This is a genomic window from Hymenobacter qilianensis (genome assembly GCF_014638675.1).
GTDB lineage: Bacteria > Bacteroidota > Bacteroidia > Cytophagales > Hymenobacteraceae > Hymenobacter > Hymenobacter qilianensis.
Window position 1 is genome coordinate 173,015 of record NZ_BMFN01000001.1, and the last position, 57,671, is coordinate 230,685.

The window sequence follows — 57,671 nt, forward strand, 5'->3', positions numbered from 1 at the left end:
CCGCGCATCGGTTTCGCAGCTTGCTGCTGTTTGCGGGCGCAACGCTGGTAGTATTGGGGCTGGCGCTGAGCACCGTAGTGCAGATTGATGCCGGACAGGTGGGCGTTCAGACATTGTTTGGCAAGGTGCAGCCGCGCATTCTTATCAGCGGCCTGAACGTAGTGAACCCTTTGGTGAATGTGACCAAATTTGACACGCGCACCCAGAACTATACCATGTCGGTGCAGCGCGAGGAAGGCCAGCGCGCCGGCGACGATGCCATCCAGGTGCTCACGGCCGACGGGCTGGAAGTTGTCATCGACCTGACGGTGCTGTACCGCGTGGTGCCCGCCCGCACGCCGCATATTCTCTCTACCATCGGCCCCAATTATCAGGATGCCATTGTGCGGCCCGTTACGCGCACCCGTATCCGCGACAATGCTGTGTACTATGATGCCGTGGCGCTTTACTCCACCCGCCGCGACGAATTCCAAAATCGCATCTACAATACCATCAACCGTGACTTCCAACAGCGCGGCCTGCAACTAGAGCAGCTTCTGATTCGCAACATTCAACTCCCTGCGCCCGTCAAGCGCAGCATCGAGAGCAAGATATCCGCCGAGCAGGAAGCCCAGAAGATGCAGTTTGTGCTCCAAAAAGAACGTCAGGAAGCAGAGCGCAAGCGCCTCGAAGCTCAGGGCATCGCCGACTACCAGAAAATCATCAGCGCCGAGCTCAGCGACCGGCTATTGCGGTACGAAACCATCAAGGCCAACCAAGCCATTGCTACTTCCGCCAACAGCAAAGTCATCATCATGGGCAACAGCCAAAATGCCCCCCAGGTATTGCTGACGGATAAATAGCGGATAAATAGTACGTAAAAAAGCCCCCCAGAAAGTTCTGGGGGGCTTTTTCGCAATACTCTATCCAACTAGTAGCCAGGGTTCTGGATCAGACCGGGCTCTACGTTAATCTCGCGCAGCGGAATGGGAAGCACAAGAATGTCGCTGTTGATGTCAACCTCTCTGGCGGGGTTATTACCAGATGCTGGCACAAAGATGTTGGTTCTGGTGCGCTTCAGATCGTGCAGACGGAAGCCCTCGAATGCCAGTTCCAGTTGCCGCTCACGCAGAATAGTAGCCAGCGACAGTTGAGGAGCCGTAAGCGGGGTAGCCGTAGAGCGGGTCCGAACACGGTTTATGTCAACCAAAGCTGAAGGAATATTCCCGGCTCTGAAGTCGGCCTCTGCCCGGATCAGGTACATTTCGGCAAGGCGAATAAGTGGAATGTTCTGACCGAAAGCTATCCATTTGCCCGTCCGTAGCTGACCGGCAGCCCGGTTGGTACCCGTGCCTTCATACAAAAGCGAAGCAGTACCACGGGCATCGTTTGCCCCGTAAAGGTTAGCAAAAGCAGGCAATACGCGCACATCGCCCCGGCCTTGCTGACCGATACTGGAGAAAAATGTAGCTAAGCCATTGTTAGATGTTCCGGCGTTATTCTGGTCGTTTTGCTGAATTTCCAGCAACGTTTCAGAGGTGTTACGACCCGTGAAAACCGAAGAAAGCGTAGGCGAAAGTGCCTTACCGCTGTTGCGAATAACATCATCGGCCAGAATGCGTGCCTGCGCAAAATTGCTTTGCTGCAAATACACGCGGGCCAGCAGTGCCTTGGCGGTGAAGGTGGTAGCGCGGGCAGGGTTTTCTTCAGGCAACAGGGCAATGGCTGAGGTCAGGTCGTTAATAACCTGCGTATACACCTGCGCTACCGTAGCCCGCTGCTGCGGAACCGTAGCCTGCTCCAACGATTTCACTGGCACCAGGGTGATAGGCACCCCAAGCTGTGCGTTGGCTCCGCCTGGCTCATACTGCTTGCCATAAAGGCGTACTAGTTCAAAGTACAGCATAGCCCGGACAAACCGTGCTTCCCCTTCATACTGGCTCTTCAAGGCAGGTGTAGTTACTACTGGCAGCGCATCAATAACAAGGTTAGCTGTGTTAATAGCCTCGTACGCATCACGCCAAGTAGTTTCAGCAGTCGACGTTGATGCGTTTGTGGTTCTATTAACTAATGCGCGGTATTGGGTAAAACTGCCCTGAAACTGAATGTAGTTGTCGGCAGCCATTAGCTCTGGCACCAGAATCAAATCGGTACCATAGAGCGTTGGACCACCCAGCTGGGCGTACATACCAACTACGGCGCTCCCTACATTAGCTTGGTTACCAAGCGCCGTAGTGGCATCTATTGATTGGGAAGGATTAATATCGAGTTTGTCATCGCATGAGCTCAGACCCAGGCTTAAGCCCAAGGCCAGCAAAGCGACCGACCGAGAAAATATCGTTTTCATCAGAAGTTACGTCAGAAGATTAAAAGCCTAAATTGATACCAACCAAGAAGGTTTTAGCCAACGGCGGAGTGTAGAAATCAACACCCAGCACGTAGTTGCCTTGGCCAAACGCGGCAGTATTTACTTCCGGATCATAGCCATCATAGTTGGTAATGGTGGCTAAGTTCTGGGCCTGTACATATAAGCGAGCGGTTTGCAGGAACCCTAGCTTGGCTACCGAAGCAGGCAGCGTATAGCCGAAGGTTACATTCTTCACCCGCAGGAAAGAACCTTTTGTCACCCAACGCGAAGAAGCCTGCGCTCCGTTGCCTGAGAAAAGCTCGGCACGGGGAACATTAGTTCTGTCGCCCGGCTTCTGCCAACGGTCTAATTGCTCGATAGTCTGGTTATCAAAGAAGTCACCGTTGACGGCTTGATAAACACCAGCCGAGTTGTAGATGTCGTTGCCGTATACAAACTGACCGAGAACGCTCAGGTCAAAACCTTTATACGAGAAGGTGTTCGTGATACCGCCCGTGTAATCGGGGTTCGGATTACCAACAACCTGTAAAGGCGAGTCGGTAATTTCATCAGTAGTTGAGCCATCCTCGGCGTAGTACAAGGCATTGCCATTAGCAGGATCTACGCCAGCGTACTTACGTCCCCAGAAAACACCAATTGGCTGACCTTCACGTACGCTAGCCAGCTGACCGCTTTGAATAGGCGAGGTCAGCTCTGTGATTTCGTTACGGTTGAAGGAGATGTTGAAGTTAGTGCTCCACTTAAAGTCCTTGTCGAAGTTGCGTGTGTTTAAGGAAATCTCCAGACCACGGTTTTCCAGTTTGCCTACGTTTTCGGTTACGGTGTTATAGCCATTTACATAAAGGAGTTGGCGGCCTAACAGCAAATCGTCCGTATTTTTCTGATAAACGTCGATTTCACCGGAAATACGGTTATCGAGGAAACCGAACTCTAAGCCGATGTCGGTTTGAGCCGTGCTCTCCCACGATAAATCAGGGTTACCAACAACGGTGCTAGGACGAATACCAGCCTGGTCGGCGTAGGGAAGAGCAGTAAACAACCCACGAGAGAGGAAGTTGCCAATCTCCGCATTACCGGTCAAACCGTAGCTGGCCCGCAGCTTCAGGAAATTAACGATAGAGTTGTCTTGCAGGAAGCCTTCTTCCGAAATCACCCAGCCCACCGAGCCAGCGCCGAATGTTCCATACTTATTGTTGGCACCGAAGCGCGACGAACCATCGCGACGAACGCTACCGGACAGCAAGTACTTGCCCTGGTACGCGTAGTTGACGCGGCCGAAGAACGAAACAAACGAGAATTCGTCCCGCGAGGAGCTTGAGCCGCCCGTCTTGATAGCGGCGCTAGCAATTCGGGTAAACTCAGCGTTCGGGAAGCCTCGCCCTTCAGCGGAGGTTTGCTTGAGATCAGAGCGCTGGAAGGAGAAACCAGCAAGGGCTTCGATGGTATTTGCTTCGTTCAGCGTCAGCAAGTAGTTCGCCGTATTGTTGGTGGTGTAGTTCATTACCTGCGTCTGGTTGCTGAAGCCTTCCCCCGTATTACCACCACTCGATGTACCTGCCGGAGCATAGATATCTTCGTTCAGATTCAGGAAGTCAGCACCGGCTTCGGTGCGGATAGTCAGGTTCTTAATTGGATTGAACGACAGGTAGGCATTGCTAAATGAGCGGTACGTACCTGCTCTGTTTGTTACCCGCTCTATGTCAACCAGGTTGTTGGTATACAGCGTCAGCTGATTCAGCTCGCCGGTCTCGGGGTCAATTTTTGGTTGAAGCGGTGGCAAAGCATTCAGCTGCACGGGGTTAGTGAAGGCGTTGTCGTTCGGAATACGGTCGTTCACTGAGCGGGTCAACGACAAGTTCAAGCCCACTTTCACCTTTTCTGTAATCGAGTGGTCGAGGTTGATGCGAGCACTACCCCGACGGAAACGGTTGCCGATGATGATACCGGTCTGGTCGTTGTAGGTAGTGCTTAAGTAGAAGCGGGTTTTGGCATCGCCGCCGCTAACGTTGGCATCATACTGCGACACTTTACCGGTACGGAAAGCCTCTTCGCTCCAGTTCTGATCAACGCCAGAGTTAAGATCGATTCCAAAATCCAGGAATAATGCATCGACCTCATCTGGGTCGGTGATGCCAGCATTGGCCGCCGACTCTCTGAACAGCTCATTGTACTGGGCAGCGTTCAGAAATTTCTGCCTTCTGGTGGTTTCGCTGGTACCTACGTAGTAGCCAACATTTACCTTGGTTTGTCCCTGGCGGCCGCTTTTGGTGGTTACCAACACCACGCCATTCGAAGCCCGCGAGCCATAGATGGCCGCCGAAGCAGCATCCTTCAGAATGGTAATGGACTCGATGTCATTGGGGTTCAGGTCAGCCAGTGGGTTCAAGGGCTCTACATCGGTGCCTACGTCCTGCGACGTTACGGGAATACCGTCAATCACGTACAAAGGCTGGTTGGATGCCGTTACCGATGAAGCACCCCGCACCCGGATTTGAACACCTGCTCCGAGCTTGCCGGAGGTCTGGTTGATAGTAACACCAGGCGTACGGCCCTGAATAGCTTGCTCGAAGCTTACTACCGGCACGTTTTCTACGTCCTTGCTGCTGAGCTGCGTTACGGAGCCGGTCACTTCTGATTTGGCCTGGCTACCATAACCTACTACCACAGCTTCGTTAAGCACTGTCTCGTTTGTTCCCAAACGAGCATTGATTACTGATTGGTCGCCTACCGGAATAGTCTGGGTATTATAGCCAATTGAGCTAATTACCAAGGTAGCGTTCGGCTGTACGGTAAGCGAAAAGGCGCCATCGGCGCTGGTGCTGACGCCGTTGGTAGTGCCGCGCTCCAGTACTGTTACGCCGGGCAGGCCCGACCCGTCAGCATCGGTTACGCGGCCAGTCACCGTCCGGGTTTGAGCCCATGCGGTTGTCACCAGCAGCAAGCACCAGACAAGAGAGAGTAAAAATTTTTGTTTCATTTAGGAATTGGCTTGTGGCCCAGTTAGAGTGAACAAATACCGATTTGCCAAACCGGCAGCATAAGTGTGAAAGTGTGAAAAAAGTGAAAGAAATGTTATGACCGTTTTTGCTAAAGCAAGCCTGCATTAGCACTTGTGGCGCTTAAATTAAGGAATAAATGCATTTTATTTAGTGTTGGATGCTATGACAGCCATCTTAGAAAGGCCCAACTCGTGTTTTTTGGGCTCGTGAATGCTTTCTTCCTCTACTGCTGACCTCACCTCCTCTTCGCTATTTCATCCTTTCCTGCACATACGGCACCAAGCACAAGCGCGGTTTTCCGGTCCGTAGTCTCCTAAAAAGCCCCCCATTTGTTCGTGTATGCCTTATCCAACTGCTAGAGTGACTTTAGATAAAGTTACTCATTTCTAGTATTATTTTAACAAGTTATAAAAAGCGTAAGCAATATGCATACTTGCTGCTTGGTCGGCTTATTAAATTACTATTCGCGCACATTAGCACAATTAATGTTTTAGCTACGACACAGGCTCAAAAAAGCCCCCCAGATCAATGCTGGGGGGCTTTTTTGAGCCTGTGTAACCGCGAATAATTACTTCAGCATCTCGTGCAACACCGTTTGCATAGAAAACACCCGGTTGCCGGCCTCCTGAATCACCAAGGAGTTCGGCGAATCTAGAATGGCGTCCGATACTTCCACGTTGCGGCGCACGGGCAGGCAGTGCAGGAACTTGGCGTCGTGGGTGCCGGCCATGTGCTCGGGCGTGAGCATCCAGCTAGGGTCATTGCTAATAACCTGACCATAGTCGAGGTAGCTGCTCCAGTTCTTGGCCTGCACGAAGTCGGCGCCTTCCAGGGCGCGTTTCTGGTCGTACTCAATGCGGGCACCTTTGGTGAATTGGGGGGCTAATTCGTAGCCTTCGGGGTGGGTAATGACGAAGTCTACCCAGTCTACTTCCGAAAACCAGTCGCAGAACGAGTTGGGCACGCACTGAGGCAGGGCGCGCACGTGCGGGGCCCAGGTCAGCACCACTTTCACGCGCTCTTTCTGCTTGTGCTCCGCCACCGTAATCAGGTCGGCAAACGACTGCAAGGGGTGCAGCGTGGCGCTTTCCAGGCTGATAACAGGCACGGTGGCGTACTTCAGTATCTTGTTGAACACTTCCTCGCTGTAATCGGCCTCGCGGTCCTTGAGCGTGGGGAAGGTGCGCACGCCCAGCACGTCGCAGTACTGGCTCATCACGGCAATGGCCTCCTTTATGTGCTCCTGCGTGCCGCCGTTCATCACCGCGCCATCGGCCATTTCCAGCGTCCAGGAGTCGGCGCCAGCATTGAGCACCCAGGCTTGCGCGCCGAGGTTGTAAGCCGCTTTGATAGAGCTGAGACGGGTGCGCAGGCTGGGGTTGAAGAAAATCAGACCGACAGTTTTGTTCTTGCCGATGTGCTGGTAGCCGTAAGGATTCGCCTTGATTTCCAGGGCTTGCTGCAATAGGGCTTTATAGTCGCCCGCATCAGCGAAGGAAGTGAAGTTTTTCATGTTACTCATCAGTGAACAGCTTCTCTGAGTTATCAGTAGGGCCTCTTATTAGGCGGTGCTTGTGTCAACGGTCCGCTCAATTTTTACCGCTAGTATCCCAGGGGTTGTGCGCCACCACGTGAACCGCGTTTGGTAACACTCTTGATTGGAGCCAGACTTAGTACCAAGGCTTCTTCAGCTACCACAGTTGCCTCCATACCAGTTGAAGAATTGAAAATCCCTTTAATTAAGCTGCCTTGCTCTTCAAACCAGAATTCAAAAAGCACATTTTGGAAGTTGAAATATTTGAAATCGATTTCCTCTACCCCGGAAAACTGGATTTCAATTAGGCACTGCTTGGCTTGCTTGTAAAATCCTTGTGCGTCTACTTCAGCCAGCATTTCAAACGCCTCTATGACAAACGTTACCGAATAACGACCGGTAATATGCGTTTCAAATGTCACCTTGATGACTTCAGCATCATGGAAGTTTGGCCAATACCCAAAGTACTGATGAATGATTTCCGAGTTGATAACTCGGTTTATAGCTGGATAAGGGGCTTCTTCCATGATGCTTTTCGTTCAACGATTGAGACGCGAGTATGCGTCTCTACATCGCCTTATACTCGTTCCAGCTCTTGATCTTCAAATCCTTCATTTCCAAGGTGCAGAAGGCTTGGATGAAGGCCTTGGCCAGGCGGGCGTTGGTGAGCAAGCCAACCCCGAAGTCCACGGCGGTGCGGCGGATTTTGTAGTCGTTGTCCAGCTCGCCCTTCGAGAGGTTCTTGGGAATATTGATGACTAAGTCGATTTTCTTCTCCTTGAGGTAAGTCAGCACGTTGGGCTCTTGGTGGTCGTCGGGCCAAAAGACCAGGGAGCTGGGCACGTTGTTTTCGGCAAAGAAACGATGCGTGCCCTGCGTGGCGTAGATGGTATAGCCGCTTTGCACCAGCAGCCGCGCCGATTCCAGCAACGCTATCTTGGACAGAATCGGGCCGCTGGAAATCAGCACCGACTTCTGCGGAATCTTGTAGCCCACGCTCAGCATCGATTTCAGCAGGGCTTCCTCGGCCGTATCACCTAGGCAGCCCACCTCGCCGGTGCTCACCATGTCCACGCGCAGTACGGGGTCGGCGCCGGGCAGGCGGGTGAAGGAGAACTGGGGGGCTTTTACGCCCACGAAGGGCAGGTCGTAAACCAGCTCGCTGGCGTCGCGCTCCACTTTCTTGCCCAGCAGCACCTGCGTGGCCTTGCGGATGAGGTTGTGGCCCGAGACCTTGGACACGAACGGGAAGGACCGGGAAGCGCGGATGTTGCACTCAATCACCCGGATTTCGCGGTTTTTCTCTAGAAACTGGATGTTGAACGGCCCGCTGATTTCGTAGCGCTTGGCAATCTTCTCGGCGATGACTTTGAGTTTGCGCACCGTGCCCACATACACGCGCTGGGGCGGGTAGTACATGGTAGCGTCGCCGGAGTGCACGCCCGCAAACTCCACGTGCTCCGAAATGGCGTAGCTCACGATTTCGCCTTTATCGGCTACCGCGTCCAGCTCAATTTCCTTGGCTTCCTGCATAAACTCCGACACCACCACCGGGTATTCGGCGCTTACTTCCACGGCGGCTTTCAGGAAGGCTTCCATCTCGAAAGCGTTGGAAACCACGTTCATGGACGCGCCCGACAGCACGTAGCTCGGCCGAATCAGCACGGGGTAGCCTACCTCGCCCACAAACTCAAACATGGCTTCCAGCGAAGTCAGCTCCTTCCAGCGGGGCTGCGCAATGCCTAGCTCGTCCATGATGCTGCTAAACTTGTGGCGGTTCTCAGCCTCGTCAATACGGGCCGGAGAAGTACCCAGGATAGGCGCGTTGGCGGCGGCCAGGCGGGTAGCCAGGTTGTTCGGAATTTGCCCCCCAGTGCTCAGGATTACGCCTTGGGGCTGCTCAAACTCCAGAATATCCATCACCCGCTCAAAGCTCAGCTCCTCGAAATACAGCCGGTCCGAAACGTCGTAGTCGGTGCTGACGGTTTCGGGGTTATAGTTGATGATGATGGTTTTGTAGCCTTCCTCGGCAGCCGTTTGCACGGCCTGCACACCGCACCAGTCGAACTCCACGGAAGAGCCAATGCGGTACACGCCCGAGCCCAGCACCACCACCGACTTGTCGGTTTCCGGCTCCAGGTCGTTTTCGGTGCCGTGGTAAGTGCTGTAGAGGTAGTTGGTTTTGGCCGGAAATTCAGCAGCCAGCGTGTCAATCTGCTTGATGACGGGCAGCACGCCCAGGGCCTTGCGGCGGGCGCGCACTAGTAGCTCGTCGGCTTTCACGTCGCCTTCGCCGAGCAGCTTCACGGCAATTTGCTGGTCTGAGAAACCGGCTTTCTTGGCCTTGCGCAGTAGAACTGTTTCCAGCCCATTCAACCCGTTTTCACGACATGCCGCCAGCTTGTTGCTCAGCTCGAAAATGGTGTAGAGGCGCTGCAGAAACCAGTGGTCAATCTTGGTTAGGTCGTGCACCTGGCCTAGGGTGTAGCCGGCCTCAAACGCCAAGTTGATGGCGAAGATGCGCTCCTCGTTCGGCTCGCTCAGCAGCTTGTCGATGGTCGCGTTGTCCACCTGCTCGGGCTTATTGGCCACGAAGCCGCGCTTGCCGGTATCCAGCATGCGCAGGCCCTTTTGAATAGCTTCCTCGAACGATTTGCCGATGGCCATTACCTCACCCACACTCTTCATGGCCGAGCCAATCTGCCGGTTCACACCCTCAAATTTAGCCAAGTCCCAGCGCGGCAGCTTCACCACCACGTAGTCCAGGGCCGGCTCGAAAAAGGCCGAAGTCGTTTGGGTCACGCTGTTTTTCAGCTCCGAGAGCGAGTAGCCCAAACTCAGCTTGGCCGCTACAAAGGCCAGCGGATAGCCCGTAGCCTTGGAAGCCAGCGCCGAGGAGCGCGACAAGCGTGCATTCACCTCAATCACGCGGTAGTCCTCCGACACGGGGTCGAGGGCGTACTGAATGTTGCACTCGCCCACGATACCGAGGTGGCGAATGGTTTTGATGCCGATGCTGCGCAGCTTGTGGTACTCGCGATTGCTCAAGGTCTGCGACGGAGCCACCACGATGCTCTCCCCGGTGTGAATCCCGATGGGGTCGAAGTTCTCCATGTTGCAGACCGTGATGCAGTTATCGTACTGGTCGCGTACCACTTCGTACTCCACTTCTTTCCAGCCCTTCAAGGATTCTTCCACCAAAATCTGATCGGAAGTGGTGAAAGACTTCTGAGCCAGGGTGCGCAGCTCGTCCATGTTATTGGCGAAACCGCTGCCCAGGCCACCCAGCGCAAACGCCGCCCGCACAATAATCGGAAAACCGATTTTCTCGGCTGCGGCCAGCGCGTCCTCCATGTTCGTTACGGCCACGCTGCGAGCCGAAAGTACCCCAATCTGGTCGAGCTTCTCCTTGAAAATATCCCGGTCCTCAGTATCGATGATGCTTTGCACGGGCGTGCCCAGCACCTTCACGTTGTACTTGTCAAACACCCCAGCGCGGAACAAAGCCACGGCGCAGTTCAAGGCAGTTTGCCCCCCAAAGGCCACCAGAATGCCATCGGGCTGCTCCTTCTTAATGACTTCCTCCACGAAGTAGGGCGTCACAGGCAGGAAGTACACGTCGTCGGCAATGTTGTCCGACGTCTGCACGGTGGCGATGTTGGGGTTGATGAGGATGGTGCGGATGCCTTCCTCTTTCAGCGCCTTGAGGGCTTGGGAGCCGGAGTAATCGAACTCACCGGCCTCGCCAATTTTCAGCGCGCCGGAACCGAGGATGAGAACTTTCTGTGGTTTTTCCATTCTAGGGGTTAGGGTAACAGGCCGCTGGTGCGGTCATGTTCAAAGGCAGTCGTGCTAAGTCGGCTACAGCCGATGGTGTAGGTGAGTGGTTTCTATTCGGTAAAGACGGTGTCACTTTTCACTATTTGCCATTCACCCGACGGGCGCCTGGCCATCCAAAGCCTAACAGTGGCATCGGCACGCTCACCATCCAAGAAAAAGCGGAAGGAGAGTGAATCTTTTGTAGCGCCGAGTTTCTCCACCTTGAAGTTTTTGGCAGTTATTGGTCCTGTTCTATTGGTTATCCGAGGGGAAACTCGGGCCGTACTCATGGCTTTTGTAATCAACCCACCCGGTTCGCCAAGCACTGCTTTCATAATCGTTTGCTGGCCCATGTTCTTGACAAAATAGAACCCTGCAAAAGCCAAAGCGCCCAACAGTAGATATCCCCAGTTCGGAAAACCTCTATGTTTTGCTGGCATAAGAGTGGTGCGTTGGGAAGTCGTGAAGGTGAAGCAAAAAACGTCATGCTGAATCAGGGCTCTGTATGCAATTTATCACAGTCCATTACCATTCGGATACTTCGTAAGAGGTTACAACTGAGTCTGGCCCTAATGTCAGGTCGAGTGTTTTGCCGTGTACTGGATCAATATCTGATTCGAAATCCTCAACGATTAAGTACCGAATTGTACCGTCGGGTTCACCATAGTTCGATGGCTCACCGAGCGAATCAATTAGTTGCAGGTAAGTAAGGCCCTTTAATTGATGATGCTTGACTAAGTCACCAATCATTTGCTCACGGTACGGGAAACTTCCTATATCACCTGTAGTGGACCACTGATGCCTGTCAAATTTCGTTTCCTGCTCACTACAGCCATTAACTACACTCCAAAGGGCGAGGAGCAATGTGAGTGATAGTAAGCGAAACATCTTAAGACTCACGGTTACTTCGCTGCCTTGTGCTCGGCTACTGCTTTCAGGAAGTCATCGAACAGATACTCCGTATCCTCAGGGCCGCCGGCGGCTTCGGGGTGGAACTGGGTGGAGAAGAACGGCTTGGTTTTGTGCTTGATGCCTTCGCAGGTGCCGTCGTTGAGGTTCTCGAATAGCATTTCCCACTCAGCGGGTAGCGTGTCAGTATCTACCGCGAAGCCATGGTTTTGGCTGGTGATGTAGCTGCGCTGGGTGCCGGTAAGCTTCACGGGCTGGTTGTGGCTGCGGTGGCCATACTTCAGCTTGAAGGTGTCGCCGCCCGCGGCTAGGCCCATGAGCTGGGAGCCCAGGCAGATGCCGAAAATGGGCTTGTCCTGACCTAGCGCGGTTTGCAGGTGGCCGATGGTAGCGGTGCACATCTTCGGGTCGCCGGGGCCGTTGCTGAGGAACAGGCCGTCGTAGTCGAGCTGTGTGAAGTCGTAGTCCCAGGGCACGCGGATCAGTTCCACGTCGCGCTCCAAGAAGCAGCGGATGATGTTGGTTTTGGTACCGCAGTCGACGAGCACGATTTTGTGCTGGCCGTGGCCGTAATGCTTCACCTCGGTGGGGCTTACCTGGGCTACCAGGTTTTCCTGGTTAGGGTCGTGCAGCTCTACGTCCTCTTCAGCCACAACCTTACCTAGCATGGCGCCTTTCTCACGCAGAATTTTGGTGAGCATGCGCGTATCCACACCGAAGATGCCGGGGATGTTGTACTCCTTAAGCCAGTCGCCGAGGCTTTTGGCGGCATTCCAGTGGCTGTGCTCCTCAGAGTAGTAGTTCACTACCAGGCCGGCAATGTGAATCTTATCCGACTCGAAAATCTTGGAAATCGACTCATACAGCTCCTCGCCGGGCACGCCGTAGTTGCCCACCATGGGGTAAGTCAGCACCAGAATCTGGCCGGCGAAGGACGGGTCGGTAAGGTTTTCGGGGTAGCCGGTCATGGCCGTGCTGAATACCACCTCACCGGCAGCGGACGTAAATGCGCCGAAGGATTCGCCCTGGATTTCGGTTCCGTCTTCGAGGACTAGTTTTACTGTTTGGGACATCTGTCGTTGTGATTGTAGAGACGCAATACTTTGCATCTCAATCGTTACTGATATTGGTGCCGCATCATCTTGGCGCGAGCCGTTCAACGAAAAGACGCGAAGTGTCGCGTCTTTTCGTTGTTCTAATCCAGCGCGGAGGCCTGCTGAATGACAGCGGCCGACTTTTCTGTCAATTCGTACAGCGACTGCAGGAATCGGTTTACTTCCGCCTTCGTGATATTGAGCGGCGGCAGCAGACGTAGCACCGTTGGGTCGGAGGCGTTGCCGACGAAAATGTGGTGCTCCTGAAGCAGCTTGTCCCGCAGCTCCTTGATGGGGAAATCGTACTTGATACCGATCATTAAGCCACGACCGCGAATTTCCTGAGCACCAGCGTTGGCTTCTAGCTCGGTCCGTAAAAAGCCCCCCAGCTCATCAGCGTGGGCTATCAGGCTTTCCTGCTCGATGACTTCCAACACGGCCAACGCGGCGGCGCAGGCTAGGTGGTTACCGCCAAACGTGGTTCCTAGCAAACCATACGACGCCTTTAGCTCCGGCGCAATCAGGATACCGCCGATGGGAAAGCCGTTGCCCATGCCCTTAGCCACCGAAATAATATCGGGCTGAATGCCGGCGTGCTGGTGGGCAAAGAAACGGCCGCTGCGGCCGTAGCCGCTTTGCACTTCATCGGCAATGAGCACTACGCCGTGCGTTTTGCAAAGCGTCGCGAGGCCCTGCAGAAACTCATCGGAAGGCATAATAATGCCCCCCACGCCTTGGATTGGCTCAATAATGACAGCACAAACCTCTTCGCTTTGCATAACACGCTCCACTTCGGCTAGGTCGTAGCCGACGAAAGAGATGCCGTGGCCTGCGTTGAATGGCGCTACAATCTTGGCGTTATCAGTAGCAGCTACGGCGCCCGATGTGCGACCGTGAAATGCGCCTTTGAACGCTATGACGTGCTTTTTGCCGGTGTGAAATGAGGCTAGCTTCAGGGCATTCTCGTTGGCTTCGGCACCAGAATTACATAGGAACAGGCTGTAGTCCGGGTAGCCCGATACGTCTCCTAGCTTCTGCGCTAGCTCAGTTTGAATCGGAATTTGGACCGAGTTAGAGTAGAACCCGATCTGGTTCAGCTGCTCGCTGATGCGACGCACGTAATGCGGGTGGCTATGACCGATGGAGATAACAGCGTGACCACCGTAAAAATCCAGGTAATCCTGCCCGTTTTCGTCCCAAAGCGTTGCCCCCAAAGCCTTTACCGGCGTGATATTGACGAGCGGGTAAACGTTGAATAAATCCATTAGAAAGCAACTGATTTAAGCTGAAGTCCTTGATTTTCTGGATACCCAAAGAGCAGATTCATGTTCTGCACGGCTTGCCCGGAAGCGCCTTTCACCAGATTATCCAGCGCGGAAGTGATGAGCAGCTGCTTACCGAATTTCTGCACGTGCAGCACACACTTATTGGTGTTCACTACCTGCTTCAGATGGATTTCCTTGTCCGAAACCGTGGTGAATGGCGCGTCGGCGTAGAAATCTTTGAACAGCTTTCGCGCTTCGTCCTGACTTAGCTCAGAAGGCGTGTAGACGCTGGCAAAGATGCCGCGCGAGAAATTGCCGCGGTAAGGAATAAAGTGAATAGCGCCCTCTAACTGGGGCTGAAGCTGCGTGAGGCTCTCCCCTATTTCACCCAAATGCTGGTGGGTAAAGGGCTTGTAGATAGACACATTGCTGGTGCGCCACGAGAAGTGCACCGTCTCCGACAAACTTTGTCCGGCACCCGTAGACCCGGTAATGGCCGATACGTGCACATCATCGGTGAGCTGTCCAGCTTGCGCCAATGGTAGCAAAGCTAGCTGAATTGCCGTGGCGAAACAGCCAGGATTGGCAATGTTCTGGGCCAACTGAATAGCGGCTTTGTTCAGCTCTGGCAGGCCATACACGAAGCTGCGGCCAGCAACATCTTTGTCCATGTTCAAGCGGAAATCATTGCTTAAGTCAATGATTTTGGCCCCCGAAGGTACGCTGTTCTTCTCTAGAAAACTGCGGGAGTTGCCATGACCCAGGCACAGGAAAACCACTTCTTCGTCGCCGTTTAGGTCGCTTTGAAAGCGCAGATCGGTTTCGCCTACTAGGTCGTCGTGTACGTGGTACACCGGGTTGCCCGCATTGGAGGAACTGACGATGGCGCTGATAGCTACTTGCGGATGATATAGCAGAATGCGGATCAGCTCGCCGGCCGTGTAGCCGGCCCCGCCCACGATGCCTACCTTAACCTTCGCCATTGAAGCTGCTGTGAATTTTGAGCTGATTGCTGAATATTTTGATAAAGCCTTGCGCGTCGCGGGCGTCCCAGGCGTCGTTTTCCTCACCGTAGGTAGCCACTTTAGAGCGCATCATATCATACTTGGATTCAATGCCTTGCAACTCAAACTGATACGGCTTCAGCTTGATAAACACCGTACCTGACACGCGGGCCTGCGACGACTCCAGGAAAGCTTCCATGTCGCGCATCACGGGGTCGAGGTACTGAGCCTCGTGCAGGAGCGTGCCGTACCAGTTGGCGATGTAGTCTTTGTGCAGCAGCTGCCAGCGCGACGATGTGTGCTTTTCCAGCAAGTGGTGGGCTTTAATCAGAATCAGCGGAGCCGGAGCCTCAAAGCCTACGCGGCCCTTGATGCCCAGAATCGTGTCGCCTACGTGAATGTCACGGCCGATGGCGTATTGGCCGGCTAGCTCGTTCAACTCCTGAATAAGCTGCACGGGGGGCATTTTTTGGCCGTTCAGCGCTACCGGCTCGCCTTTCTCGAAGGTAACTTCGATGGAGGCTGGCTCGGTTTGCTGAAGCTGGGTGGGGTAAGCCGTTTCGGGCAGCGCCTGGTGGGAAGTCAGCGTTTCGACGCCGCCTACGCTGGTGCCCCAGATGCCTTTGTTAATTGAATACTTCGCCTTTTCCCAGCTCATTTCTACGCCGTGACTTTGTAGATACTCAATCTCGGCCTGGCGGGAGAGCTTCTGGTCGCGGATGGGCGTGATGATTTCGGTCTGGGGGGCAATTACGGAGAACGCCACGTCGAAACGTACTTGGTCGTTGCCGGCGCCGGTGCTGCCGTGGGCGATGTAGTCGGCTTTGTGCTCGCGGGCATATTCGGCCAGCGCCAAGGACTGGAACATGCGCTCGGCGCTAACGGACAGCGGATAGGTGTCGTTTTTGAGGATGTTGCCGAACAGCAAAAAGCGCAGGCAATCCTGATAAAAGCGCTCCGTCACGTCGATTACTTCGTGCTTGGAGGAGCCCAGTTCGTAGGCGCGCTTCTCAATGCTCTGCAATTCCTCGGCAGAAAAGCCCCCCGAGTTGACGATGACGGTGTGTACTTCCAGGCCTAACTCTTTGGTCAGATACACCACGCAGTACGAGGTATCCAGGCCGCCACTGTACGCTAAAACTACTTTTTTCATTTGTCAATTAACTGTACGAGAACGTCATGCAGAGGCGGAGCCGAAGCATCTCGCATGTTTAGCGGGATTAGTAACCTCTTGTCAGCACGCGAGATGCTTCGGCTCCGCTCTGCATGACAACCAATTTTATTGCTCTTGACTTAAAATCTCGATTGTCTGCTGGCTGAACTGGTCGTTCAGGGTGTCGTAGACCATGCCGGTGCAGAGGCACATTTTGCGGTCGTTCTCCATCAGGATAGGATAGTTTTTGCAGCTGGAGCAGCCCTTCCAGAAGTCGTCGCTGCGCGTTAGCTCCGTGAAGGTCACGGGCTTATAGCCCAACTCCGTATTGATTTTCATTACCGCCAGGCTGGTGGTGATTCCGAAAATCTTGGCCGCCGGGTATTTGGTACGCGAGAGCTTGAACACCTCGTGCTTAATGGCGCGGCCCAGGCCTTCCTTGCGCAAAGCGGTGTTCACGATCAGGCCCGAGTTGACCACAAAGTTGTTGTTCTCGTAGGTTTCGATGTAGCAGAAACCAGCTAGCTCGTCGTCGATGAAGGCGATGATGGCGTCGCCTTTGATCATTTTTTTGGCGACGTAATCGGGATTGCGCTTGGCAATGCCAACGCCCCGCTGTTTGGCCGATTCCTCGTACCAGTGACAAAGTGTTTCCACGTACCGAGCGTCGTCGGCATTGGCTACGCGTATCATCATGGGAGTATAACTGGGGTGCCTGATGGCAGGTAATACGATGTGAGAGGAAGAAAGGCGAAGCTTACGGACAAGGCTACGCGGCAACCGAAACCGGTATCGAGAAAATAAACCCGGAAGAAAGTGGTGGTTGCGTGGATCTCGCTAGGGCAGAAAAAACTGTCGACTAGGCAAGAAAAGGCGCACTAGGGCTTACACTCGTGTCAAAGGATGATTCGTGAACGTTCTCTTTACTGGGGTTCTGGGTGAGGCCCCGCGCCGGTTTTTATCGTTCTAAAAACGCAGGCGAATTATTGCAGCCAGCTCTTAAGCTGGCATTGTTCGCACGGCCATTGTGGGCCGCGGCAGAAGCGCAATAGAAGAGAGAAGAATCATGACAAGTACCGTAGTACAGAGTAGGTTTATGCGGTTTAAATCGAATAGGCCGCTAAATCGTTGCAAAACTAGACGTTTTTTTTTGGAAACTTTACCGGCCCGGCTTTAAAAAAGTGTTAAGCTTATCTATGCTTCGGGCTAGCTGACTGCTCAGCTAGTTCCAAACTTGGCCTTCACAGGCCTGAGTGCCGCCTTTTACCTTTATCACACGAATGAGCGAAGTCCTGAAAATATTTAAAATTGGCGGTGGAATCATTGATGATACCGCCCAGCTCAGCTTCTTTCTAAGCGAACTGGCGCGAGTGGGGGGCAAAAAAATCGTGGTACACGGCGGTGGCAAAGGCGCCAATGAGCTGCTGACGACGCTGGGCATGCTGCCCAATATGGTGAACGGCCGCCGCATCACCGACGCCGCCACCCTAGACGTGGTAACGATGTTTTACGCCGGCAAAACCAACAAGCAGATCGTGGCCCTGCTCCAGCAAGTGGGCGTAAATGCGCTGGGCCTGTCCGGCGCCGACGGCAACGTTATTCGAGCCATCAAGCGCCCCGTTGGTGAGATTGATTACGGCTTTGTGGGTGACTTGCCCGAGCAAAGTATCAACACGGAGCTGATTCAGCTGCTGCTGGAGGGCAATTTGACGCCCGTTTTCTGCGCTATCACCCACGACGGCCACGGGCAGCTGCTCAACACGAACGCCGACACTATTGCCAGCACGCTGGCTCGGGCGCTGGCCCATTTTTACCAAGTGGAGCTGCATTTCTGTTTTGAAAAAGATGGAGTATTGGCCGATGTAAACGACGAAAGCTCCGTGATTCCGCAAATCACACCTTCGCTTTATACGGATTTGAAAGCCAGCGGCGCCATTGCGGCCGGTATGCTGCCCAAGCTAGAAAATGCGTTTGCCGCGCTGGAAGCCGGGGTCGCAAAGGTTATCATCGAAAACGCGCTGAAAATCAACAAGCCGGTAAAAACGATACTATGCCGGGACTAATCGAGCGGCTTTCCGAGGACGCCATAGCGCTGTTGATTCAGCTTATTCAAACGCCTTCTTTTTCGCGGGAAGAAGACAAGACGGCTGATTTGATTTTTGCATTTCTGACGGCGCACGGCGCGCACCCCCGGCGGGTTCAGCATAATATATGGGCTGTTTCGAAAGAATTTGCCCCCCACAAGCCGACTATCCTACTCAACTCCCACCACGACACCGTGAAGCCCGGCGCAAGCTGGACTGCTGAACCATTCGGGGCTGTATTGGAAGGCGACAAGCTGATTGGACTGGGCAGCAACGACGCGGGCGCGTCGGCTGTGAGTCTGCTGGCTACGTTTCTGTATTTCCAAGAGAAGAAAACCGATTTCAACCTCATTTGTGCAATCACGGCCGAGGAAGAAGTATCGGGTGCCAATGGCATTCGCCTCATTTTGCCTAAGCTCGGCAACATTGATTTGGGGATCGTAGGTGAGCCAACCCAAATGGACTTGGCCATTGCCGAAAAGGGCTTGGTGGTCCTAGACTGTGTAACCCACGGTCGCACCGGTCACGCCGCCCGCAACGAAGGCGAAAACGCCCTCTACAAAGCTCTGGATGATATGCTGTGGCTTCGGAGCTACCGTTTCCCAAACGAATCGGACCTGCTGGGACCCGTAAAAATGACGGTGACGCAGGTGCAGGCGGGCACGCAGCATAATGTAGTACCCGATATCTGTCGGTTTGTGGTGGATGTGCGCACCAACGAGTTGTATTCCAATGAGGAAGTTGTGCGCATTGTGCGCGAGCATGTGCAGGCCGACGTGACGCCGCGCTCTGTGCATTTGAACTCTTCGCGCATCGACCCGGCGCATCCGCTGGTGGTGCGCGGGGCGAATTTGGGCCGCAAGCTGTTTGGGTCCGCCACGCTTTCGGATCAGGCGGTGATGCCCTTTGCCACAGTGAAAGTAGGTCCCGGCGACTCGGCCCGCTCCCACACCCCGAACGAATACATTTACCTTAGCGAGGTAAAAGCCGGCATCAAGGGCTACATCGAGCTGCTGGAAGGCTTTCGATTTTAAAGTGCTGTAGAGACACATACTTGTGTCTTGTCGCTGAACAGTTAATGAGGAGTTGTTCAGCTGAACAACGCGAGGAGACACAAGTATGTGTCTCTACACCATTCGCAAACAATCATTTAGACATGAAAATCTGGGAAAAGGGCATCGCCGTTGACGAGAAAATAGAGCGCTTCACCATCGGAAAAGACCGGGAGCTAGACCTTTATCTGGCTCACTTCGACGTGCTGGCCTCCAAAGCGCAGGCCGTGATGCTGGCGCAGGTGGGGCTGATTTCAGCCGAGGAAAAAGACCACTTAGTGCAGGGCCTTGGGGAGTTGGAAGTCGAAATAGCGGCCGGCCGCTTCGTAATTGAAGATAGCTTCGAGGATGTGCACTCCAAGATTGAGTTCTATCTAACTGAAAAGTTTGGCGATGCCGGCAAGAAAATCCACACCGCCCGCTCCCGCAACGACCAAGTACTGACCGCCATTCAGCTTTTCTTAAAAGACTATACCGAGCAGGCTGCCGCCAAAATCATGGATTTGGTGACGGTGCTACTTCAAAAAGCCGAAACCCACCAAGCCGATTTGATGCCCGGCTACACCCACTTCCAGGCCGCCATGCCCAGCAGCTTTGGCTTGTGGTTTTCGGCCTACGCGGAGCATTTGCTGCTGGATATCGCGCTGTTTGAAGCCGCCCACACCGTTGCTGACCAGAACCCATTGGGTTCGGGCGCCGGTTTTGGCAGCAGCTTCCCCATCGACCGTAAGCTGACGACTCAGCAGATGGGTTTCGGCCACTTGGCCGTTAGCGCTGTGGGGGCACAAATGCTGCGCGGCAAAACAGAGAAAACGCTGGCTTTCGCGCTGGCCGGCGTGGGCGCTACGCTCTCCAAGCTGGCCTACGACCTAGTTCTGTATAACAGTCAGGATCTGGCGTTTGTAGAATTGCCCCCCGCTTTCACGACGGGCTCCAGCATCATGCCGCACAAAAAGAACCCAGATGTATTTGAGCTGGTGCGGGCCCGTTGTAATGCCTTACAGGCGTTGCCCAATACTATTGCGCTCAGCATCAACAACCTACCCAGTGGCTACCATCGCGACTTTCAGCTGCTAAAGGAGCTTTTATTCGAGCCAATGATGCAGTTCATGGACATTCTGGACATGCTGCTGTTTGCCTTGCCACAGCTCAAAATCAAGCCCGACTTGCTGAACCAGGCCAAATACGACGGTGTTTTCTCCGTAGAAAATATCAATCAGCTTATCCAGGCCGGGGTGCCTTTTCGGGAGGCGTATCAGCAGGTGGGCCGGGCAGTAAACGACGGCAGCTACGTGCCACACCGCGAGTTTACGACCACGCATCTGGGCAGCGTGCACAATCTGGGGCTTGCCGAAATTCGAGCGAAAGCCGAGCAAGTGCAGCAGCGTAGCGCCGTGTTGCAGCGCCTCCAAAGCGGCACCTAGCGGCAGGTTGCCAACGTTGCTTTTGCCCCCCAGTCCTGCCTACCTTTGGTAAAATGCCCCCAGGCCTTCTGCTTGACTCTTGCGGCTCGTTTTTCGTTTTGCTTTTCCATGTTACAACCTGATATACAATACCTAACAACCCACGGCGCCGTACAGGACGCGGCCGCTGCCATGCGCAAAGCATCACGCTTGGCTGTGGATCTGGAGTTTGATGATATGCGCCACCGCTATGGTCGCAATCTTGCTCTGATTCAAATATTTGACGGCTCAACCGCGTACCTGATCGACCCGCTGCCGCTCACCAATCCGGCTGAAGAGTTGGAGCCAATTTGGGAGCTGCTGCGCGACCCGGTCATTGAGAAGGTTTTCCACAGCTGCAAGTCGGATATTCTGCTGCTGGATGAGCTGTATGGCGTGCATGTACGCCACATTACCGATACCAGCGTGCAGTACACGCTACTAGCCGAAGCCGACAATAATATCTCTCTGGGCCGCTTGATTCAAAGTGAGTTAGGCTTGGAAGTAGATAAGGGTGAGCAGAAGTCGAACTGGCTGAAGCGCCCGCTGACGGAAGCACAAAAGGTGTATGCCGCCAACGACGTTATCTATCTGTTTGAGCTGGCCGACCGCCTCACCGCCAAGCTGGAAACGCTGGGCCGGGCACATTGGGCCGACGAAGAAAATGCCGCGCTGGAAGCAGTACGCTACACCCGCGACGAGCGCCCCTACCTGCGGATAGCCGGCAAATATCGGATTCTGCCGGGCGAGCTGCCCTTGTTCCGCGACCTGTATATGCTACGCGACCAAGTGGCGAAGCAGCTGGATCGACCGCCATATATGGTGTTTGCCAACGACCGCCTGTCGGAGCTGGTGCGCGACACGCCCCGCGACCTCAGCGACTGGAAAGCGGCCCGCGGCCTTCACCCCGAGCTGAAGCGCGCACCATACCTCGACCAGCTGGCTGCGCTTTCTTCTGATACATTTGTGCCCGTGCCCGAGCCTGCTGCCACGGGCGAGCAGCGGCGCTTCCCTTTCCGGCGCCGCCTCAACGGCGAAAAAACCGCCCGCGCCGACGCCCGCGAGCAGCTTTTGCTACAGCTAAAAAACCACATTACCGCTGACATGAATAGCTACGTGGCCAACCTCGTACTCTCTAACCGGCTCGTAGCGGACATTATCGAGATGGGTGCTGAACAGGTGCTACGTCCTTGGCAACAGACCATTCTGCGCGAAACTGCTCAACGCCACTCGCTGGATTATAGCCTGATTGCCCAGCCTTTCGATCAGGCCAGCCAAGCGTAGGCAGCAACTTTTAGGAAAAAGCCCCCCGCCCGTCATGCAGAGCGGCAGCGAAGCATCTCGCGTGTTTAGTAAGAATACTAATCTAAATGCGTGAGCGAGATGCTTCGCTGCCGCTCTGCATGACGGGCGGGGGGCTTTGTGAAGAGGGGTTGGTGCTATCCGTGAAACTGAGCTTCCTCCGTCGAGCCAACCAAGGCGGCCGTGCTGGTTTTGCCCCCCGACACTACATTTTGAACTGCGTCGAAGTAGCCGGTTCCTACAAATGCCTGGTGCTTAACCGCCTTAAAACCAGATTTTTGCAGAGCAAACTCCCGTTCCTGCAACTCAGAGTAGCCGGCCATTCCCCGCTCACGGTACGCTTGGGCAAGCTCAAACATGCTGGTATTCAGGGCATGAAAGCCAGCCAGCGTAATAAACTGAAACTTATAGCCCAGCGCCGCTAGCTCTTCGCGGAAGCTTTCCATTTGTTCCACGCTGAGCTTGCTGGCCCAATTGAAGGAAGGCGAGCAATTATACGCGAGCAGCTTCCCCGGATACTGAGCGTGAATAGCCTCCGCAAACTGCCGCGCCTGACCAAGATCCGGGTGTGAGGTTTCCATCCACAGCAGGTCGGCGTAGGGGGCGTAGGCAAGGCCGCGGGCAATACACGACTCTACACCGGGGCGTACGCGGTAAAATCCTTCATTGGTGCGGCCATCCTTTGCAATCACAAAGGGCTGGTCGCGCTCATCTACATCGCTGGTAATCAGGTCGGCGGCATCGGCGTCGGTGCGGGCTACAACCAGCGTGGGCACACCCAGCACATCGGCCGCGAGGCGGGCTGCCACCAGTTTGTTGATGGCTTCCTGGGTTGGCACCAGAACTTTGCCCCCCAGATGCCCGCATTTCTTCGCTGATGACAACTGATCCTCGAAATGCACGCCGGCAGCCCCGGCTTCAATCATCATCTTCATCAGCTCAAATGCATTGAGATTGCCACCGAAACCAGCTTCCGCATCGGCCACAATCGGAACCAGCCAATGCACGTTGCCATCGCCCGTCAGGTTCTGAATCTGGTCGGCGCGCAGCAGGGCGTTGTTGATGCGCTTTACCACGTTAGGCACGCTGTCGGCGGGGTATAGGCTTTGGTCGGGATACATCTGGCCGGCGCCGTTGGCATCGGCGGCTACCTGCCAGCCACTGAGGTAGATAGCGTTCAGGCCGGCCTGTACTTCCTGCACAGCTTGGTTGCCGGTGAGCGCACCTAGTCCGGCCACATACTCCTCCGAATGCAACAACTGCCACAAACGCTCGGCTCCCTGCCGGGCCAACGAATATTCGATCTTGATGGAGTTTTGCAGCTTCACTACCTCTTCGGCAGTGTAAGGACGGGTGATGCCTTTCCAGCGAGGATTGGTGGTCCAGTCGTGGTTGATAGCGACGATGCGTTCGAGCTTGTTCATGGCAGTGTAAGGTTTAGGAGGTGACGATATGATTGGGCATGGCACGCCCAGGCTACTTAGTAGAGCGGCTTTTTTGTAGTTTAGAAGAGGGTTGGGTAGATACCGCCGGCCGGCTTACGCCAGCTGTTCGTAGGCGGGCATGGTCAGAAACTCGGTGAACTCCTTGCTTACCACGAGGCGGTCGAAGAGGCGAGCGGCCTGCTCGTAATGCCCCTGTGCAAATTGCTCCTCCCCTACTGCTTTGCGCATGAGCGCAATCTGATCGGTGAGAAGCGAACGGTACAGCTCCAGCGTGACGGGGCGCCCATCCTGAAGCGTGGTGCCGGGCGTGTGCAGCCACTGCCACACCTGCGCCCGCGATATTTCGGCCGTGGCCGCATCTTCCATCAGATTGTAAATCGGCACGCAGCCATTGCCCCCCAGCCAGGCTTCGAGGTAGCGGATAGCCACGTCGATGTTCAGCCGCAGACCAGCTTCGGTGATGGTGCCTTCCGGCGCTTGTACTAGGTCGGCGGCGGTTACGTGCACATCTTCGCGCTTGCGCTCTATCTGGTTGGCATTGGGCATCAACTCATCAAACACGGCCAGCGCGACGGGCACCAAGCCAGGATGCGCCACCCATGTACCATCATGCCCGTTTTTGGCTTCGCGCACTTTATCCTGGCGCACTTTTTCCAGGGCAGCTTCGTTGGCTTCCGGGTCGTTCTTGATGGGAATTTGGGCAGCCATACCGCCAATAGCATGCACACCGCGACGGTGGCAGGTTTGGATTACTAGTTGTGAGTAAGCCGCCATAAATGGCACCGACATGGTTACCTGGGCGCGGTCGGGAAGGCGGAAGCTGGGGTTCAAACCCAGGCGTTTGATGTAGGAGAAAATGTAGTCCCAGCGCCCGCAGTTCAGGCCGGCGGAGTGCTCGCGCAACTCATACAGTATCTCGTTCAGTTCAAAGCTGGCGGGCAGCGTCTCAATTAAAACTGTTGCTTTGATGCTGCCTTTCGGGATCTTGAGCGACCATTGGGCAATGCCAAACACGTCATTCCACAGCCGGGCCTCTAGGTGACTTTCGATTTTGGGCAGGTAGAAATAAGGCCCGCTGCCCCGCGCCAGCAGCTCGTGGGCATTATGAAAAAAGTACAGACCGAAATCAAACAGCGCGGCACTTATTGGCTCCCCATCCACTAACACATGCTTTTCGAGCAGATGCCAGCCCCGAGGGCGCACGATGAGCGTGGCGACTTCCTCATTCAGGCGGTATTCTTTCGTGGGCGTGCTGAGCGAAATCGTCCGGCGCACGGCATCGCGCAGATTAATTTGCCCCCCAATGACGTTGACCCACGTTGGCGCGTTCGAGTCTTCCAGATCGGCCATGAAAACCTTCGCTCCCGAGTTCAAGGCGTTGATAATCATCTTCCGCTCCACGGGCCCCGTGATTTCCACGCGCCGATCAAGCAGATCGGCGGGCAGAGGTGCTACAGTCCAGGGCTTTTCGCGGATCAGGCGGGTTTCGGGCAGAAAATCGGGGAGAATGCCAGCCGCAAATGCCCGCTGACGCGCTGCCCGGCGAGCCAGCAAATCGCGCCGCGTGCGATCGAAGCGGCGATGCAGCTCGGCTACGAAAGCCAAAGCGGAGGGCGTCAGAATCTCAGCAAACTCCGGGGTATAAGCGCCCAGCACTTTCACACGCTCGGGGGCCAAATACTTCGGGGGAGAAACTAATGTGTGTGGCTCGGAGAAAGTCATAGCTGAAGCGATTTGGTGAACTTGATAGAGTACTCACCAAACATACGTAAGCGAATTTTATAAAACAAGCGAATATTCGCTAATATTTAAGAATCGCTCAAGAAGCGTAGATTTGTCAACCTCGCCACGCTAAGAAGTAAGGCGGCAACATTGATTTTGACCGCCACATTTATATTAATATGCTGAGTCACGGCCAGATAGTACGATTGATTTTTGGGTTGAAGCTGCGGGAGCTACGGCAGGAGCGCGGGCTCACGCCTGCCGAGATGGCCCGTGCCTGCGACGTTTCGGTTTCGTACCTCAATGAGATTGAGAAAGGCAAGAAGTACCCAAAGGCGGATAAGATTCTGAGCTTAAGTAAGGTGCTCGGGGTGAGCTACGACCAGTTGACCTCGCTCACGCTGAGCCGCAAGCTGGAGCCCATTTCGGAGCTATTGCAGTCGGACCTGCTCAAGGAGTTTCCGCTGGAGATGTTCGGGCTGGACCCGATGCGCATTGTGGAGCTGATTGCAGATGCGCCGGCCAAGATGAATGCGTTTATCAGCACGCTGTTCGAGATTGGTCGCAACTACGAGATGCGGCAGGAGCACTTTTTTCTGGCGGCGCTCCGCTCCTACCAGGAAATGCACGATAACTACTTCGAGGAGCTGGAGCAGGATGTGCGCACTTTCACCGTGGAGCAAAAGCTAAATGCCGCCGCGCCCTTCGATACAAGCCAGCTGGAGCGCGTACTAACCGAAAAATATGGCTACTCCCTGGACCGGACGCTGCTTGGTGAGTACGCTTCGCTGGGGCGGCTGCGGTCGGTATTTCAGCCCAAAACCCGCCGCTTGCTGCTGCGGCCGGGTCTGAGCAGTGCGCAGGAGGCTTTTGTACTGGGCCGGGAAGTGGCATTTCACTACCTCAACCTGCGGGAGCGGCCTTATGTGAATGCCAGCTTTCCGGTGCGCTCATTCGATGAGGTGCTGAATAATTTTAAGGCTTCCTACTTCGCCGGGGCCCTCCTGATGGAGGAAGAAGCCCTGGTGCGGGACCTGCAAAAGCTGTTTGACGCCACCAAATGGGATGCTGGCCAATGGCTGGGTCTGCTGACCAGGTATAATGTGTCGCCGGAGATGTTTATGCAGCGCCTCACTAACCTGCTGCCCCGGCATTTTGGCCTCCAAAGCCTGTTTTTCCTGCGCTTTGATCAAACGGATGCTACGGCGCCCTACGAGTTGACCAAGGAACTGCACCTTTCGCGCCTGCACAATCCGCACGGCAACGAGCTGCACGAGCACTACTGCCGACGCTGGATTTCGCTTAGGCTATTGGCCGAGCTGCGTCTGCAAGCCAAGCCGGGTGCGCCTACGGTGGCCATTGGTGCCCAGCGCTCGCGCTACTACGGCACCGATAATGAGTATATCTGCCTGACGCTGGCGCGCGCCTCCACGGCCACCGAACCAGCGGTGAGCGTGACCGTTGGCTTACTCTGCGATGAAAATCTGAAGCGGAAAGTTCGTTTTATCGACGATCCGGCCATTCCGCTGCGCATCGTGAATGAAACCTGTGAGCGGTGCCCGATTCCGGACTGCGAAGTGCGCTCGGCGCCACCCGTGGAGATTGAGCGGCAGCAGCGGCAGCAGCAACTCGCCGAGGCAGTGGCCGCGCTGGTGCACGGCGCGTAAAAGGCGTTAGTGGCTCTTCCAACTTTCAATCCTAAGCAAAATGCCCCCCAGCTCTGCCAAAGAACAATTTGACCGCCAGGCCACGCACTACAATGCGCAGTGGAACTCCTGGACTGCTTCCTCACTGGACTGGCTGCTGGCGCAGGCCACGTGCCAGCCCACTGATATCGCGCTGGACGTGGCTACCGGCACGGGCTTCACGGCGCTAGCATTTGCCCCCCACGTGCAGTCGGTGGTGGGACTGGACGTATCGCCGGGGATGCTGTCGCAGGCAGAGCAGAATCAGGCGGCGCGTGGGATTACGAATGTGAGCTGGTGGGAAGGTGCGGCGGAGGCGCTGCCTTTTCCAGAGGCCAGCTTTTCTGTCGTTACGTGTCGGATTGCGCCCCATCATTTTCAGTCGGTGCCGGCTTTTTTGGCTGAAGTATATCGGGTGCTGACACCTGGGGGGCGTTTTTTGCTGGCCGACACGACTATCCCTGACGATGACCCGACAACCGGCGAGTGGCAAAACCGCGTGGAAGCCCTCCGCGACCCTTCACACGCTCGCAATCTGGCCCCGAGTGAGTGGAGGAAGGCGATGGCCGAAGCGGGCCTTACGGTGCAGGCAATGAATTTAGCGGGCGGCACTACGCCTATGTCGCTGAACGATTGGCTGGAGAAAGCCGGTTGTACGAATGCGCCGGCCGCAGCCGTACGCCAGGCCTTTGCCACAGCACCGCCCGCAGCCGTAGAAGCATTTCAAATTCGGGTAGCGCCGCCCGATGATTATACTTTTGTGTGGCAGCGGCTCGTTGCGAAGGCAGAAAAGCTTGGCTAGTTTTCCACGCTAACATGCATTTGTTGATACGAATCCGGTTTGAATAAAGTAGCTTCTTCTCACTCCTCAACGCGGCGCTGGCGCTGGCTGGGGGGCATTTTGCTGGCCTTCGTTTTAGTAGCGGGAGGCATGGGACTTTATGCGGCCTGGCGCGTGTGGTGGAAACCCAACGTGGCTGTTTCGCCTTTTGGGCCCGCGTACCTGTACATCCGGACGGGGTCTTCGTTTCAGGCGGTGCTCGATTCTATCCGGCGGCAGGATCTGCTCATTGACACGGAGGCTTTCGCTTGGCTGGCTGAGCATCGGGAGTACCCAAGGCAGGTGCGGCCGGGCCGGTATCGGCTGGAAGGCGGCTTGGGCAATGATGCTCTGCTCGATAAGCTGATGAATGGTCAGCAGGATACGGTAGCTTTTGAGCTGAACGCATTCAAGTACAAGCCGCAGCTGGTAGGTCAAATTGCCCCCCAGATAGAAGCCGACTCGGCCAAGCTGCGTGCTTTACTCCAGGATAACAGCTTTTTGCGCCGCCGCTACCAGCTTGACACGACGACGGTATTGACCATGTTTTTGCCCGGTCCCTACCGCTTTCTGTGGAATACGTCGGCCGAGCAGTTTCTCGATTCGGCCGCGGCCGTGCATCGGCGGTTCTGGACGCCGGAGCGCCGGCGGCGTGCCGATTCTTTGCAGCTTTCGCCCGTGCAGGTGCATGTGCTGGCCAGCATCGTGCAGCGTGAAACGGCTAAGCCGGAGGATAAGCCCATCATTGCGGGCGTGTATCTCAACCGACTGCGCCAGGGCATGCGCCTGCAAGCCGACCCAACGCTGCTGTGGGCCATTGGCAACTTCGGGGTGCGGCGCGTGCTCAATAAAGACAAGCTGGTGGATTCGCCCTACAACACCTACAAGCGCAAAGGTTTGCCCCCCGGACCCATCACTTCCGCCAATCGTCAAAGTCTGAACGCGGTGCTCAAGCCTGCCACGCACGACTATCTTTTCTTCTGCGCCCGCCCCGACTTCAGCGGCTACTCCGATTTCGCCGCCACCTACGCCGAACACCGCCGCAACGCCCGCCGCTACCAACGCACGCTGGATAGTTTGAAGATTAGGCGGTAAGGATTGGGGACCTAATTATTATAATCCTTCCCTTAACCGTCATGCAGAGCGGTAGCGAAGCATCTCGCGCGCAGTCGTCAGGGTTAGCATTGCAACGAAGCGCGCGAGATGCTTCGCTGCGCTCTGCATGACGGTCTTATAAATAATCAGTTGCTTGATATACACTTAATCAAGGCCAATTATCCGCAGTTGAAAGGAGTCGCGGGCGGCGGCTTGCTGGCGGGCTAGCGTTTGGTGATACGTCAGGCCAGTGTATTCTGAGTGTTCGAGGAAAAGCAAAGGAGCTGTAAGCTGCAACTCAGGCCAGGCAGCCACCACCGGCTCACGACGCAGGGCTTCAAACCGATGAACGCCCGCCACGCGCCAGTAGGAATCGAGCAGCACGTAGCGGTGGCCTTGCTGGCGCAAGGCAGGCAATTGTTTTTCATCGGTAACGACAGCGACTGGCATCGGCTCAACGAACGGAGCCGCCCCCTGCCCTATCGTACTGAGCAGCATATCAACTTGTTGATCCTGAAGCCACGTCGCTACTTGCGGGTAATTGGTAGGCGCATATGCATATACTTCGCGCTCGATCCGGTACACATTGAATCCAATAGCCAGCACCACCAGCACGCCCAATATTTTACCGGAAACCAGTTGGCGCAGGCTGAGGAAAGCCAGGGCATAGAACACGCCGTAAGCCAGCAGAAGCCCGCGGGGGGCTTTTATAAGCAGCGACATACCGGCCAAGAAGCAGTAGCCCCATACGGCTAGGTAGCACACCAGATTGGGCTGCCGCAGCTGCTGAAACAACTCCCGCCGCCACATCACCGGCGCCGCCAGCAGCGTCAAGAGCACCAGCGGCGACTCGAAGTCGCGCATGAAGTAGGCGTAGTAGAGTACATCGAAGCGGAAGATGCCGACGTTGCCGGCCAGATTAGGCTCCCCGCGCATGATGAGGCCGTAATACACAGCGGGCCAATGGCGCTGCAAAGGCAACCCGGCCGCCCAACTTACTAAGCCCAGCACCACGAACGGCGCAACCAGAATTGCGAATACCCGCCAAGCATTACCACGCCGAAGAAGCAGGCCATCGGCGGTTAGCAGCTCGAAAGCAACCAGAATTGGTATTGTAAACAGGAAGCGGTAGTTGAAGCTGATGCCCAGCATAAGCCAGACGGCTGCGCGCAGCAAGGTTTGGCGGCTGGGCGCCTGCAAACGATGATAATAAGCCCGCAGCAGGCCCGCAAATACCAGCACGTTGCCGGAATTCATAGTAAAGTCGCGGCCCGAGAAAGTCAGAAATACGGCGGTGCCGATGAACAGCGCTAAGCCTGCCGTTTCCCAAGCGGAAAGCCGAGCTTCGCGCCCGACAAACGTTGCCAGGCTGCCGACAGCAGCCACGCTCACCAAGGAATTGACGTGTTGGAGAACATGAAAATTGCCCCCCAGCCAGACAAAAGGCGCGAATATCAAATAAAACAGCGGGGCGCCCTGATGAAACAAATGCGTGAGGTTGCCGGCGGCTACTTCCTGCACTATTTGCCAGTTACGAACTGAGTCATAATCGGGCAAAGCGGCGCCCGCCAATCCGTACAGGCGCACGGCCGCTACTACCAGTAAAGCCAGAAACAGTAGCAACGAACGCTGATTCAAGGGGCATCAAACCGTTAATGGTGAGCGGCCCAAATCAGGCCTCTTCATTTGAGAAGGCAAGATTAAGGGTTTACTTGCGGTGGTGCCACGACTTTTTTCGTCGTAGCACCACTGTTCAACTTACTTATTTACCAACATGCGCGTAGTAGTTCAGCGGGTGCGTGAGGCCCGCGTGGTAGTGGAGGGCCGAGCGGTAGGAGAAATAGGCCCAGGAGTGCTGGTGCTGGCCGGATTTGCCCCCCACGATGATGCCAAGTCACTTGACTGGATGGCGCGCAAGCTTGTGCAGCTGCGCATCTTCTCCGACGAGGAAGGCAAGATGAATCGTAGCGTGCAGGACATTGGGGGGCAAATATTGGTAGTCAGCCAGTTTACGCTGCTCGCCGATGCACGCAAAGGCAACCGCCCCAGCTACATAGGTGCCGCCGCGCCGCCATTGGCCGATGCGCTCTACCAGCAATTCGTGCGGCAAGTGGAAGAATTGCTCGGCCAGCCTGTGCCCACCGGCGAGTTTGGGGCCGATATGCAGGTAAGCCTGCTCAACGATGGCCCGGTTACGCTCGTGCTCGATTCGCCGGAAAAATGAACTTGTGAAAGGTGAAGTTGTGAACTCACCTTTCACTATCTCACCTTTCACAACTTCACTATGACCATTGAAGAAGCCCAACAAACCGTCGATACCTGGATTCAGACTACGGGCGTGCGGTATTTCAACGAGCTGACCAACATGGCCATGCTCACGGAAGAAGTGGGCGAAGTGGCCCGCATCATCGCGCGTCAATACGGCGAGCAGTCGTTTAAAGAATCTGACAAAGGCAAGGTATTGGCCGACGAGCTGGCCGATGTACTGTTCGTAGTGATTTGTTTGGCCAACCAAACCGGTGTGAATCTGACGGAAGCGCTGGCGAAGAACCTGGAGAAAAAAACCAAGCGCGACGCCACGCGCCACCACGACAACGAGAAGTTGCGCTAAGCTGAGATTCCAGTAGCGCTCGCATCGCAAAAACGGTTGTCATGCAGAGCAAAGCAAAGCATCTCGCGTGCTGAGGAGAGATTACTAATATAAATGCGCGAGCGAGATGCTTCGCTTTGCTCTGCATGACCACCGTTTAATTTACTTCATCAGCTCTGTCACAGGGCTACGATTCGTCCATCTTGCCAGATAGGAACAATGTTATACTCGTCCAAGCGAATACAAAAATCCATATCCTGATTTACTTCCAGACTGTTGAGACGGCGCACGTGGGATGATTGGAGCAAGTAGCCCGCCAGGTCAGGATTGGCGAGCTGCCACAGATGCAGCGCGGCCAGCGTCGCGTCGCTGCTGCTGATATCGAAGCCGTCAGCCAGGCGTTCAGCCAAAGCGCCACCGTAGAGCGTGTCTTCCAGATTAAACATGCCTTTCCACCCGGCGCACACGACTACCACGTCTTTCTGCTGCTGGCGCAGGAACTGGGCTACTGCCTCCAGGTTTAAAAAGGCCCCCAGCACCACTGCATCGGCACTCAAGGAAAGGTGAATGGCACGCGTACCGTTGGTAGTGGTAATAGCAACCGCGCGCTCCTGCACGGCCACTTTGCCATCGAGGTAGCCAAAGGGCGAATTACCCAGATCAACGCCTTCGGCTTGCAGGCCGTCGCGCTCAGCGGCGGTGAGGTAGCCCTGGGGGGCAAATTCGCGGCACTCGGCCAACTCCGCCACCGGCACGATATGCGTAACACCCGCCGCCAGCGCCGTAACCATAGAAGAAGTAGCGCGCAGAATATCAACCACCACCGCCACCTTCCCCCGCAGATTATACAGCGGCAGCAGCTCAGGCGAAAAGCAAACGTCGAGAGTGGGCATTTTTAATGAACAAAAAACAGAACGTCATGCAGAGCAAAGCGAAGCATCTCGCTCGCGGTAGTGGGATTACTACTCCCGCATCAGCACGCGAGATGCTTCACTTTGCTCTGCATGACGTTCTTTAATAGTATTTCTTACTCTTCGGTACCTTTCACGAAAGGCAGCTTCACGACCGTGGCGGGCAGGTTTTTGCCGCGCACTTGCACGAAAACCTTGCTGCCGGGCGTGCTGAACTCCGTTTTTACGTAGCCTAATCCAACTCCTTTGCCCAACGAGGGCGACTGGGTGCCGGAGGTTACTTCGCCAATCTTGGTTCCGGCCTCGTCTACCAGCTCGTAATGGCTGCGCGGAATGCCGCCGCTGTCCATCAGGAAACCGACCAGCTTGCGGCTTATGCCTTGCTCTTTCTGCTTTTTGAGGTTTTCAGCGTTGGTGAAGTCTTTGGTAAACTTGGTTACCCAACCTAAGCCTGCCTCCAAGGGTGACGTAGCATCGTCGATGTCGTTGCCGTAGAGGCAGTAGCCCATTTCCAGGCGTAGCGTATCGCGGGCACCCAGTCCGATGGGCTTTATGCCAAACGCTGCACCGGCGGCCATAATTTTCTCCCACACGTCGCGGGCACTTTCATTGGGCACATACAGCTCAAAGCCGCCCGCGCCGGTGTAGCCCGTGGCCGAAATAATGACATTGGGAGCGCCAGCAAACGTGCCTTGCACAAAAGAGTAGTACGGAATACTGCTCAGATCTACATCCGTCAGACTTTGCAGCGCGGCGGCAGCTTTGGGGCCTTGCACGGCAAACAGACTGATCTGATCCGAGATGTTTTCCATCTCCACGCCTTCCGTGTTATGCTGGCTGATCCAGTTCCAGTCTTTCTCAATATTGGAAGCATTCACGACCAGCAGATAATCATTTTCGGCCAAGCGATACACGAGCAGATCGTCCACGATGCCGCCTTCGTTATTCGGCAGGCAGGCGTACTGGGCTTTGCCGTCTACGAGCTTGCTGGCGTCGTTGCTGGTCACGCGCTGAATCAGGTCGAGGGCTTTGGGGCCGCGCACCCGGAATTCGCCCATGTGCGACACGTCGAAAATACCGACGGCCCGACGCACGGTGTGGTGCTCATCAAGGTCGGAAGAGTAGCGCACAGGCATGTTGTAGCCCGCAAAGGGCACCATTTTGGCCCCCAGCTGCTGGTGTACGTCGTTGAGGGTAACGGTTTTGAGGTCTTCGGCCATCGGTAAGATAAATGAGGTACGTGGGTGGGTTCTGGGGGGCAAAACTAGCCATTTCTAGCGGCTGGGCTACTTAACCGCGCTTACGACCTTTGAGTTATCGCACGCAAGGGCCAGAACGCGCGAACAAAGAGCCTGTTTTTCTCGTTGCTCGGGGCGAATCCGTACAGAAAGTCTGCATCAGCTCAGTGGGACTTTGGCACTTCATGGGCGACGTTTCTATGCACGAAGATTTAAAACAGGAGTTTGAAATGGCTCAGGTTAGGCACCTGTTGTTCAAATCGAAGCTCCGCTCCGCCCTTTATGGCAGCGGCACCGCTGAGGCGCCCATACGGGATGCGCAAGTATGCGCCCTCGGCGTCTGGATTCGGGAGCGGGCATTGGTGGCGTATGCGCATCTGCCCGAAAGTCGCGAGCTGGATAAAGCGCATCAGCAGATTCATAAGGAAGCCAGCCGCTTACTTGATTTACGCCAGACTGGCCAGGTGGAGCAAGCCATTGCCGGCCTAAGCTCCGTACAAGGCTACGTAGACGAGATTGCGCGCCTGCTACGCACCATGGAGCAAAAGCTGCGCGCCGAAAGTCCAGGTTTGGGCCGGTAGTCTCGTTTATTACCGCCCCGCATGAAGCTCAAGCTTTCTACCAAACTCTTCGCCGGCTTTCTGGCTATCTCGGTCCTGTTTGCGGCAGTGGTAATTATCAATTACCAGCTGTCGCGCAAGGTGCTGCGCAACTCATTGCGGGTGGAAGAATCGCAGCTGCGGACGGAAGAAGCCACCACGCTGCTCCGCAATATCATCGACATGGAAACAGGCTTTCGTGGCTATATGCTCGTGGGCAACGAGGCCATGCTAGAGCCTTACCACGTAGGCGAGCGCAACCTATTGGGCCGCTTCGTGAATCTCCGCCAGCAAATGCCCCTCGATAGTCCCCAACGCGGCCGCCTGGAGCGGGCCCAGCGCTTGTTTCAGCAGTGGGCGTCTTACTCTCACTTAATGATCAGTGAAAAGCGCGAAGCGCTGCGCCGCAACCCCGATCAGGTGGCCCTCGAAGGCCTGGAGCATAGATTGCTGGCGGAAGGTCTGACAGGCAAACTGCTCATGGACCAGATTCGGGCATTGTTTAATGGGTTTGAGGCCGATGAGCTGGCGGCCCGTCTTGAGCGGCGCGACAAGCTCACCGATAGTATTCAGCAAACCCGTATGCTGTCTATCTCCCTCACCATCATTGCCGTAGCTATGGGCCTTGTGTGGGCTACGTATATCACCCGCCTGCTGGCCCAGCGTATCGCTATGATGCTGGACTTGTCGCGGCGCGTGGCGGGGGGCGATTACCAAACCCAGTTGAAGGATACCGATCAGGATGAACTGAGCGAGCTGGTGACGTCCTTGAATACGATGGCCCGCACCATCGGCTCGACCATTACGCAGCTGGAGCGGCGCAACAATGAGCTGGACCAATTTGCCTACGTTGTTTCCCATGATTTGAAAGCGCCTCTGCGCGGCATTGAAAGCGCCTCCCGCTGGATTGAGGAAGATATGGGCCAGGAGGTACCCGACCACATTCGCGAATTTTTGCAGCTTATGCGTACTCGTGTGCACCGCATGGAAAACCTGATTAGCGGCATTCTGGAGCTGGCGCGGGTGGGTCGTACGGCCCAGGCTCAGGAGCGCGTAAACGTGCGGGAGCTGCTCACCGAAATCATCGACTCGCTGGCTCCGCCGGATGGGTTTAAAGTTGAACTGCCGAGTTATCTGCCCACTCTTATTACTAACCGCGTACAGCTACAGCAGGTATTTACCAACCTGATCAGCAACGCTTTCAAATATCACGACCACCCCGAAACGGGCACTGTGCGGATCAGCTGCCGCGAAGACCGCCAACAGTACACCTTTTCCATTGCCGATAACGGGCCGGGCATCGATCCGGAGTATCACGAGCGGATATTCGTGATTTTTCAGACGCTTACTGACCGTGATACACTGGAAAGCACCGGCGTAGGGCTGGCTATTGTCAAGAAGATAGTGGAGCGCCAGGGAGGCACCATCAGGATAGAATCGGCTGAAGGTCAGGGGGCAATTTTCACCTTTACCTGGCCCAAACTGGCTGTGGCGGAAGCCGGTCGTGCTACAGAAGCGGGAGTTCGGACAGCCTAATTTGCCCCCCAGTCGTATAGGGAGCCAGAAACGAGTTCTTTTACCGCTTCAGTTTCTGTGTTCTATGTCGCTCGAAACCACTACTACCCCTAGTATCCTGCTCGTTGAAGATGACCAGATGGATGTCATGAACGTGCAGCGCGAACTGCGTAAGCACGACATCGACGTGCCGCTTCATCTGGCCCGCAACGGCCGTGAGGCGCTTAATTTGCTGCGCGGCGAAAATGGCCAGGAGAAAATAGCCAAGCCCAATGTGGTGATGCTCGACATTAACATGCCGCGCATGAATGGCCTGGAACTACTCGAAGCCCTCCGCTCCGACCCCGAATTCGTGGGTCTGAACGTCTTCATCATGACCACTTCCGACCTTGAAGCCGACCGACTTAAAGCCAGCGAGCTGGCCGTTAGCGGCTACATCGTGAAGCCCCTGAGCTTTGACAAATTCGGGGAGGGCGCCACGACAGTTGACGGCTTCAGCCTTTTTCTGGATTTGCTGCAGATGAAAGGGTAAAAGGTGAATTTGTGAAGTGCTGAATTTGCTGTTCTGAAGGCGCAAACCAAATATCAAACTCACCATTTCACAATTTCACCTTTTTACAGCAGCCGGAAGCCCATGCGGTGATGCTCCGTGGGGCCGTGCTTTCGAATGGCGTCGCGGTGCGTTTTGGTGGGGTAGCCCGCGTTCTGCTCCCAGCCATACTCCGGAAATTCCGCCGCTAAAGCCCGCATACGCTCGTCGCGAAACGTTTTGGCCAGCACGGACGCCGCAGCTATGCTGGCATAGCGCCCATCACCGGCTACGAAGCATGTATGCTCAATTTCCGGATAAGCCCGAAACCGGTTGCCATCCACAATCAGGTGCGTGGGCGCTACAGGAAGCGCAGCTACCGCCCGATGCATGGCTAAGTAGCTGGCCTGCGCGATATTAATACTGGCAATTTCGGTGGGTGAAGCCTCAGCTACGGCCCATGCCACCGCGCCTGCGCATATTTCAGCCTTCACCAGCTCACGCCGACGGGCCGTCATCTGCTTGGAGTCGTTGAGGAAGGCGGAAGTGAAGCTGGGGGGCAAAATTACCGCCGCCGCAAACACTGGTCCGGCTAGGCAGCCCCGACCGGCTTCGTCGAGGCCTGCTTCGAGCGGTTCGTGCGTGTGAGAAATAAGGAGCATAGTAGCCGCGAAAGTAAGCAGTCAGCTTTGCTTGCGGCACTTGTGCCAACAGAAAAGGCTTTCCCTACGGCCAGTAGCGCCGCGGGGAAAGCCTTTTTAGGTAACGAACTATAGATCTGCTGAAGGGCAGAGCAGGTTATTTGTGGTCGCCGGCGTTGCTACCGATTACGGGAGCATCATTTTCGCCACGCCGGAAGCCTTGGCTATCGCGTGGGCCTTCGTCTAAGGCTTCATCTTCTTCAGTGGTGATGTACTCATTGGTGAGTGGGCCGAGGCCGCCGGTTTTCTGAGCCAGCTCGGCTTCTGCCTGCGCGTGCTTGAGGTTGAAGAGCGGGTCGCCGGGCTGGGGCTGAGCTGCTTGCTTTTTGGGTTGGTTAGCCATAGAAATAGTAGAGACCACCCGGGATGTTTGCGGGCGGTTATAGCTTGGTACGAGCATTATCCGCCCGAGGTTGGTGCACGATTACGGCCATCCGGCTGGCTAGCCCCAAACACAAAAAAGCCCACTGCATAGTGCAATGGGCTTTTTTGTGCGTCGACGGTCTGTTGTTATTCACCCTACTCCTAGGTCCGATCGGCGCCCCACGGGAAGATTCTTCCTTTCCACAACCTCTCCCCGCAGGTACTTATAATATTGATACAAAAGTATTATCTGTCAGCCATTTAAGCGAAAGGTTTTGGACCAACTCCGGCTATTACCCGCCCAACCTGCACTTTCTCCCGACGGACGCCTTGCTTGGTCTCTCTTCGGTCAGCGCCTTACCTTTACGCTTCTTATTCTTCGTCGCTATACATTCTCATGCCGCACTCAGCACCCTCCGATTTCGACCCGAATCATAACCCCTGGCAAGTAATCAGCACCGCGCTGCAATACCAGAATCCGTGGATTACGGTGCGCGAAGACCAGGTAATAAACCCCGGCGGCGGTCGGGGCATTTATGGAGTGGTAAGCATGAAAAACAAGGCCATCGGCATTGTACCGCTGGATGCGGATGGCAATACTTGGCTGGTGGGCCAGTACCGCTACACGCTGAATGAGTACTCATGGGAAATCCCGATGGGCGGCGGACCAATTGAGCTAGACGTGCTGGAATCGGCGCAGCGGGAGCTGCGCGAGGAAACGGGCTTGCTGGCTCAGCGCTGGACTACTATTTCGCGCATTCATACCTCCAACTCGGTTACAGATGAGGAAGGCTTCATTTTTCTGGCCGAAGACTTAGAACAGGGCGATGTAGAGCCCGAGGAAACCGAAGATCTGCGCCTGTGGAAGCTGCCGTTAGCCGAAGCTATTCGGATGGTAATGGATGACCGCATTACGGATGCCATCAGTGTAGCCGGCCTACTCAAAGCAGAGAAAGTACTGGCAAGTAGAGGGCAAGCCGCCGAAGCATGAGCTTGCGGCTACGCGCTGGATACGCTATTTTGCTTGTCAACCCTCGGCTGGAATTCATTCCCTTCATTCGTTTAATAATTCGCGTGAGCAAAACCGAGTAAGCTCGTCCCTATTCTTCTAAAAAGAGGCTTATCTCCGTGCTTCTAACTCCTATCTTCTAAATTTGCGCTATGCGTGACTTGCTGCGTTTTCTCGGACATCGGCTTTACACCACCTGGAGTACGTTTTGGTTTGTGATGCCCTTCGTGGTCACGTATCCGGCGCAGTGGGTGCTGGGGCGGCGGCCAATGTGGTATCGCCACCTGCACACGTTCAATCGGAGCTGGTCGATTATTTCGATTCGGATGTGGGGAATGCCCGTGGAGGTGGTGCGCAAAAACCAATTGCCCCCCAGCCAACCTTGCGTGTACGTGGCCAACCACAGCTCTTACATCGACATTCCGATGCTATTCAAAGCCATTCCGGGCTTCTTGAATATCGTGGGTAAAAGCTCTTTGGCTAAAGTGCCGTTCTGGGGGCCATTATTTGGGCGCGTGTACATCACGGTAAACCGGGAAAGTGCGTTGAGTCGGGGCAGAGCCATTGTGCACGCCCGCAACGGGCTGGCGCAGGGCCGCTCGGTGGTTATTTTTCCGGAGGGCACTATTTCCAAAAAGCCCGGCGAGGAAATGATGCCCTTTAAAGACGGAGCTTTTCAGCTCGCTATTAGCGCCGGCGTGCCTATCGTGCCCGTCTCGATGCCGCTCAACCATCGTTTTTTGCCTGATCTGGATGGAGAGTTGCGGGTGCGCTATTCGCCCCTGCGCATCGTCCTCCACGACCCGATTCCGACGCATAACATGACGCTGGATGATGTGGAAGCCCTCAAGCAGCGCGCATTCGCTATTATTGCCAGCGAGTTTCGCCCCGATGCGGCTGGCCTACCAGAGCCCTCTCCCCGACCATTTTGGCGCTCCAGCAAAACGGAAGACAGCAAAAAAGCCCCCCAGCAGCTTTCTGGCTCCGCACCAAATACCCCTCAGACGCTAACCAACGGCAACGCCGAGCTTAGCCTTCCCAATTCTTAAGTATCCCTTTTAATTTTCTTACTATAGTGAGTACTGACCTTGCCACCCTACGCCAACTTGCCCATCTGGCCCGCCTCGAGTTCGACGCCACCAAGGAGCAGGAAATGCTCGGCGACCTGAACAAAATTCTGGATTGGGTAGCTGAGCTGCGCGAGCTCGACACCACCGACGTAGAACCTTTAGTGCATTTATCGCAGGAAATCAACGTATTGCGCCCCGACGAAGCCCAGAACACCATCAATCATCAGGATGGCTTGCGCAACGCGCCGCGCAAAGATTCGGACTACTTCCGCGTTCCAAAAGTGCTGGAATAACCGTTGGTGCCTACTCCCCTTGCATTGCCGCCCGCTCCGCGCCGGCGTGTTACCCTGCTTATTCTAGGTTTAGTGGCATTGCTAGCTGTTGGGCTGGCGTTGTTTCATTACTTCACCGGCTCCGAGCGGACTCTGCCCGTAGTTGCGGTGCCTCAGCTCACGCCCGTCCCAACCTCGCTCACGCCACTCAAAGTTGGCTTCGACGAGTTGGCTCTGCGGCTCAACGGCTACCTCGTTACGCAAACGTATGACGTAGCTGGCCCCTACGTGCAGCCTGAGGCGGCCATAGCCTGGCTGGGGCTGCTGGCGGTTTGTCTGGTGTATTTTCTAGCGGTAGTAAGCACCCTGGCCCGTCCGGCTTTTGTGGTGGGGATGGCGCTGGTTATCTTCCTGCTCATGTCGCTCAATGCCGACTTGCTCGGTGTATTTGACTCGTTACAGCAGTATTTTCTGGTGCTGGCCCTGGCGCTGCTGGGACTTCCGGCTTTTGCTTTTCACGCCTTCTGGCCCGCCGCAACGCTCGGGCAGCGGCTGCTCACATTTGCGGTATTGGTGGGTGCGTTGAGCGCCATTCTGCTGCTACAAAGCAACTTCTCACCTGCTTTCACGGCTCTGCATCTGACCAGCTACGCTACCGTAAGCGGGGCAGTAGTTTTTGTCCTGCTGGTACTGTGGGTAGCCTTCGAGAACATCCACGGGCTATTGTGGCTGAATACGCAGGCGGAAAATCCGGGCAGTCGGTTTGGTTTGCTGCCCTTTGTGCTGGCTAGCGTGCTTTACCTGGGCACGTTGCTGCTGTATTATCTGAACGACGGCGAAGTTCTGATTCTGCCCAACGTCCGCTTAGAGCCCTACTTGCTGCTGGTGCCGGCGGTACTGGTGGGTTGGCTAGGGCTGCGGCGGCGGGCGGCTACTTACGGCACTTGGGTTGGCTACTGGCCGGGCGCGGCGCATATTTATCTGATACTGGTGGCGCTGGCAGCCGGCAGCCTAGGCTATGCACTGGCTACGGCCAATGATCCGCTTATTACCGCCGGCCGCGATTTTACGGCTTTGGCTTTGCTGACCTGCGGGGGGGCTTTTTTGCTATACGTGCTGCTCAATTTTGCCCCTCTTATCCGGCAGCGGCTGCGTGTTTACCGCGTGGTGTATGAGCCGCGTCGGCTGCCATTTTACACCGTTTATATCATCGGGATTGGAGCTTTGGGCATTGTGTCTATGCGCAACAACTTCTTTGTGCTCGACCAGGTCCGGGCGGGTTTCTACAACAACCTCGGCGACTTAAGCCGCCTGCAAAGCGAAGCAGATCCTACCAACGATGGCTTGGCGCTTTTATCGGAGCGATACTATGCCGAGAGCGACGTGTACGACCGGTTTAACCACCGCGCCAGCATGGGCCGGGCGGCGCTGTATCGGTTTCGCAGCCAGCGGCAGAATGAAATTAACGCCCTGCGCCGGGCCTTGAGTCGCGCCCCTTCTGAGAAAATATCCCTGCGGTTGGCGGCTTTGTTTAATGAGCCTTCCGACTTTTTCGACCGCCAGAAAACCTTGCAGGAAGGCATCAGAAATGCCCCCCAGAGTGCGCAGCTGGCTAACGACCTGGCACAGCTCTACTCCCGCTCCGCCCTCACCGACTCCGTCCTGTATTATCAGCAACGAGCCGCCACGCTGTCCCCCAATAATACCGTTGTACAGGCAAATCAGCTGGCTTTTTTGGTGCAGAATCAGGAGTGGAGGGCGGCACAGGAATTTTTGCGAGAAAATGCCCCCCAGACTCAGGATGTGGCTTTGCAAAGCAACGCCCTGCTTTTAGCCCAGCTTACCGGCGACACAAAAGCTACCGAAAACCCAATACTTGCTGATACTACCAAGGATCTGAGTGCCGCCGAGTTTGGCCGTCTTTACCACGCTGGCCTTCGCCGACTTGCCGCCCGTGATACGACGCTGCTTCCGGCTCTCACGCAGGCAGGCAATCGCCCCAGCAACAGTGCTTACTCTGAGCAGCTCACGTTTTTGCGCGCTTTAACGCAATACTCCGGAGGCCGACCTGTAACGGCGCAGGCAACGCTGCTGCCACTGGTTATTGGCAACTCGCCCAGCGCGGCGTACTACCAGCAAGTGCGGGCCATGTGGCTGCTGGACCAAGGGCTTTATGCCACGGCAGCCGCCTACTTCGCGGAAGCTGCCCGCAATGGCTTTACGGAAGCCGCCCTGCCACGCGCTTACGCATTTGCATTAGCGGGACAGCTTGATTCGGCTGAAGCGCAAGCTGCCGTAGCTGCCCGCGACCCAAACCCTGCGTTAGCTCGGCAGGGCCAGCGGCTACGAAGCATTCTCGCGCTGGATTTCGCCACCCAGTACCCATCGGCTCCCGACTCCATAAAAGCCCAGTATATCGTAGTCAGAGGGGCTACGGCAGCCAACCCTACGGCCCTACTGACAGCAGCCGAGACGATTGCGACGCCCGCAGCACGGCAGGTAGCGTTGCGGGCTCAACTACCGCGCGTTTTAGCTGCTGGTGATGCGGAGTCAGTGCGCGCCGCTTTGCAGCGACACGCACCTTCACCAACTACTAAAAATGTCACGGCCTCTGATTGGAATCTGCTGCGAGGCAAGCTTTACGTGCAAGCAAAGCAGCCCGATAAACTGCGCCAGCTAGTTAGCACGGCTTATTTTGCCCCCCAGCATCAGCCGTACCGTCTTTATTATCAGGCCACCCTTGCCGATAAACCCGCCGATGCTGCGCGTCGTTATGCGAAGCTTGTGAGGGAAGCGCCTTTCGTAACAGATGGCATTCTGGCCGCCGCCAATTTCCACACCCGTCAGCGCGATTATGCAACGGCGTACGATGTTCTGCTTAAAGGATTAGATTATAATCCTGAATCGACGCCACTGCTAAAGGCTTATGTATTAGCGGCTGTGCCCGCCGGCTTGGTGGCTTATACGGAGGCGCCGCTTGAGAAATTGCGCACATTGCTCGCCCCGGCGGAATATGCTACCTTTCGTAGTAAATACGAAGCTCAGCGCGCCGCCCAGGCCGCTGAGCTTGCTCCCTGGAACTAACCTGGCTCGCTGCTCATGCAACCTCCTGTCATTGAAACCACTGGCATCTCCAAAATCTATCAGATGGGCGCCGAGCGCATTCACGCGCTACGGTCTGTCACGATCAGTATTCAGCGCGGCGAGTACGTAGCTTTTATGGGCCCGTCGGGCTCCGGCAAATCCACGCTGATGAACATTGTGGGCTGCCTGGACACGCCTACGGATGGCACCTATATTCTTAACGGACAGGATGTAAGCCGAATGTCGGACAACCAGCTGGCGGAGGTTCGCAACAAGGAAATTGGCTTCGTCTTCCAGACTTTTAACTTGCTGCCCCGCGCCAGCTCCCTGGATAATGTGGCTCTGCCGCTTATCTACGCCGGCTACAACAAGCGCGACCGCGAAGCCAAAGCCATGGAATCGTTGCGAAGCGTCGGCCTCGACACTCGCGCCAAGCACCGGCCCAACGAGCTATCCGGTGGTCAGCGCCAGCGGGTAGCTATTGCGCGGGCTTTGGTCAACGACCCCAGCATTCTGCTGGCCGACGAACCTACAGGTAACCTCGACACTAAAACGAGCCATGAAATCATGGATCTGTTTGAGGCGCTTTATGCCAAAGGACACACCATTATCATGGTGACGCACGAAGAGGACATCGCCCGCTACGCTCACCGCATCGTGCGTCTGCGCGACGGACTGGTAGAGTCGGATATGGTCAATACCGACATTGCCACGCATCACCTGGTGAATGGCTAGATGGCTGAATGGTTAAATAGGCTGGTCGTTCAAGCAGCTGCCAGAACAATTAGCCATTTAACCGTTTAACAGTTCAGCCATTTAATTTCCCATGAAGATTTATACTAAAACCGGCGATAAAGGACTTACCTCCCTTATTGGCGGCACCCGCGTCTCAAAAGCTAGTCTGCGCATTGAAAGCTACGGCACCGTAGATGAGCTCAATTCCTACATCGGTTTGGTCCGTGACCAGGAAATAAATGCCCCCCGCCGCGACTTGCTCAAGGAAATTCAGGACCGTCTTTTTACCATCGGCGCCTCTTTGGCCTCCGACCCGGAGAAGTCGAAAATGAAGATTCCGGATTTGCACGCGGAAGATGTGCTCTTGCTGGAAAGCGAGATGGACCGAATGAACGAGCAGCTCCCCGAGCTGCGCGCCTTTATCCTGCCGGGCGGCCACGTGGCGGTGTCGTATGCTCATATAGCGCGCTGCGTATGCCGCCGCGCCGAGCGGCTGGCTATTCATCTGAGCGAAGAATCTTTCGTGGCCGAGCTGGTTGTTATCTACCTGAACCGGCTTTCCGACTATCTGTTTGTGCTAAGCCGGCAGATGGCGCAAGACCTTGGCGCTGAAGAAGTAACCTGGAAGGCACGGCTGTAACGCCGTGAACTTATCTGGGGGGCATTTTTATTATATTGATTCTAAAAGGCCCACTCCTACCCCAAAGCAGCCCTTCCGCCAGCGCCAGCTTTCAGTAGCTTACCTTTGTACTCCAAGCGGCGACAACTGCCCACCCCAGTCCGCCGTTTGATACCTTACCCACCCACCCTTTTATTACTCACCCTATGCTTGATACCTTGACCATTCGGACACAGCGTACCACAGCCTCTCGCCTGTCGAACCTCGATGCTAGCACGCTCGAGTTCGGCAAGATTTTCTCCGACCATATGTTTGCGGCAGATTACCACGATGGCGAGTGGCAGGAGCCTCAGATTGTTCCTTACGGTGATATGGCGGTCAGCCCTGCCAACTCAGCTCTGCACTATGGTCAGGCTATATTCGAGGGCATGAAGGCATACAAAAACGCCGATGGCGAAGTAGCGCTGTTTCGCCCCCTCGACAACTTTCACCGCCTCAATGCCTCAGCCGAACGAATGTGCATGCCCACGCTTCCTGAGGAGCTATTCATGCAGGGCCTTACCCAGCTTGTTCGCCTCGATTCCGCTTGGATTCCTGACGGACCGGGCAGTGCGCTGTACATCCGTCCCTTTATGTTTGCCACCGATGGTTTCGTGGGGGTTCGTCCTTCCAACTCCTACCGCTTTATGATTTTTACTTGCCCCGTAGGCTTGTATTATAATAAGCCACTGCGGGTTCGGTTCGAAGAGAAGTTTGTTCGCTCGGCTGAAGGCGGTGCGGGCTATGCAAAAGCGGCCGGTAACTACGGAGCGGCTATGCTGCCCACCAAAAAGGCCAACCAAGAAGGCTACCAGCAATTGCTGTGGACCGATGCCTCGGAGCATCGCTACGTAGAGGAATCGGGCACCATGAACGTGATGTTCGTCATCGATGGCTGCATTATCACGCCCGCTCTCAGCACTTCTATTCTGGATGGCATTACGCGCAAAAGCGTGTTGCAAATAGCCCGCGATTGGGGCTTGCCAGTAGAGGAGCGTAAGATTTCTATTGATGAGATTCTGAAAGCCCAGGCCGAAGGCACGTTGCAGGAAGCATTTGGCGTAGGCACTGCCGCAACTATCGCCCCGATTGCTACTATCGGCTACCGCGACCACGACTACGATTTGCCCCCCAGCGGCCCTGAGTCCGTTTCAAAGCGGGTTTCCAAAGCCCTGGATGCCATTCGTAATGGCGTAGCCCCCGATACGCACGGCTGGATGGTGAGCGTATAACGCGCTGGTCAGCTAATTACTGCTTATTCGTGAAGCGGTCAGCCTACTACAAGGCTGACCGCTTTATTTTGCGGACCTTTGCCGCTTTCCTAATTAGTATCCATTTTTCTGTTCCCACATGACCCAAGATCAGGTTAAGGAATTGAAGGGCCGCGCTGAGGCCCTGAGGAGGTATCTTTGACTACGATAACCGCAAAGCCCAGATAGAAGCCGCCGAAGAGCAAACTACCGCTCCCGACTTTTGGGATGACTCTAAAAAGGCCGAGACCATTCTGAAAGACATCAAGTCGATTAAGGTCTGGACCGATGACTACGAAGCCGTAGCCAACTCCGTAGCCGACACCGAAGTTCTGTTCGATTTTTACCGCGAGGGCGAAGCCACCGAGCAGGAAATGCAGCGCGAGTTCGACAAGGCCCAGAAAGCCGTGGAAGAGCTCGAGTTTAAGCGCATGCTTTCCGACGAGGAAGACCAGCTTTCCGCCATCATCGACATCAATCCCGGCGCCGGAGGCACCGAAAGTCAGGACTGGGCTGAGATGCTCATGCGCATGTACATCATGTGGGGCGAAAAGCACAAGTTTGAGGTCCGGCAGGTCAGCTACCAGCCCGGCGAAGGCGGCGGCATCAAGTCGGCTTCGCTAGAAATCAGTGGCGACTTTGCCTATGGCTACCTCAAGAGCGAGATTGGGGTACACCGTTTGGTGCGCATCTCCCCTTTCGATTCGAGCGGTCGACGTCATACTTCATTCGCTTCGGTATTCGCCTACCCTGTGGTAGATGATACCATCAACATTCAGATCAATCCGGCCGATATTACCTGGGATACTTACCGGGCTGGCGGCGCTGGGGGGCAAAATGTAAACAAAGTGGAGACGGCGGTTCGTTTAAAGCACGCTCCGTCCGGCATCATCATCGAATGCCAGATTGAGCGCAGCCAGCTCATGAACAAGGAGCATGCTCTACGCATGTTGAAGTCGCGGCTTTATCAGATTGAAATCGATAAGCGTAATGCTGAGCGTGATAAAGTAGAAGCAGGTAAGAAACGTATCGATTTTGGCTCTCAAATTCGCAACTACGTGCTGCACCCCTATAAGCTCATCAAAGACCTACGCACCGGCATTGAGCGCACAGATGTGCAAAACGTATTGGATGGGGACCTCGACGAGTACATCAAGGGCTTCCTGATGCAGAGTTAGAATTTAGTTTTGCTCACAAAAAAGCCCCCCAACGAATTGCTGGGGGGCTTTTTTAGGAATGCTTAATTAAGTTATGGATTAGCAATATCCCACTGCTTCTCGGCTGCAGGCCGCTCCAAGCGGTTAAACAAACGGAAGGGAGCTTCTGTTAAAGCCAGCGTCTGACCCGGCGCTGGGTTCGGATTCAACCGATTCAGACGACGCAGGTCAATCCAGCGGTGGCCTTCATAGAACAAGGAATACCGACGTTGTTTCAAGATCTCATTAATGTACTGAGGTAGCCCCGTAAGCGAACCAGCCGTGAGAGCAGGTAAGCCTCCAGCCCGAGTCCGAATAGCATTAATGTCAGCCAGAGCCCCAGTCAGATCACCTGTATTAGCCCGCGCCTCAGCTGCTATTAGGATAAGCTCTTCGTTGCGAATAATGTCGAGGGAAGCATTTTGCGAAGTAAATACACGAGCCTCATAGGCTCCGGTTATACCACCCAAGGTGCGGGGCGTAGTACGCAGGGCAACCTTTGCTAAGCGCAAGTCGCCCGCTTCAGCCTCTGTTACAAAGTTGCTAGGTACTGCTACTAAGTTATTGGGCTCACCATTTGCCACCTGAAAATACGGGTTACCCACGTCGCTGGCAGTAGTTGGGCTAAATGTAATTTTTGGGCCCAACGTAAGACTACCAGCCCGATCATAAAATGAAGCATTTAAAGCCGTGAGGGCCCCAGCATAGTCAGCTTGGTACAATGCCACCCGAGCAGCCAGTGCTCGATTGAAACGCCGGAAGGTAGCGGGCGTATTGAAACCAGTATAACCACTTGACAGCTGGAATGCAAAGGAAGCGCCAGCTGCAGCCAGATCTTGGTCAGCCTGATCGAGCTGTTGACGGATGTTAGTTAGAGCTTCGGCTTGGGTAACAAATTTGCCAGGGCGCCGAATATCGTCCAAATCAACCCTGATACCATTCTCCCCTTGCAGGTTGAGTAGATGCAGTTTGCTTAATGCCTCATAAGTACGGGTAAAACCAGCAATACCACTCTTCTGCTCAACATTAATGACATTACTTGCCTCAGCGGAAGCGCGGAAAATCCGGGCCGCACGGCCTACGCGTGCAAAATCAGTATACTGACCATTGTAGAAAGCAGCATCATCAAGCACATCCACACTAACGTTTCCAGTAGCTCCCCGGCGACCTTGCAGTTCCAAATACCAACGGCTTTCGGTTTGGTTTAGTACGACTACCTCCCGGCCCAGCGTACCTACTATTTGGTTATACGAGCTATTGTTCGCGTGTCCCAGACGGAGTGAAGCTTCTACCCCAACGGCCAGCGCATTAAGCTGAGCTTGGCTGGCATTGGCAACTACACTCTCAATGCTTGCATTGTTAGGGTCATTTACCTCATCAATTTCAAAAAAGCTGCAACTGCTCGCACTAAGTAAAGTAGCCAGAGCACCTGCCATCAATAAGGGCCGAGCTTGAAATTTTAATATATTATTCATGGGTAGGTTGAAGCAAGTAAAAATTAAAAATCAAGGCTCAGGTGAAAGAACACACGCCGAGTATTGGGGAAGCTGCTCACATCTACTTGAGCACCATTAGAGGTAGCGCCAAAGTTGGAAACCTCAGGATCATAGCCCACATAATCAGTCCAGGTGAGCAAATTGTTTCCTGATGCTCCTATCCGGATGTTACGCACAAAGTCTTTAAATATGGCAGTGCGAATGCTAGCTGGTACTGAATAGTAGATACTAGCCTCGCGCAGCCGTACGTAGCCGCTATTTTGAATATACTCACGAGCGGGTAAGGTTTGCCGCTGCAAACCATTTACTACCCCATTATTATCATCATCCTGGCTCCAGTCCTTTGTCGTGCCGCCTTCATCTTGCAGCAAACGGCTCAAATTACTTGTATAGGAATCCTTGCGCCAGTGGAGCAGAAATGATACTTCCACATTCTTAAACAAGGTAAAGTTGTTTAGAAAGGACATCTGGAATCTAGGCTGTGCCTCTTCATAACGAGTCAGGAAGCTAGGATTGTTGGGGTTGTCAACGGCACTCGTGGGTGTACCGTACCAACGTGAAGGCGACTCACCTAATGTGAATACGTTGCGGCCAAAACCGCTACCAAAGCCTAAACCAGTATTGAAGGCTGGTACCACGATGCGGGTTACCTCTGTGCGGTTAAACCAATACTGGGTAGTTGACACCCAGTTGAAGTTTTCGCTGCGTATAGGAGTAATACCCAGTGACAATTCTAGACCTCGGTTTTGCAGGTCACCTACTGGAAAAGCCCGAATAGATGTCACACCGGTGCTAGGGGCCAATACAAACGAGTTGACAAGGTCTTTGGCTACCTTATTATAATAAGTTGCCTCAAGAGTGATGCGGCTCTCAAGAAAGGCAAGGTCTACGCCGGTTTCAAACTCTGTGGCGCGCTCTGGCCCAATGTCCGGGTTTCCTACCAGCGTTGAAGGCAAAAAGCCTACGCGGCCACCAGTACTTGTGTTAACCAAGGGTGAGAAAGTAGAACCGAAGAAGCCAGGAGCCCCAGTTTCACCGTAAGCTGCCCGGAGTTTCACCAGGTTTACCGATGGCAGATCAAAGAATCCAAACTTAGCTATGTTAACTGCCAAAGAGGCCTTCGGGAAAGCATAGTACTTGTTAGGGTCACCGTTGCGGCTCGATTTGTCGAAGCGCACACCGGCGGTAGCGATGATCTGATCATTGAAGTTTACCTCCTGCTGCGCTACGTGGCCAATGTCACGCTCTGAGCCAAGCTCCACTTCTTGGGTTACCAGTGAGCTACGGTTTGGAGTCAGTGGTTCGCCAGGAGCCAAATTTTGTCCTTGGCTGAAGCTCAAGTTACGATCCAAACCTAAGCGTACCGTTCCAACCTGCGAGGTGAGGTTGATGGTTTCGCCCAAGCGCCAGTCATATACCAAGAACCCTTGGAGGTTATAGTTAAAGAACTGATTTTTTAGCACACGCACTGCACCTGGGTTGGGCAGGTTGCGCTGAGATTGTAAATCAGCCGGCAATGCCAGAATCGCATCACTATTTGAATAGTCGATACCACCCTGCACAGCTAGACGAAGTGATGATGACTCATTCTCCAGTATGCGAAGCGTACCGTTAACGGCTTGAACCGTGCGATTGGTATTTTCCTCGTTTACCGCCCGCTCTACGATAGCTAATGGATTATCACCGCCATATGGATTGTCTGGGAATATACCTGCCTCATTAGGCTGTAGCTGAGCATAGCTTGGCAGATAGCCCAAAGTATAGCCTAGGCTTACACCACGGTTATCATTGCCCGTGAATCCGCGGCGGTTTTGCGAACGAATGAAACTGGATGTGATGCCAATGTCGATCCGCTCTCCAATTTTCTGGTCAAGGTTGGCGCGAACAGAATTACGCTTAAAACCCGTACGGTTAACGATACCACCTTCGTCAGTGCTGGTACCAGCTACATAGAATTTCGTTTTCTCCGAACCACCTGAGACGCTTAGTGAAGTATTACGCAAAAAAGCAGTATTACCGAAAATCTGCTTCTCGTAATCGTATACCTGTCCACTTGCTTGAGCGTCTGCCAGACGTTGCTTTTCAAGGGTAGCGCGGGCTCCAGTGTATTTAAGGTCAATCTTCTCGTTGGTCCAGTCTTCCTTACCCAATAAATTCCATGCCTTAGCAAATCCTAAATCTTGGTTGAAGCTAACACGGGTTTGACCAGCCACACCGCGCTTTGTCTTGATGATGATTACCCCAGCATTTGCGCGGGTACCATAGATAGCGGCCGCGCTGGAACCCTTTAGTACCTCGATGCTCTCAATGTCATTGGGGTTTAGGTCGGCAAGGCGGTTTACGGGGTTATCCTGTGTACTACGGCCAGCAGTGGTAGAAGCAGCAGCTGAAAAAGCGGCTGCTCCAGCTCCATTGCCCACTTCGGCATTTACGGCATACACACCATCTATAATATAGAGTGGCTGGGTACCGCCAGTAAGCGAGGAGATACCACGCAACTGAATAGCTACACCGCCACCTGGCGCGCCTGACGTCTGAGAAATATTAGCCCCCACTACTTTACCGTTTAGGGCAGCATCTACTGTTACAGGCCGTGTGCTGCCTACCAGTTCCTTGGCCGAAATAGTCGTCACGGCATTAGCTAGGTTTGAGCGCTTGATAGAAGTGGCCAGACCAGTAACGACTACCTCTTCCAATTGGCGGGTATCAGTTGCCAGCTGCACATTGATTGTGCTGGCATTTCCAATAGTTCGCTCAATGGTCAGATAACCAATGGAAGAGAAGGTCAGCGTGGTGGCTGAAGCAGGCGCATTCAAGCTAAAACTTCCATCTGTATCAGTTGAGACACCTACTGTTGTGCCCTTCACGAGAACGGTTACCCCCGGTAGGCCCTGACCGCTTGACGCGTCGGTTACCCTTCCGGAAATACTTCTATCCTGGGCCACCACCTGCTGCAACAGTGCAGTGACCATCAAGAAGATGATGAATAGATTTTTTTTCATGTGAGTTAAGATTGTTTGGTTTCTTAAAAAAGCAGTTTGGTGGAAGGAATGGAAATAAATTAGTGAAAAGTATGGTTTTCCCCGACAAGCTAAGCAAAAGTTCTTAAGAATTCTACTTCCCTTATATAGACTATTGATAAGCGATCTAATGACCAATATGCCAACACGCTAAAGTTATATAAACCCACAGCTTATTATTCAAAATATTCAATATTAATAAATGGATATACTCTGCATGTCATTGCATGTTTTTAATCTAAAAAGTGGTCCTGTTAACACCATACTTAATTTTCAACCTTTGTTGAGTTATCATTTTAACCTATACTTGCTATAGTTATTCACTCACTAATTCAATTTTCCTTTCTCTCACCAAATTATTAACCCAATGAAAAAACTCTTATTTATGGTCATTCTGTTGATGACTAGCTTGTTGCAGCAGGCTATCGCGCAGGATAGAACCGTTACTGGTCGGGTTACGGACCGCAGCACTGGCGAAGGCTTGCCAGGCGTTACGGTACTCGTGAAGGGTACTTCTGTAGGTAGCTCTACCAACTCAGAAGGTGCTTTCTCTATTAGTGTACCTGCCTCAGCTACTACCTTAACTTTCTCCTCTATCGGCTATGTAAACGTGGAGCGTGCTATTGGTACTGAGTCAGTTATCGATGTTAGCTTAGGCACCGACACCAAGCAGCTAGGCGAGGTAGTGGTAACAGCTTTGGGTCGTACAGAGGAAAAAAGGTCTCTGGGCTATTCCGTACAGGATGTTCAAGGTGAAGTTCTAACCCAGGCTCGTGAGTCGAACGTGGTTAACTCACTGGCTGGCCGTGTAGCTGGTGTTTCTATTAACAACAGTAATGGCGGCTCACCTGGTAGCTCTTCGCGTATTGTTATTCGTGGTAACCGTTCGATAACGGGCAACAACCAGCCACTCTTCGTAGTAAATGGTCTACCAATCGACAACTCCAACTTCTCTCCTGCCAACGGTAGCGGTGGTGTTGACTACGGTAATGCCGCTTCAGATATTAACCCTGATGACATTGAGTCGATTACTGTATTGAAAGGTGCTAACGCAGCTGCTCTTTATGGCTCGCGTGCTTCTAATGGCGTGGTATTGATCACGACCAAATCTGGTCGTAAGCAACAGGGATTAGGGGTTAGCGTAAACAGCACGACTACCTTTGACTCTGTTCTCAAACTACCTGATTTCCAGAACGAATACGGTCAGGGTAATGGCGGTGAATTCGAATTCGTGGATGGTGCTGGTGGTGGCGTGAATGACGGTTCGGACGAAAGCTGGGGCCCGCGCCTCGACGGCCGTTTGATCCCACAATTCAACTCACCAGTAGATGCAGCTGGCAACCGCATTCCTACTCCCTGGGTAGCTAACCCCGACAACGTGCGTGACTTCTTCCGCACCGGCCGCACTCTGAACAACAACGTTTCTTTATCTGGCTCTTCTGAAAAGGCTAATTTCCGCCTTTCCTATACCAACCTAGATCAGACGGGCATCCTGGAAAACACCTTCCTGAAGCGGAACACCGTTTCGGTAAGTGGTGGCACAGACATCACCAAGAAATTCAAAGTATCTACTGACATCACTTACACCCAGAACCGTGGTCGTCGTCCCGGCCTAGGCTATAGTGGTCAGAACGTTATGCAGCAGTTCAGTTGGTTCGGCCGTCAGGTAGACATTTCGGAGCTTAAGGACTACGAGCGTGATGGTGAGAAGTATAACTGGAATTACAACTACCATAACAACCCATACTTCACGCTCAACGAGAACACCAACGATGATCGGCGTGACCGTATTAATGGCCAGCTTTCAGCAACTTACATGCTGACTAACTGGCTGAATCTTACGGCACGTACTGGCAATGACCTTTACACTGAAAAGCGTCAGCGTCGTATTGCTGTAGGTGATATCGAGAATTTGAGAGGCAGCTACGCAGAAGATGAGTACTATGTGAACGAGCGTAACTCGGAGATTCTGGCTACTGCTAACAAAGACTTGAATGAAAATTTCAACATCGACTTCGCTTTAGGTGCTAACCGTCGCGATAACAAAGTAGAGCGGATCAGCGGCCTAGCTCCTGAATTGGCTGTACCAGGTGTTTATACTCTGTCTAACTCTGCTATTGCCACTCAGCCTTCTAGCGTAAACAACAGACTGCGTGTAAATAGCGTCTACGGTTCGGCTAAACTGGGCTTTAAGAACTTTGCATTCCTTGGAGTAACAGGTCGTAATGACTGGTATTCGACGCTTGCCGACGCGAACAACAGCCTGTTCTATCCTTCTATTGATGGTAGCTTAATTGTGACTGAGGCGCTTGGTATTGAAAACTCGTTCCTGTCGTTTGCTAAACTGCGTGCTAGCTATGCAGAGGTGGGTAACGGTGGTCAGGAGCCATACCAGTTGGTTAACATCTATCCTTTCAATACTCCGTTCGGCAGCAACCCAGCTATTACAACCAGCAATGACCTGCTCAATCCCGATCTGCGGCCTGAGCGTACGGAGTCGTTAGAAGCTGGTATCGAATTGCGTTTCCTCGAGAATCGTATTGGCTTGGAATTGACTGGTTATAAAACCAACTCAATTGACCAGATCTTTAATCAGCTGGTATCTTCTTCGACGGGCTTTGCAACGGCACTCGTAAATGCTGGTGTCATCCAGAACAAAGGCATCGAAGCTATTTTGAACTTCGCTCCTTTGAACCCAGAGAACCCATTCCAGTGGAATGTGACAGCCAACTTCGCCTTGAACCGCAATGAGGTGAAAGAGTTGAATGGCGACTTGAAAACCTTGGTACTTGGTGGACAGTGGAATGCAAACGTAGAAGCTCGCGTAGGTGAGCCTTATGGTGTATTGTTCGGTAACGGCTTCCAGCGCGTACAGGAAGGCCCATACAAAGGTCAAATCATCAACGATGCTACTGGCCGTCCTATCATTGATCCGACCCGTAAGGTGTTGGGCAATGTAAACCCAGACTGGACTGGTGGTATCAGCAATTCGTTCAGCTTTAAAGGCATCAACCTCGGCGTATTGATCGATACCCGTCAGGGTGGTGATGTATACTCAGTAAGTAACACTTGGGGTAACTATGCTGGTACGTTTGCAAACTCACTCCGCGGCCGTGAAAACGGTATCATTGGAGAAGGTGTAATTGCAAATGCTGATGGCACGTACCGTCCTAATGACGTTACTAGAGCTGCTGAAAGCTACACGAAGCGTTACTACAGCAACAGCGTAGCTGAGTCTAGCATTTATGACGCTTCATTCGTTAAGCTGCGTGAGATTAAAGTGGGATACCAGTTGCCAAAAGGCCTGATCAGCAAGACCCCTTTCAGCACGATTGGACTATCTGTAGTTGGTCGTAACCTGGCTATCCTTCAGTCTAATGCGCCCAACATCGACCCAGAGACTTCTTTCAGCAGCGGCAACGCCCAAGGTTTGGAGTTCGGTCAGATTCCTTCAACGCGCAGCATTGGCTTCAACGTAAACCTCACGCTGTAAGGAATCATACATGACTGGTTGTTGTATGCGACTAATCCGTCACAACAATCAGTTATCACTTCTAAAATCAAATATTATATGAACATTTCTAAGTATCGGAAGCTAACTCTGATAGTCCCTTTTACACTTATGCTGGGATTGGGTGCTTGCGAAAAAGACTTCGAAGAACTCAATACAAACCCCAACGTAGCGGAGGTGCCTACCCCGTCTTTTATCTTGACCAATGCACTTGAGTCGACGATAGACCGTCAGTTTGGTGTAGAGGCAAGCATGGATGGTGGCGATATCATCGTTCAGCACATGGCGAAGATTCAGTATCCGGATGAGGATGCTTATTTCTTCCGCACTACTACCTACCAGAATATCTGGAATGGTTTCTATGCGCAAGGCCTAGAGGACTTCAACCTCATCACAAAACTGGGTGTAGAGCAGAAGAATCCAAACTATCAGGCTGTGGGTCTGATCATGCGGGCGTACACCTTCTCACTGCTAACAGATATTTACGGTGACATTCCTTACTCTGACGCTTTGCGTGCTAAAGAGGGGGTTCTGCAGCCTAAATATGATAAGCAACAGGATGTCTATAAGGGCATTTTGGGTGAATTGAAGCAAGCTACTACGCTGATTGATCCATCAGGAAGTGATATCTCTGGCGATATCCTTTTTGATGGCGATATGACGCATTGGTTGAAGTTTGCCAACTCGCTGCGTCTGCGCTTAGCTATGCGCATCATTGATGCTGACCCAGCAACAGCTGAGCCTATCATCAAAGAGGTATTAGCTAGCCCTGCTACTCTTTTCCAGAGCAATGCTGACAATGCTCAACTTGTTTATCGCAGCGCAGCACCGAACAATAACCCGATAAATGAAAATCGCAAAACACGTGATGATCACCGGGTAAGCAAGACGCTGGTAACGAAGCTCACTGCTTTGAAGGATCCTCGCCTGGCCATCTATGCAGAAAAGCCTGAGGCTGGTGGTGATTATGTAGGTGTACCAAATGGTATTGACGCAGAAACAGCTAACGGCCTCGGCTTGAGCAAAACATCCAGACTTGGTCGCTACTTCACTCGTGGTGAGGCACCTGGTGTACTGATGACCTACGCTGAAGTATTATTCTTCAAGGCTGAAGCAATTGCTCGTAACCGTGGACTCGCTACAGGTGATGCTGCTGCTACTTACAACGCTGCTATCCGTGCCTCGATGGAGCAGTTCGGAATTGAGCCTGCTGCAATCACGACTTATTTAGCTCAACCCGCTGTTGCTTATAATGCAGCTAACTATAAGCAGAGCATTGGCAATCAGAAGTGGATTGCTTTGTTCCAACAAGGTTTGGAGGCATGGTCGGAGTATCGTCGTTTGGATTACCCAAATGACTTGAAGCCCGGCCCAGAGGCTGCTTTGACTAAGCTCCCAACTCGTCTTCGCTATCCCGGCAACGAGCAATCGGTGAACTTGGCAAACTATCAAGCGGCAGTTGCTAACCAAGGCGCTGACAACTTGACGACTAAACTTTGGTGGGATAAGTTTTAATCTTACCTCTTCTTTGAAAAAAGTCCCCCAGCTATCTGGGGGGCTTTTTTTGTGCTATTCGAACCCAGACTCAACAGTATTTGAATTACCGGAAGTCAGAAGCCTAAATATTTGTCCGTAAATTTCCCCTTGTGCTGTTGCTGTAGATAGAATTGCCCCCACCCACCATTATGTATCTTCCCTTTCTTAGTCGTGCGGCTCAGCGTCGGACATGCGCTAGCTATATAGGACTTCTTATCCTACTCAATTTATTAAGCATTGCAGATGTCCTGGGGCAGAAGGCAGTAACGTATACGGAGCACATTGCTCCCATTATTCAGAGTAATTGTACTTCCTGCCATAAACCCGGCGGTGCTGCGCCTTTTTCGTTGCTTACCTTTCAGGATGTTGCACGCCGTGCGCGCACGATTCAGTCGGTGACGCAAAGCCGGTATATGCCGCCCTGGAAGGCTGATCCGCATTACGTTTCCTTTGCCAACGAGCGGCGGCTGACCGACCAACAGATAGCGCTCATTCGCCGCTGGACCGAGTCGGGGGCCAAGCGTGGACCTGAAGTAGCGCGTACGGCTTCTGTGCCAACCCCAGAAAAAGCCCCCCAGCGTAAGCCCGACCTGATTTTACGTCCTAAAAAGGCTTTTACTATTCGCGGAAATGGCGCGGAGAACTTTGTCATGTTCAAGATTCCATTTGAGATACCTGCCAATCAGAATGTGCAAGCGGTGGAATTTGTACCGGGTAACCGCTCTCTCATGCATCATGCTAATTACGCCGTGCAGTCAGTAGGGCCCGAAATCGACATCAATACCGGTCAAGACTATGTACTATCAGATCAATTCCTGACTAATCTGCAGGAGTTCCAACCGCTTATGCAGCATGTGGCCTATTATGGTGGTTGGATACCTGGAGCAAGCAAGCAGGAGTTCCCGGCCGGCATAGGCTTCACAATGCCCAAGCGTGGAGTTATTCTCCTGACTGCTCACTACGGGCCTTCTGGCGTGGATACCACCGACTGGTCTCAAATCAAGCTCTACTTTACCAAGACGCCTATTACACGTGAGATCCAAGCCACCAGCATTGGTTCAGGCGGCTTGGGCACCATTGATCCACCGCTAGTCATTCCAGCTGACAGCGTCAAAAAGTTTCAGGTTCAGCTAAAGACAAGCACCGATTTATCACTGCTCTACGTCTGGCCGCATATGCACCTGATTGGCAAAAGATTCAAAGCGTGGGCAACAACTCCTGAAGGAAAGCAGATTCCATTGGTCAGTATTCCAGAATGGGACTTCCGCTGGCAAGAATCTTATCAATTTCGCCATTTGACGTTAATTCCTAAAGGGTCAGTAATTCAAGTGGAGGGCACTTATGACAATACGGCTAATAACCCCAATAATCCCTTTTCACCCCCCAAAACCATTATATCACAGGATTTAATGGAAAGCCGAAGCGAAATGCTGAATCTGATAATGCTTTTTCTTCCTTATGAAAAAGGGGATCAAGAAAAACGAATCTGACAGAGTCTGAGGCTCATCTGTATGACTTTGCCAATTTTCAATATGATATCTTATGAGAAATGTAATTTTTTTCATCATTTAAATACAATACCTCAACTATTCGACCGCTACGAAAAAATATTATAAA

44 protein-coding genes (1 of these 44 cut by a window edge) are annotated in these 57,671 nt (G+C 53.9%); 24 read left to right on the forward strand and 20 right to left on the reverse strand.

Annotation, left to right across the window (positions count from 1 at the left end):
* Window positions 1-842, forward strand: the 3' portion of a protein-coding gene (locus IEW06_RS00700) for a prohibitin family protein (protein WP_188547171.1). Its footprint begins 67 nt before the window's first position; the window shows 842 of its 909 coding nt (coding positions 68-909); the start codon falls outside the window, past its left edge; the stop codon is at window positions 840-842.
* Between the two features lie 68 nt (window positions 843-910).
* Here the strand turns inward: IEW06_RS00700 and IEW06_RS00705 are convergent, their stop codons facing one another.
* From IEW06_RS00705 to IEW06_RS00760, 11 genes are all read right to left on the reverse strand, one after another.
* Window positions 911-2,326: a RagB/SusD family nutrient uptake outer membrane protein gene (locus IEW06_RS00705; RefSeq protein ID WP_187731213.1), complete on the reverse strand. Its 1,416-nt coding sequence runs from the start codon at window positions 2,324-2,326 to the stop codon at window positions 911-913.
* A 19-nt stretch (window positions 2,327-2,345) separates the two neighbouring features.
* Window positions 2,346-5,324 carry a SusC/RagA family TonB-linked outer membrane protein gene (locus tag IEW06_RS00710; protein ID WP_187731212.1) on the reverse strand — a complete coding sequence of 993 codons (2,979 nt, stop codon included), beginning with the start codon at window positions 5,322-5,324 and terminating at the stop codon, window positions 2,346-2,348.
* A 590-nt stretch (window positions 5,325-5,914) separates the two neighbouring features.
* The gene (locus IEW06_RS00715) at window positions 5,915-6,859 is read right to left on the reverse strand and encodes an N-acetylornithine carbamoyltransferase (protein WP_187731211.1); all 945 of its coding nucleotides are present in this window, start codon (window positions 6,857-6,859) and stop codon (window positions 5,915-5,917) included.
* Window positions 6,860-6,948: 89 nt separating this feature from the next.
* A complete protein-coding gene (locus IEW06_RS00720; protein WP_187731210.1) occupies window positions 6,949-7,407 on the reverse strand; it encodes an Imm50 family immunity protein in 459 nt (152 codons plus the stop codon).
* A 40-nt stretch (window positions 7,408-7,447) separates the two neighbouring features.
* On the reverse strand, window positions 7,448-10,678 hold the full coding sequence (carB, locus tag IEW06_RS00725; RefSeq protein WP_188547173.1) for a carbamoyl-phosphate synthase (glutamine-hydrolyzing) large subunit: 3,231 nt from the start codon (window positions 10,676-10,678) through the stop codon (window positions 7,448-7,450).
* 92 nt (window positions 10,679-10,770) lie between these two features.
* Window positions 10,771-11,139 carry a hypothetical protein gene (locus IEW06_RS00730; RefSeq protein ID WP_187731209.1) on the reverse strand — a complete coding sequence of 123 codons (369 nt, stop codon included), beginning with the start codon at window positions 11,137-11,139 and terminating at the stop codon, window positions 10,771-10,773.
* Window positions 11,140-11,601: 462 nt separating this feature from the next.
* A complete protein-coding gene (carA, locus tag IEW06_RS00740; protein ID WP_188547178.1) occupies window positions 11,602-12,681 on the reverse strand; it encodes a glutamine-hydrolyzing carbamoyl-phosphate synthase small subunit in 1,080 nt (359 codons plus the stop codon).
* A gap of 122 nt (window positions 12,682-12,803) precedes the next feature.
* Window positions 12,804-13,967, reverse strand: a complete 1,164-nt coding sequence (locus tag IEW06_RS00745; RefSeq protein WP_188547180.1) for an aspartate aminotransferase family protein — start codon at window positions 13,965-13,967, stop codon at window positions 12,804-12,806.
* Window positions 13,967-14,950 carry an N-acetyl-gamma-glutamyl-phosphate reductase gene (argC, locus tag IEW06_RS00750; protein ID WP_187731208.1) on the reverse strand — a complete coding sequence of 328 codons (984 nt, stop codon included), beginning with the start codon at window positions 14,948-14,950 and terminating at the stop codon, window positions 13,967-13,969. Before argC ends, IEW06_RS00745 begins: the two co-directional genes overlap by 1 nt.
* Complete coding sequence (gene argG / locus IEW06_RS00755) at window positions 14,937-16,124, reverse strand: argininosuccinate synthase (RefSeq protein WP_187731207.1); 1,188 nt, start codon at window positions 16,122-16,124, stop codon at window positions 14,937-14,939. Before argG ends, argC begins: the two co-directional genes overlap by 14 nt.
* A gap of 126 nt (window positions 16,125-16,250) precedes the next feature.
* Window positions 16,251-16,820 carry a GNAT family N-acetyltransferase gene (locus IEW06_RS00760; protein ID WP_187731206.1) on the reverse strand — a complete coding sequence of 190 codons (570 nt, stop codon included), beginning with the start codon at window positions 16,818-16,820 and terminating at the stop codon, window positions 16,251-16,253.
* 584 nt (window positions 16,821-17,404) lie between these two features.
* Here IEW06_RS00760 and argB point away from each other — a divergent pair.
* From argB to IEW06_RS00780, 4 genes are all read left to right on the forward strand, one after another.
* Window positions 17,405-18,187: an acetylglutamate kinase gene (gene argB / locus IEW06_RS00765; protein ID WP_187731205.1), complete on the forward strand. Its 783-nt coding sequence runs from the start codon at window positions 17,405-17,407 to the stop codon at window positions 18,185-18,187.
* Complete coding sequence (locus IEW06_RS00770) at window positions 18,175-19,242, forward strand: M20 family metallo-hydrolase (protein ID WP_187731204.1); 1,068 nt, start codon at window positions 18,175-18,177, stop codon at window positions 19,240-19,242. The genes argB and IEW06_RS00770 overlap by 13 nt, the downstream gene beginning before the upstream one ends.
* A gap of 122 nt (window positions 19,243-19,364) precedes the next feature.
* Window positions 19,365-20,684 (forward strand): argininosuccinate lyase, encoded by a 1,320-nt coding sequence (gene argH / locus IEW06_RS00775; RefSeq protein ID WP_188547182.1) that lies wholly within the window; start codon window positions 19,365-19,367, stop codon window positions 20,682-20,684.
* A gap of 108 nt (window positions 20,685-20,792) precedes the next feature.
* Window positions 20,793-21,986: a ribonuclease D gene (locus IEW06_RS00780; RefSeq protein ID WP_187731203.1), complete on the forward strand. Its 1,194-nt coding sequence runs from the start codon at window positions 20,793-20,795 to the stop codon at window positions 21,984-21,986.
* Between the two features lie 155 nt (window positions 21,987-22,141).
* Here IEW06_RS00780 and aceA read toward each other — a convergent pair whose 3' ends face one another.
* Together aceA and aceB are read right to left on the reverse strand one after the other, a co-directional pair.
* Window positions 22,142-23,428 carry an isocitrate lyase gene (gene aceA / locus IEW06_RS00785; RefSeq protein ID WP_187731202.1) on the reverse strand — a complete coding sequence of 429 codons (1,287 nt, stop codon included), beginning with the start codon at window positions 23,426-23,428 and terminating at the stop codon, window positions 22,142-22,144.
* Window positions 23,429-23,542: 114 nt separating this feature from the next.
* Entirely contained in the window at window positions 23,543-25,171 is a 1,629-nt protein-coding gene (gene aceB / locus IEW06_RS00790; protein ID WP_188547184.1) for a malate synthase A, read from the reverse strand.
* Window positions 25,172-25,350: 179 nt separating this feature from the next.
* On the opposite strand from aceB, the gene IEW06_RS00795 reads away from it, so the two are divergent.
* The 3 genes from IEW06_RS00795 to mltG are packed head-to-tail and all read left to right on the forward strand — an operon-like array spanning window position 25,351 to window position 28,771.
* A complete protein-coding gene (locus IEW06_RS00795) occupies window positions 25,351-26,838 on the forward strand; it encodes a helix-turn-helix domain-containing protein (RefSeq protein WP_187731201.1) in 1,488 nt (495 codons plus the stop codon).
* 40 nt (window positions 26,839-26,878) lie between these two features.
* The gene (locus IEW06_RS00800; protein WP_188547186.1) at window positions 26,879-27,658 is read left to right on the forward strand and encodes a class I SAM-dependent methyltransferase; all 780 of its coding nucleotides are present in this window, start codon (window positions 26,879-26,881) and stop codon (window positions 27,656-27,658) included.
* Window positions 27,659-27,697: 39 nt separating this feature from the next.
* Window positions 27,698-28,771, forward strand: a complete 1,074-nt coding sequence (gene mltG / locus IEW06_RS00805; protein WP_188547188.1) for an endolytic transglycosylase MltG — start codon at window positions 27,698-27,700, stop codon at window positions 28,769-28,771.
* A gap of 165 nt (window positions 28,772-28,936) precedes the next feature.
* Here the strand turns inward: mltG and IEW06_RS00810 are convergent, their stop codons facing one another.
* On the reverse strand, window positions 28,937-30,409 hold the full coding sequence (locus IEW06_RS00810; protein WP_188547190.1) for a hypothetical protein: 1,473 nt from the start codon (window positions 30,407-30,409) through the stop codon (window positions 28,937-28,939).
* A gap of 136 nt (window positions 30,410-30,545) precedes the next feature.
* Here IEW06_RS00810 and dtd point away from each other — a divergent pair, with 136 nt between their 5' ends.
* Both dtd and IEW06_RS00820 read left to right on the forward strand, forming a co-directional pair.
* Window positions 30,546-30,995 carry a D-aminoacyl-tRNA deacylase gene (dtd, locus tag IEW06_RS00815; RefSeq protein ID WP_188547192.1) on the forward strand — a complete coding sequence of 150 codons (450 nt, stop codon included), beginning with the start codon at window positions 30,546-30,548 and terminating at the stop codon, window positions 30,993-30,995.
* 60 nt (window positions 30,996-31,055) lie between these two features.
* Window positions 31,056-31,382, forward strand: a complete 327-nt coding sequence (locus IEW06_RS00820; RefSeq protein ID WP_187731196.1) for a nucleotide pyrophosphohydrolase — start codon at window positions 31,056-31,058, stop codon at window positions 31,380-31,382.
* A 158-nt stretch (window positions 31,383-31,540) separates the two neighbouring features.
* Here the strand turns inward: IEW06_RS00820 and IEW06_RS00825 are convergent, their stop codons facing one another.
* Window positions 31,541-32,254: a 2-phosphosulfolactate phosphatase gene (locus IEW06_RS00825; RefSeq protein ID WP_187731195.1), complete on the reverse strand. Its 714-nt coding sequence runs from the start codon at window positions 32,252-32,254 to the stop codon at window positions 31,541-31,543.
* 134 nt (window positions 32,255-32,388) lie between these two features.
* Entirely contained in the window at window positions 32,389-33,492 is a 1,104-nt protein-coding gene (gene gcvT / locus IEW06_RS00830; RefSeq protein ID WP_187731194.1) for a glycine cleavage system aminomethyltransferase GcvT, read from the reverse strand.
* A gap of 218 nt (window positions 33,493-33,710) precedes the next feature.
* On the opposite strand from gcvT, the gene IEW06_RS00835 reads away from it, so the two are divergent.
* The 3 genes from IEW06_RS00835 (at window position 33,711) to IEW06_RS00845 (ending at window position 36,156) form a co-directional block, all read left to right on the forward strand.
* Window positions 33,711-34,091: a CZB domain-containing protein gene (locus IEW06_RS00835; RefSeq protein ID WP_188547194.1), complete on the forward strand. Its 381-nt coding sequence runs from the start codon at window positions 33,711-33,713 to the stop codon at window positions 34,089-34,091.
* Window positions 34,092-34,112: 21 nt separating this feature from the next.
* Entirely contained in the window at window positions 34,113-35,645 is a 1,533-nt protein-coding gene (locus tag IEW06_RS00840; RefSeq protein ID WP_187731192.1) for a sensor histidine kinase, read from the forward strand.
* A gap of 64 nt (window positions 35,646-35,709) precedes the next feature.
* The gene (locus tag IEW06_RS00845; protein WP_187731191.1) at window positions 35,710-36,156 is read left to right on the forward strand and encodes a response regulator; all 447 of its coding nucleotides are present in this window, start codon (window positions 35,710-35,712) and stop codon (window positions 36,154-36,156) included.
* 83 nt (window positions 36,157-36,239) lie between these two features.
* Here the strand turns inward: IEW06_RS00845 and rnhB are convergent, their stop codons facing one another.
* Window positions 36,240-36,815 (reverse strand): ribonuclease HII, encoded by a 576-nt coding sequence (gene rnhB, locus IEW06_RS00850; RefSeq protein ID WP_187731190.1) that lies wholly within the window; start codon window positions 36,813-36,815, stop codon window positions 36,240-36,242.
* 136 nt (window positions 36,816-36,951) lie between these two features.
* Window positions 36,952-37,197 carry a hypothetical protein gene (locus IEW06_RS00855; protein WP_187310123.1) on the reverse strand — a complete coding sequence of 82 codons (246 nt, stop codon included), beginning with the start codon at window positions 37,195-37,197 and terminating at the stop codon, window positions 36,952-36,954.
* A gap of 417 nt (window positions 37,198-37,614) precedes the next feature.
* Here IEW06_RS00855 and IEW06_RS00860 point away from each other — a divergent pair, with 417 nt between their 5' ends.
* From IEW06_RS00860 to prfB, 8 genes are all read left to right on the forward strand, one after another.
* Entirely contained in the window at window positions 37,615-38,208 is a 594-nt protein-coding gene (locus IEW06_RS00860; RefSeq protein ID WP_187731189.1) for an NUDIX domain-containing protein, read from the forward strand.
* 170 nt (window positions 38,209-38,378) lie between these two features.
* Window positions 38,379-39,275, forward strand: a complete 897-nt coding sequence (locus tag IEW06_RS00865; protein ID WP_229743020.1) for a lysophospholipid acyltransferase family protein — start codon at window positions 38,379-38,381, stop codon at window positions 39,273-39,275.
* Between the two features lie 26 nt (window positions 39,276-39,301).
* Window positions 39,302-39,589: an Asp-tRNA(Asn)/Glu-tRNA(Gln) amidotransferase subunit GatC gene (gene gatC / locus IEW06_RS00870; protein ID WP_084446469.1), complete on the forward strand. Its 288-nt coding sequence runs from the start codon at window positions 39,302-39,304 to the stop codon at window positions 39,587-39,589.
* A gap of 6 nt (window positions 39,590-39,595) precedes the next feature.
* Entirely contained in the window at window positions 39,596-42,652 is a 3,057-nt protein-coding gene (locus IEW06_RS00875; RefSeq protein ID WP_188547196.1) for a tetratricopeptide repeat protein, read from the forward strand.
* A gap of 15 nt (window positions 42,653-42,667) precedes the next feature.
* Window positions 42,668-43,387, forward strand: a complete 720-nt coding sequence (locus IEW06_RS00880; RefSeq protein ID WP_187731186.1) for an ABC transporter ATP-binding protein — start codon at window positions 42,668-42,670, stop codon at window positions 43,385-43,387.
* A gap of 91 nt (window positions 43,388-43,478) precedes the next feature.
* Window positions 43,479-44,027, forward strand: coding sequence for a cob(I)yrinic acid a,c-diamide adenosyltransferase (locus IEW06_RS00885; protein WP_187731185.1), 549 nt, complete (start codon window positions 43,479-43,481; stop codon window positions 44,025-44,027).
* Between the two features lie 185 nt (window positions 44,028-44,212).
* Complete coding sequence (locus IEW06_RS00890) at window positions 44,213-45,277, forward strand: branched-chain amino acid aminotransferase (protein WP_188547198.1); 1,065 nt, start codon at window positions 44,213-44,215, stop codon at window positions 45,275-45,277.
* 118 nt (window positions 45,278-45,395) lie between these two features.
* Window positions 45,396-46,473, forward strand: a protein-coding gene (gene prfB / locus IEW06_RS00895; protein ID WP_188547200.1) for a peptide chain release factor 2 whose coding sequence is annotated in 2 segments (ribosomal slippage) — window positions 45,396-45,446 and window positions 45,448-46,473 — 1,077 coding nt in all. Because the reading frame shifts where the segments join, the coding sequence is not laid out codon by codon here.
* 71 nt (window positions 46,474-46,544) lie between these two features.
* On the opposite strand, the gene IEW06_RS00900 is transcribed toward prfB, so the two are convergent.
* Both IEW06_RS00900 and IEW06_RS00905 read right to left on the reverse strand, forming a co-directional pair.
* Entirely contained in the window at window positions 46,545-47,966 is a 1,422-nt protein-coding gene (locus IEW06_RS00900; protein WP_187731184.1) for a RagB/SusD family nutrient uptake outer membrane protein, read from the reverse strand.
* A 23-nt stretch (window positions 47,967-47,989) separates the two neighbouring features.
* Window positions 47,990-50,989 carry a SusC/RagA family TonB-linked outer membrane protein gene (locus IEW06_RS00905; RefSeq protein WP_187731183.1) on the reverse strand — a complete coding sequence of 1,000 codons (3,000 nt, stop codon included), beginning with the start codon at window positions 50,987-50,989 and terminating at the stop codon, window positions 47,990-47,992.
* A gap of 385 nt (window positions 50,990-51,374) precedes the next feature.
* Here IEW06_RS00905 and IEW06_RS00910 point away from each other — a divergent pair, with 385 nt between their 5' ends.
* The 3 genes from IEW06_RS00910 to IEW06_RS00920 all read left to right on the forward strand — a co-directional run bounded on the left by IEW06_RS00910 (window position 51,375) and on the right by IEW06_RS00920 (window position 57,544).
* A complete protein-coding gene (locus tag IEW06_RS00910) occupies window positions 51,375-54,500 on the forward strand; it encodes a SusC/RagA family TonB-linked outer membrane protein (RefSeq protein ID WP_187731182.1) in 3,126 nt (1,041 codons plus the stop codon).
* 78 nt (window positions 54,501-54,578) lie between these two features.
* A complete protein-coding gene (locus IEW06_RS00915; protein WP_187731181.1) occupies window positions 54,579-56,033 on the forward strand; it encodes a SusD/RagB family nutrient-binding outer membrane lipoprotein in 1,455 nt (484 codons plus the stop codon).
* Window positions 56,034-56,203: 170 nt separating this feature from the next.
* On the forward strand, window positions 56,204-57,544 hold the full coding sequence (locus tag IEW06_RS00920) for a c-type cytochrome (RefSeq protein ID WP_229743021.1): 1,341 nt from the start codon (window positions 56,204-56,206) through the stop codon (window positions 57,542-57,544).
* The last annotated feature ends 127 nt before the right edge of the window (window positions 57,545-57,671 follow it).

Bases quoted from the DNA above. Each gene is read 5' to 3' on its own strand.
- argH (WP_188547182.1), top strand. From the start codon at position 19,365: ATGAAAATCTGGGAAAAGGGCATCGCCGTTGACGAGAAAATAGAGCGC.
- IEW06_RS00910 (WP_187731182.1), top strand. From the start codon at position 51,375: ATGAAAAAACTCTTATTTATGGTCATTCTGTTGATGACTAGCTTGTTG.
- IEW06_RS00715 (WP_187731211.1), bottom strand. From the start codon at position 6,859: ATGAAAAACTTCACTTCCTTCGCTGATGCGGGCGACTATAAAGCCCTA.
- rnhB (WP_187731190.1), bottom strand. From the start codon at position 36,815: ATGCTCCTTATTTCTCACACGCACGAACCGCTCGAAGCAGGCCTCGAC.
- gcvT (WP_187731194.1), bottom strand. From the start codon at position 33,492: ATGGCCGAAGACCTCAAAACCGTTACCCTCAACGACGTACACCAGCAG.
- IEW06_RS00900 (WP_187731184.1), bottom strand. From the start codon at position 47,966: ATGAATAATATATTAAAATTTCAAGCTCGGCCCTTATTGATGGCAGGT.
- IEW06_RS00860 (WP_187731189.1), top strand. From the start codon at position 37,615: ATGCCGCACTCAGCACCCTCCGATTTCGACCCGAATCATAACCCCTGG.
- argC (WP_187731208.1), bottom strand. From the start codon at position 14,950: ATGGCGAAGGTTAAGGTAGGCATCGTGGGCGGGGCCGGCTACACGGCC.
- IEW06_RS00730 (WP_187731209.1), bottom strand. From the start codon at position 11,139: ATGCCAGCAAAACATAGAGGTTTTCCGAACTGGGGATATCTACTGTTG.
- IEW06_RS00920 (WP_229743021.1), top strand. From the start codon at position 56,204: ATGTATCTTCCCTTTCTTAGTCGTGCGGCTCAGCGTCGGACATGCGCT.
- argG (WP_187731207.1), bottom strand. From the start codon at position 16,124: ATGAAAAAAGTAGTTTTAGCGTACAGTGGCGGCCTGGATACCTCGTAC.
- IEW06_RS00840 (WP_187731192.1), top strand. From the start codon at position 34,113: ATGAAGCTCAAGCTTTCTACCAAACTCTTCGCCGGCTTTCTGGCTATC.
- IEW06_RS00915 (WP_187731181.1), top strand. From the start codon at position 54,579: ATGAACATTTCTAAGTATCGGAAGCTAACTCTGATAGTCCCTTTTACA.
- IEW06_RS00710 (WP_187731212.1), bottom strand. From the start codon at position 5,324: ATGAAACAAAAATTTTTACTCTCTCTTGTCTGGTGCTTGCTGCTGGTG.
- IEW06_RS00865 (WP_229743020.1), top strand. From the start codon at position 38,379: ATGCGTGACTTGCTGCGTTTTCTCGGACATCGGCTTTACACCACCTGG.
- IEW06_RS00880 (WP_187731186.1), top strand. From the start codon at position 42,668: ATGCAACCTCCTGTCATTGAAACCACTGGCATCTCCAAAATCTATCAG.
- IEW06_RS00745 (WP_188547180.1), bottom strand. From the start codon at position 13,967: ATGGATTTATTCAACGTTTACCCGCTCGTCAATATCACGCCGGTAAAG.
- IEW06_RS00825 (WP_187731195.1), bottom strand. From the start codon at position 32,254: ATGCCCACTCTCGACGTTTGCTTTTCGCCTGAGCTGCTGCCGCTGTAT.
- IEW06_RS00705 (WP_187731213.1), bottom strand. From the start codon at position 2,326: ATGAAAACGATATTTTCTCGGTCGGTCGCTTTGCTGGCCTTGGGCTTA.
- aceA (WP_187731202.1), bottom strand. From the start codon at position 23,428: ATGAACAAGCTCGAACGCATCGTCGCTATCAACCACGACTGGACCACC.
- IEW06_RS00770 (WP_187731204.1), top strand. From the start codon at position 18,175: ATGCCGGGACTAATCGAGCGGCTTTCCGAGGACGCCATAGCGCTGTTG.
- carA (WP_188547178.1), bottom strand. From the start codon at position 12,681: ATGTCCCAAACAGTAAAACTAGTCCTCGAAGACGGAACCGAAATCCAG.
- IEW06_RS00760 (WP_187731206.1), bottom strand. From the start codon at position 16,820: ATGATGATACGCGTAGCCAATGCCGACGACGCTCGGTACGTGGAAACA.
- IEW06_RS00845 (WP_187731191.1), top strand. From the start codon at position 35,710: ATGTCGCTCGAAACCACTACTACCCCTAGTATCCTGCTCGTTGAAGAT.
- IEW06_RS00905 (WP_187731183.1), bottom strand. From the start codon at position 50,989: ATGAAAAAAAATCTATTCATCATCTTCTTGATGGTCACTGCACTGTTG.
- IEW06_RS00820 (WP_187731196.1), top strand. From the start codon at position 31,056: ATGACCATTGAAGAAGCCCAACAAACCGTCGATACCTGGATTCAGACT.
- carB (WP_188547173.1), bottom strand. From the start codon at position 10,678: ATGGAAAAACCACAGAAAGTTCTCATCCTCGGTTCCGGCGCGCTGAAA.
- aceB (WP_188547184.1), bottom strand. From the start codon at position 25,171: ATGACTTTCTCCGAGCCACACACATTAGTTTCTCCCCCGAAGTATTTG.
- IEW06_RS00800 (WP_188547186.1), top strand. From the start codon at position 26,879: ATGCCCCCCAGCTCTGCCAAAGAACAATTTGACCGCCAGGCCACGCAC.
- IEW06_RS00795 (WP_187731201.1), top strand. From the start codon at position 25,351: ATGCTGAGTCACGGCCAGATAGTACGATTGATTTTTGGGTTGAAGCTG.
- IEW06_RS00885 (WP_187731185.1), top strand. From the start codon at position 43,479: ATGAAGATTTATACTAAAACCGGCGATAAAGGACTTACCTCCCTTATT.
- IEW06_RS00835 (WP_188547194.1), top strand. From the start codon at position 33,711: ATGCACGAAGATTTAAAACAGGAGTTTGAAATGGCTCAGGTTAGGCAC.
- IEW06_RS00780 (WP_187731203.1), top strand. From the start codon at position 20,793: ATGTTACAACCTGATATACAATACCTAACAACCCACGGCGCCGTACAG.
- IEW06_RS00890 (WP_188547198.1), top strand. From the start codon at position 44,213: ATGCTTGATACCTTGACCATTCGGACACAGCGTACCACAGCCTCTCGC.
- dtd (WP_188547192.1), top strand. From the start codon at position 30,546: ATGCGCGTAGTAGTTCAGCGGGTGCGTGAGGCCCGCGTGGTAGTGGAG.
- IEW06_RS00855 (WP_187310123.1), bottom strand. From the start codon at position 37,197: ATGGCTAACCAACCCAAAAAGCAAGCAGCTCAGCCCCAGCCCGGCGAC.
- IEW06_RS00720 (WP_187731210.1), bottom strand. From the start codon at position 7,407: ATGGAAGAAGCCCCTTATCCAGCTATAAACCGAGTTATCAACTCGGAA.
- argB (WP_187731205.1), top strand. From the start codon at position 17,405: ATGAGCGAAGTCCTGAAAATATTTAAAATTGGCGGTGGAATCATTGAT.